The sequence below is a fragment of the Polynucleobacter difficilis genome (assembly GCF_003065365.1).
Lineage (GTDB): Bacteria > Pseudomonadota > Gammaproteobacteria > Burkholderiales > Burkholderiaceae > Polynucleobacter > Polynucleobacter difficilis.
Window position 1 is genome coordinate 1490329 of sequence record NZ_CP023276.1, and the last position, 54571, is coordinate 1544899.

The 54571-nt window shown below is 50.0% G+C and carries 70 protein-coding genes (2 of these 70 running past the window's edge); 40 read left to right on the plus strand and 30 right to left on the minus strand.

Going from position 1 to position 54571, the window contains the following annotated elements; all coding sequences use genetic code 11:
• Positions 1–955, minus strand: the 5' portion of a protein-coding gene (locus AOC34_RS07580; RefSeq protein ID WP_407675576.1) for an extracellular solute-binding protein. Its footprint begins 95 nt before the window's first position; 955 of the gene's 1050 nt are visible here — the first part of the coding sequence; its start codon is at positions 953–955; its stop codon lies beyond the left edge, outside the window.
• A gap of 205 nt (positions 956–1160) precedes the next feature.
• On the opposite strand from AOC34_RS07580, the gene AOC34_RS07585 reads away from it, so the two are divergent.
• Both AOC34_RS07585 and AOC34_RS07590 read left to right on the plus strand, forming a co-directional pair.
• On the plus strand, positions 1161–1475 hold the full coding sequence (locus AOC34_RS07585) for a hypothetical protein (protein WP_108470113.1): 315 nt from the start codon (positions 1161–1163) through the stop codon (positions 1473–1475).
• A 7-nt stretch (positions 1476–1482) separates the two neighbouring features.
• Positions 1483–1764: a GNAT family N-acetyltransferase gene (locus AOC34_RS07590; RefSeq protein WP_108469497.1), complete on the plus strand. Its 282-nt coding sequence runs from the start codon at positions 1483–1485 to the stop codon at positions 1762–1764.
• On the opposite strand, the gene AOC34_RS07595 is transcribed toward AOC34_RS07590, so the two are convergent.
• Genes AOC34_RS07595 through AOC34_RS07605 form a run of 3 tightly spaced genes read right to left on the minus strand, consistent with a single transcriptional unit; the run spans position 1754 to position 4172 of the window.
• Positions 1754–2947, minus strand: coding sequence for a methyltransferase (locus AOC34_RS07595; RefSeq protein ID WP_108469498.1), 1194 nt, complete (start codon positions 2945–2947; stop codon positions 1754–1756). The genes AOC34_RS07590 and AOC34_RS07595 overlap by 11 nt on opposite strands.
• Positions 2940–3590 (minus strand): DsbA family oxidoreductase, encoded by a 651-nt coding sequence (locus AOC34_RS07600; RefSeq protein WP_108469499.1) that lies wholly within the window; start codon positions 3588–3590, stop codon positions 2940–2942. The genes AOC34_RS07595 and AOC34_RS07600 overlap by 8 nt, the downstream gene beginning before the upstream one ends.
• Before the next feature lie 18 nt (positions 3591–3608).
• Positions 3609–4172, minus strand: a complete 564-nt coding sequence (locus AOC34_RS07605) for a carboxymuconolactone decarboxylase family protein (RefSeq protein ID WP_108469500.1) — start codon at positions 4170–4172, stop codon at positions 3609–3611.
• Between the two features lie 100 nt (positions 4173–4272).
• On the opposite strand from AOC34_RS07605, the gene AOC34_RS07610 reads away from it, so the two are divergent.
• Positions 4273–5037: a sulfurtransferase gene (locus AOC34_RS07610; RefSeq protein WP_108469501.1), complete on the plus strand. Its 765-nt coding sequence runs from the start codon at positions 4273–4275 to the stop codon at positions 5035–5037.
• 1 nt (position 5038) lies between these two features.
• On the opposite strand, the gene AOC34_RS07615 is transcribed toward AOC34_RS07610, so the two are convergent.
• Complete coding sequence (locus AOC34_RS07615) at positions 5039–5341, minus strand: antibiotic biosynthesis monooxygenase family protein (protein ID WP_108469502.1); 303 nt, start codon at positions 5339–5341, stop codon at positions 5039–5041.
• A 78-nt stretch (positions 5342–5419) separates the two neighbouring features.
• Here AOC34_RS07615 and AOC34_RS07620 point away from each other — a divergent pair, with 78 nt between their 5' ends.
• Positions 5420–5989: a chromate transporter gene (locus AOC34_RS07620; protein WP_108469503.1), complete on the plus strand. Its 570-nt coding sequence runs from the start codon at positions 5420–5422 to the stop codon at positions 5987–5989.
• A complete protein-coding gene (locus AOC34_RS07625; protein WP_108469504.1) occupies positions 5986–6504 on the plus strand; it encodes a chromate transporter in 519 nt (172 codons plus the stop codon). The genes AOC34_RS07620 and AOC34_RS07625 overlap by 4 nt, the downstream gene beginning before the upstream one ends.
• 2 nt (positions 6505–6506) lie before the next feature.
• On the opposite strand, the gene crcB is transcribed toward AOC34_RS07625, so the two are convergent.
• The 4 genes from crcB to AOC34_RS10245 all read right to left on the minus strand — a co-directional run bounded on the left by crcB (position 6507) and on the right by AOC34_RS10245 (position 8139).
• On the minus strand, positions 6507–6884 hold the full coding sequence (crcB, locus tag AOC34_RS07630; protein WP_108469505.1) for a fluoride efflux transporter CrcB: 378 nt from the start codon (positions 6882–6884) through the stop codon (positions 6507–6509).
• A gap of 13 nt (positions 6885–6897) precedes the next feature.
• Complete coding sequence (gene ygiD, locus AOC34_RS07635) at positions 6898–7677, minus strand: 4,5-DOPA-extradiol-dioxygenase (protein ID WP_108469506.1); 780 nt, start codon at positions 7675–7677, stop codon at positions 6898–6900.
• A 64-nt stretch (positions 7678–7741) separates the two neighbouring features.
• Positions 7742–7879, minus strand: coding sequence for a hypothetical protein (locus AOC34_RS10300; RefSeq protein WP_199908282.1), 138 nt, complete (start codon positions 7877–7879; stop codon positions 7742–7744).
• A 92-nt stretch (positions 7880–7971) separates the two neighbouring features.
• Positions 7972–8139 (minus strand): hypothetical protein, encoded by a 168-nt coding sequence (locus AOC34_RS10245; RefSeq protein ID WP_159074838.1) that lies wholly within the window; start codon positions 8137–8139, stop codon positions 7972–7974.
• 28 nt (positions 8140–8167) lie between these two features.
• Here AOC34_RS10245 and AOC34_RS07640 point away from each other — a divergent pair, with 28 nt between their 5' ends.
• A complete protein-coding gene (locus AOC34_RS07640) occupies positions 8168–8830 on the plus strand; it encodes a site-2 protease family protein (protein WP_108469507.1) in 663 nt (220 codons plus the stop codon).
• Positions 8831–8913: 83 nt separating this feature from the next.
• A complete protein-coding gene (locus tag AOC34_RS07645) occupies positions 8914–9381 on the plus strand; it encodes a c-type cytochrome (RefSeq protein WP_108469508.1) in 468 nt (155 codons plus the stop codon).
• Here AOC34_RS07645 and AOC34_RS07650 read toward each other — a convergent pair.
• The 3 genes from AOC34_RS07650 to AOC34_RS07660 all read right to left on the minus strand — a co-directional run bounded on the left by AOC34_RS07650 (position 9368) and on the right by AOC34_RS07660 (position 12792).
• Positions 9368–10057 (minus strand): cytochrome b/b6 domain-containing protein, encoded by a 690-nt coding sequence (locus tag AOC34_RS07650; protein WP_108469509.1) that lies wholly within the window; start codon positions 10055–10057, stop codon positions 9368–9370. The genes AOC34_RS07645 and AOC34_RS07650 overlap by 14 nt on opposite strands.
• A 61-nt stretch (positions 10058–10118) precedes the next feature.
• Positions 10119–11060: a 3-hydroxyacyl-CoA dehydrogenase family protein gene (locus tag AOC34_RS07655; RefSeq protein ID WP_108469510.1), complete on the minus strand. Its 942-nt coding sequence runs from the start codon at positions 11058–11060 to the stop codon at positions 10119–10121.
• A gap of 1 nt (position 11061) precedes the next feature.
• Positions 11062–12792 (minus strand): IlvD/Edd family dehydratase, encoded by a 1731-nt coding sequence (locus tag AOC34_RS07660; RefSeq protein ID WP_108469511.1) that lies wholly within the window; start codon positions 12790–12792, stop codon positions 11062–11064.
• Between the two features lie 133 nt (positions 12793–12925).
• Here AOC34_RS07660 and AOC34_RS07665 point away from each other — a divergent pair, with 133 nt between their 5' ends.
• The 6 genes from AOC34_RS07665 (at position 12926) to AOC34_RS07690 (ending at position 18501) form a co-directional block, all read left to right on the plus strand.
• Positions 12926–13852: a 2-hydroxyacid dehydrogenase gene (locus AOC34_RS07665; RefSeq protein ID WP_108469512.1), complete on the plus strand. Its 927-nt coding sequence runs from the start codon at positions 12926–12928 to the stop codon at positions 13850–13852.
• 14 nt (positions 13853–13866) lie between these two features.
• Complete coding sequence (locus AOC34_RS07670; RefSeq protein ID WP_108469513.1) at positions 13867–14790, plus strand: dihydrodipicolinate synthase family protein; 924 nt, start codon at positions 13867–13869, stop codon at positions 14788–14790.
• Positions 14791–14868: 78 nt separating this feature from the next.
• The gene (locus AOC34_RS07675) at positions 14869–15819 is read left to right on the plus strand and encodes a TAXI family TRAP transporter solute-binding subunit (RefSeq protein ID WP_108469514.1); all 951 of its coding nucleotides are present in this window, start codon (positions 14869–14871) and stop codon (positions 15817–15819) included.
• A gap of 52 nt (positions 15820–15871) precedes the next feature.
• Positions 15872–17887 carry a TRAP transporter permease gene (locus tag AOC34_RS07680; RefSeq protein WP_108469515.1) on the plus strand — a complete coding sequence of 672 codons (2016 nt, stop codon included), beginning with the start codon at positions 15872–15874 and terminating at the stop codon, positions 17885–17887.
• Between the two features lie 99 nt (positions 17888–17986).
• Positions 17987–18280 carry a BrnT family toxin gene (locus tag AOC34_RS07685; protein ID WP_234408074.1) on the plus strand — a complete coding sequence of 98 codons (294 nt, stop codon included), beginning with the start codon at positions 17987–17989 and terminating at the stop codon, positions 18278–18280.
• An 11-nt stretch (positions 18281–18291) separates the two neighbouring features.
• A complete protein-coding gene (locus tag AOC34_RS07690; RefSeq protein WP_028818794.1) occupies positions 18292–18501 on the plus strand; it encodes a BrnA antitoxin family protein in 210 nt (69 codons plus the stop codon).
• Positions 18502–18652: 151 nt separating this feature from the next.
• Here the strand turns inward: AOC34_RS07690 and AOC34_RS07695 are convergent, their stop codons facing one another.
• Complete coding sequence (locus AOC34_RS07695) at positions 18653–19789, minus strand: mandelate racemase/muconate lactonizing enzyme family protein (protein WP_108470114.1); 1137 nt, start codon at positions 19787–19789, stop codon at positions 18653–18655.
• Between the two features lie 134 nt (positions 19790–19923).
• Between AOC34_RS07695 and AOC34_RS07700 the strand changes: the two genes are divergently transcribed.
• The 10 genes from AOC34_RS07700 to ccmI all read left to right on the plus strand — a co-directional run bounded on the left by AOC34_RS07700 (position 19924) and on the right by ccmI (position 27930).
• Positions 19924–21351, plus strand: coding sequence for a M23 family metallopeptidase (locus AOC34_RS07700; protein WP_234408075.1), 1428 nt, complete (start codon positions 19924–19926; stop codon positions 21349–21351).
• Positions 21344–21991, plus strand: a complete 648-nt coding sequence (gene ccmA, locus AOC34_RS07705; RefSeq protein ID WP_108469517.1) for a cytochrome c biogenesis heme-transporting ATPase CcmA — start codon at positions 21344–21346, stop codon at positions 21989–21991. Before AOC34_RS07700 ends, ccmA begins: the two co-directional genes overlap by 8 nt.
• A complete protein-coding gene (gene ccmB, locus AOC34_RS07710; protein WP_234408076.1) occupies positions 21988–22674 on the plus strand; it encodes a heme exporter protein CcmB in 687 nt (228 codons plus the stop codon). Before ccmA ends, ccmB begins: the two co-directional genes overlap by 4 nt.
• A gap of 67 nt (positions 22675–22741) precedes the next feature.
• Entirely contained in the window at positions 22742–23482 is a 741-nt protein-coding gene (gene ccmC / locus AOC34_RS07715) for a heme ABC transporter permease CcmC (protein WP_108469518.1), read from the plus strand.
• Complete coding sequence (gene ccmD, locus AOC34_RS07720) at positions 23479–23658, plus strand: heme exporter protein CcmD (RefSeq protein ID WP_108470117.1); 180 nt, start codon at positions 23479–23481, stop codon at positions 23656–23658. Before ccmC ends, ccmD begins: the two co-directional genes overlap by 4 nt.
• Positions 23659–23673: 15 nt before the next feature.
• Complete coding sequence (gene ccmE, locus AOC34_RS07725; RefSeq protein WP_108469519.1) at positions 23674–24102, plus strand: cytochrome c maturation protein CcmE; 429 nt, start codon at positions 23674–23676, stop codon at positions 24100–24102.
• Positions 24099–26033 (plus strand): heme lyase CcmF/NrfE family subunit, encoded by a 1935-nt coding sequence (locus AOC34_RS07730; protein WP_108469520.1) that lies wholly within the window; start codon positions 24099–24101, stop codon positions 26031–26033. Before ccmE ends, AOC34_RS07730 begins: the two co-directional genes overlap by 4 nt.
• Positions 26030–26554, plus strand: coding sequence for a DsbE family thiol:disulfide interchange protein (locus tag AOC34_RS07735; protein WP_108469521.1), 525 nt, complete (start codon positions 26030–26032; stop codon positions 26552–26554). The genes AOC34_RS07730 and AOC34_RS07735 overlap by 4 nt, the downstream gene beginning before the upstream one ends.
• A gap of 3 nt (positions 26555–26557) precedes the next feature.
• Positions 26558–27085, plus strand: coding sequence for a cytochrome c-type biogenesis protein (locus AOC34_RS07740; protein WP_325051256.1), 528 nt, complete (start codon positions 26558–26560; stop codon positions 27083–27085).
• On the plus strand, positions 27082–27930 hold the full coding sequence (gene ccmI, locus AOC34_RS07745) for a c-type cytochrome biogenesis protein CcmI (protein WP_108469523.1): 849 nt from the start codon (positions 27082–27084) through the stop codon (positions 27928–27930). Before AOC34_RS07740 ends, ccmI begins: the two co-directional genes overlap by 4 nt.
• A 3-nt stretch (positions 27931–27933) precedes the next feature.
• Here the strand turns inward: ccmI and AOC34_RS07750 are convergent, their stop codons facing one another.
• Positions 27934–28374 (minus strand): universal stress protein, encoded by a 441-nt coding sequence (locus AOC34_RS07750; protein WP_108469524.1) that lies wholly within the window; start codon positions 28372–28374, stop codon positions 27934–27936.
• 102 nt (positions 28375–28476) lie between these two features.
• On the opposite strand from AOC34_RS07750, the gene AOC34_RS07755 reads away from it, so the two are divergent.
• On the plus strand, positions 28477–28887 hold the full coding sequence (locus tag AOC34_RS07755; protein WP_234408077.1) for a DUF2177 family protein: 411 nt from the start codon (positions 28477–28479) through the stop codon (positions 28885–28887).
• Here the strand turns inward: AOC34_RS07755 and AOC34_RS07760 are convergent, their stop codons facing one another.
• The 3 genes from AOC34_RS07760 to AOC34_RS07770 are packed head-to-tail and all read right to left on the minus strand — an operon-like array spanning position 28888 to position 32246.
• Entirely contained in the window at positions 28888–30144 is a 1257-nt protein-coding gene (locus AOC34_RS07760) for an MFS transporter (RefSeq protein ID WP_234408078.1), read from the minus strand.
• A 21-nt stretch (positions 30145–30165) separates the two neighbouring features.
• Positions 30166–30912 carry a 2OG-Fe dioxygenase family protein gene (locus AOC34_RS07765; protein ID WP_108469526.1) on the minus strand — a complete coding sequence of 249 codons (747 nt, stop codon included), beginning with the start codon at positions 30910–30912 and terminating at the stop codon, positions 30166–30168.
• Between the two features lie 32 nt (positions 30913–30944).
• Positions 30945–32246 (minus strand): TAXI family TRAP transporter solute-binding subunit, encoded by a 1302-nt coding sequence (locus tag AOC34_RS07770; protein WP_108469527.1) that lies wholly within the window; start codon positions 32244–32246, stop codon positions 30945–30947.
• A 101-nt stretch (positions 32247–32347) separates the two neighbouring features.
• On the opposite strand from AOC34_RS07770, the gene AOC34_RS07775 reads away from it, so the two are divergent.
• Complete coding sequence (locus tag AOC34_RS07775) at positions 32348–33109, plus strand: SDR family oxidoreductase (protein ID WP_108469528.1); 762 nt, start codon at positions 32348–32350, stop codon at positions 33107–33109.
• Here the strand turns inward: AOC34_RS07775 and AOC34_RS07780 are convergent.
• Positions 33106–34698, minus strand: coding sequence for an ABC transporter permease (locus AOC34_RS07780; RefSeq protein WP_108469529.1), 1593 nt, complete (start codon positions 34696–34698; stop codon positions 33106–33108). The two genes, AOC34_RS07775 and AOC34_RS07780, sit on opposite strands and share 4 nt — an antisense overlap.
• Before the next feature lie 71 nt (positions 34699–34769).
• Here AOC34_RS07780 and AOC34_RS07785 point away from each other — a divergent pair, with 71 nt between their 5' ends.
• From AOC34_RS07785 to AOC34_RS07835, 11 genes are all read left to right on the plus strand, one after another.
• A complete protein-coding gene (locus AOC34_RS07785) occupies positions 34770–35840 on the plus strand; it encodes an ABC transporter ATP-binding protein (RefSeq protein ID WP_108469530.1) in 1071 nt (356 codons plus the stop codon).
• Positions 35841–35978: 138 nt separating this feature from the next.
• Positions 35979–36359 (plus strand): DUF3302 domain-containing protein, encoded by a 381-nt coding sequence (locus AOC34_RS07790; protein ID WP_108469531.1) that lies wholly within the window; start codon positions 35979–35981, stop codon positions 36357–36359.
• Positions 36360–36361: 2 nt separating this feature from the next.
• Entirely contained in the window at positions 36362–37318 is a 957-nt protein-coding gene (locus tag AOC34_RS07795; protein WP_108469532.1) for an efflux RND transporter periplasmic adaptor subunit, read from the plus strand.
• A gap of 4 nt (positions 37319–37322) precedes the next feature.
• On the plus strand, positions 37323–38747 hold the full coding sequence (locus AOC34_RS07800; protein ID WP_108469533.1) for a TolC family protein: 1425 nt from the start codon (positions 37323–37325) through the stop codon (positions 38745–38747).
• A 28-nt stretch (positions 38748–38775) separates the two neighbouring features.
• Positions 38776–39105 carry a c-type cytochrome gene (locus AOC34_RS07805; RefSeq protein ID WP_108469534.1) on the plus strand — a complete coding sequence of 110 codons (330 nt, stop codon included), beginning with the start codon at positions 38776–38778 and terminating at the stop codon, positions 39103–39105.
• A gap of 44 nt (positions 39106–39149) precedes the next feature.
• The gene (locus AOC34_RS07810; protein ID WP_108469535.1) at positions 39150–39416 is read left to right on the plus strand and encodes a hypothetical protein; all 267 of its coding nucleotides are present in this window, start codon (positions 39150–39152) and stop codon (positions 39414–39416) included.
• A gap of 63 nt (positions 39417–39479) precedes the next feature.
• Positions 39480–40457, plus strand: a complete 978-nt coding sequence (locus AOC34_RS07815) for an alpha/beta hydrolase family protein (protein ID WP_108469536.1) — start codon at positions 39480–39482, stop codon at positions 40455–40457.
• A 53-nt stretch (positions 40458–40510) separates the two neighbouring features.
• On the plus strand, positions 40511–41158 hold the full coding sequence (locus tag AOC34_RS07820; protein WP_108469537.1) for an LON peptidase substrate-binding domain-containing protein: 648 nt from the start codon (positions 40511–40513) through the stop codon (positions 41156–41158).
• A gap of 32 nt (positions 41159–41190) precedes the next feature.
• Positions 41191–42090 (plus strand): oxygenase MpaB family protein, encoded by a 900-nt coding sequence (locus AOC34_RS07825; RefSeq protein ID WP_108469538.1) that lies wholly within the window; start codon positions 41191–41193, stop codon positions 42088–42090.
• Complete coding sequence (locus tag AOC34_RS07830) at positions 42074–42559, plus strand: glutathione peroxidase (protein ID WP_108469539.1); 486 nt, start codon at positions 42074–42076, stop codon at positions 42557–42559. The genes AOC34_RS07825 and AOC34_RS07830 overlap by 17 nt, the downstream gene beginning before the upstream one ends.
• 267 nt (positions 42560–42826) lie before the next feature.
• Positions 42827–43171, plus strand: coding sequence for a hypothetical protein (locus AOC34_RS07835; RefSeq protein WP_108469540.1), 345 nt, complete (start codon positions 42827–42829; stop codon positions 43169–43171).
• Here the strand turns inward: AOC34_RS07835 and AOC34_RS07840 are convergent.
• Positions 43168–43368, minus strand: coding sequence for a hypothetical protein (locus AOC34_RS07840; protein WP_108469541.1), 201 nt, complete (start codon positions 43366–43368; stop codon positions 43168–43170). The genes AOC34_RS07835 and AOC34_RS07840 overlap by 4 nt on opposite strands.
• A 27-nt stretch (positions 43369–43395) precedes the next feature.
• Between AOC34_RS07840 and AOC34_RS07845 the strand changes: the two genes are divergently transcribed.
• Both AOC34_RS07845 and AOC34_RS07850 read left to right on the plus strand, forming a co-directional pair.
• Positions 43396–44400: an NAD(P)/FAD-dependent oxidoreductase gene (locus AOC34_RS07845; RefSeq protein WP_108469542.1), complete on the plus strand. Its 1005-nt coding sequence runs from the start codon at positions 43396–43398 to the stop codon at positions 44398–44400.
• Between the two features lie 12 nt (positions 44401–44412).
• Positions 44413–45327, plus strand: a complete 915-nt coding sequence (locus tag AOC34_RS07850; RefSeq protein ID WP_234408079.1) for a histone deacetylase family protein — start codon at positions 44413–44415, stop codon at positions 45325–45327.
• On the opposite strand, the gene AOC34_RS07855 is transcribed toward AOC34_RS07850, so the two are convergent.
• From AOC34_RS07855 to AOC34_RS07865, 3 genes are all read right to left on the minus strand, one after another.
• The gene (locus AOC34_RS07855) at positions 45300–46622 is read right to left on the minus strand and encodes a DASH family cryptochrome (RefSeq protein ID WP_108469543.1); all 1323 of its coding nucleotides are present in this window, start codon (positions 46620–46622) and stop codon (positions 45300–45302) included. The two genes, AOC34_RS07850 and AOC34_RS07855, sit on opposite strands and share 28 nt — an antisense overlap.
• A 30-nt stretch (positions 46623–46652) precedes the next feature.
• Complete coding sequence (locus AOC34_RS07860; RefSeq protein ID WP_108469544.1) at positions 46653–47081, minus strand: DUF2452 domain-containing protein; 429 nt, start codon at positions 47079–47081, stop codon at positions 46653–46655.
• 76 nt (positions 47082–47157) lie between these two features.
• Positions 47158–48156 carry an NAD-dependent epimerase/dehydratase family protein gene (locus AOC34_RS07865; RefSeq protein ID WP_108469545.1) on the minus strand — a complete coding sequence of 333 codons (999 nt, stop codon included), beginning with the start codon at positions 48154–48156 and terminating at the stop codon, positions 47158–47160.
• A gap of 54 nt (positions 48157–48210) precedes the next feature.
• On the opposite strand from AOC34_RS07865, the gene AOC34_RS10250 reads away from it, so the two are divergent.
• A complete protein-coding gene (locus tag AOC34_RS10250; RefSeq protein ID WP_159074839.1) occupies positions 48211–48360 on the plus strand; it encodes a hypothetical protein in 150 nt (49 codons plus the stop codon).
• 190 nt (positions 48361–48550) lie between these two features.
• On the opposite strand, the gene AOC34_RS10255 is transcribed toward AOC34_RS10250, so the two are convergent.
• A complete protein-coding gene (locus tag AOC34_RS10255; RefSeq protein ID WP_159074840.1) occupies positions 48551–48694 on the minus strand; it encodes a hypothetical protein in 144 nt (47 codons plus the stop codon).
• 120 nt (positions 48695–48814) lie between these two features.
• Here AOC34_RS10255 and AOC34_RS07870 point away from each other — a divergent pair, with 120 nt between their 5' ends.
• Complete coding sequence (locus AOC34_RS07870) at positions 48815–49963, plus strand: MalY/PatB family protein (RefSeq protein WP_108469546.1); 1149 nt, start codon at positions 48815–48817, stop codon at positions 49961–49963.
• 8 nt (positions 49964–49971) lie between these two features.
• Here AOC34_RS07870 and AOC34_RS07875 read toward each other — a convergent pair whose 3' ends face one another.
• The 7 genes from AOC34_RS07875 to selD form a co-directional block, all read right to left on the minus strand.
• A complete protein-coding gene (locus tag AOC34_RS07875) occupies positions 49972–50388 on the minus strand; it encodes a BLUF domain-containing protein (protein ID WP_108469547.1) in 417 nt (138 codons plus the stop codon).
• A 303-nt stretch (positions 50389–50691) separates the two neighbouring features.
• Positions 50692–52074 (minus strand): PucC family protein, encoded by a 1383-nt coding sequence (locus tag AOC34_RS07880; RefSeq protein WP_108469548.1) that lies wholly within the window; start codon positions 52072–52074, stop codon positions 50692–50694.
• 92 nt (positions 52075–52166) lie between these two features.
• A complete protein-coding gene (locus AOC34_RS07885) occupies positions 52167–52370 on the minus strand; it encodes a light-harvesting protein (RefSeq protein WP_108469549.1) in 204 nt (67 codons plus the stop codon).
• Between the two features lie 9 nt (positions 52371–52379).
• On the minus strand, positions 52380–52532 hold the full coding sequence (gene pufB, locus AOC34_RS07890) for a light-harvesting antenna LH1, beta subunit (protein ID WP_108469550.1): 153 nt from the start codon (positions 52530–52532) through the stop codon (positions 52380–52382).
• Between the two features lie 234 nt (positions 52533–52766).
• Positions 52767–52913 carry a hypothetical protein gene (locus AOC34_RS10260; RefSeq protein WP_159074841.1) on the minus strand — a complete coding sequence of 49 codons (147 nt, stop codon included), beginning with the start codon at positions 52911–52913 and terminating at the stop codon, positions 52767–52769.
• 42 nt (positions 52914–52955) lie between these two features.
• Entirely contained in the window at positions 52956–53657 is a 702-nt protein-coding gene (locus tag AOC34_RS07895) for a pirin family protein (protein WP_108469551.1), read from the minus strand.
• Between the two features lie 41 nt (positions 53658–53698).
• Positions 53699–54571: the 3' portion of a selenide, water dikinase SelD gene (selD, locus tag AOC34_RS07900; protein WP_108469552.1), read on the minus strand. 168 nt of this gene lie beyond the right edge of the window; 873 of the gene's 1041 nt are visible here — the last part of the coding sequence; the start codon falls outside the window, past its right edge — the gene reads right to left on this strand; the stop codon is at positions 53699–53701.

The window sequence follows — 54571 nt, forward strand, 5'->3', positions numbered from 1 at the left end:
GCTCCTTAAGCGCAGGATTATCTGCACGAACAGAGGCAACAACTGGCCATTCATTATTTCCGTCTGCAAAATACGTTTGAGCAGAATCGCTGGCCAAATACTCTAGAAATTGGACTGCAGCTGCGGGATGAGGAGCATTTTTAGCTACGCCACCGCCCGCGATATTGATGTGTACTCCGCCGGCGCCCTGATTGGGCCAAGCAAAACCAATCTTAGACATCACTGCAATGTCTTCTGGCTTGGTAGAACGCATTAACCGAGCCAAGTAATAGGAGTTCGTTAGGGCAACGCCACACTCACCCGATGCTACGGCGCGGATCTGGTCGGTATCCCCGCCTTTTGGGCTTCGTGCCATATTCGCTACCATTCCAGCTGCCCAAGCCTCAGTTGCCTTTTCACCATTGCGCTCAATTAGGGCGCCCAGCAAGGACAGCATGTATGGATGAGATCCAGAGCGCGTACATACCTTCCCCTTATTCATCGGCTCTGCCAGCTTTTCATAGGTATTGACATCACCTGGCTTAACGGTATTTTTGTTGTAGACCACAATCCGTGCACGGGTTGAAAAGCCAAACCACGTTGTTCCATCTGTATCGGCCTTGGCTCGCAGATTGACAGGAATGCGATCATTTAAGTATTTGGATTGGATGGGTTTAAAAAAGCCATTGACCTGAGCGCGCCATAATCGCGCCGCATCAACCAACAGAATGACGTCAGCCGGGCTTTTGCTGCCCTCACTATTCAAGCGCTCGATCAGGGCATTGTCATCCGCCTCAATCCGATTAATCTTGATCCCAGTAGCTTTTGTAAAGTTTGCATACAAGGCCTCATCCGTTTGGTAGTGGCGCGCCGAATACAAATTGAGCACTTTCTCATTGTTGGATTGTGCGTGCGCAGACACTTGAAATCCAAGCATTAAGGCCAATTGCAATGCGATCAGTTTATTTCTCATCATCATTCGTTCCAGCGAAAAAGGGTTTTGATACTGGCTTCCACTATATCATAATAAGAATCATTATCAATAAGATAAGGTAAGACACCTGAAGTCATGAGGCTATATCCAGATCTGGTGGATTCAATCGAGCCCAAAAAAATACCTGCGTACATAACGAGTTATTGCGACGATAATGGCTTTTTACCCAATTACCCCGAGGGTGTTTATGCAAGTTTATGTAATTAATCCAACCTTAAAAACCGTTTCAGCAATCGATATTCCAGGATCACTGGATGATGTTCGGGGGCTGATTGGTTTTGCATCGATTGATTCCGATGAAATTGATAACAATGGTGACCGGCTCTTTTTTGATGAGGAGTGCTTTATCCGCCAACAAGATGGCGTAGGTCGCTTCAAAGTGGACAACTTAGCACCAGTGGCTGGTATTGGCGTGATTGCCAATAGCCGCGATGAAGCAAAAAGCATTCAAACTCCCGAGGTGTCGTTGCAGGACTTAACAAAGCGCATCACCTTCCTCTAAAAAGTATATGCCCAATCCCGCTGACTACCAAATCGAAATCGCAGATGGGATTGTGTTGATCAAAAATCAAAACACCACGATCGGTTACAGCCGCTTTACTGGTGCAGGCGATGTCGAGTACATCTACGTTAACCCCATGTACCGCCGTCAAGGCTATGGCACTCTTCTACTCGATGAAATTCGCCGCACTACCGGTCAGATTGGCGCGGTCCACACGCCTGTATCGCCATTGGGAACGGCTTTCTTTGGTGCCCTGGGCATTGTCTTGCCCGATCCAGCTATACAGTAGCCAGACGCCAAAGCGAGGTAACCTCGGCCTTTCGAGCTTGATGTAAGGGGTCGCTTGCATCGCTGACTTTGGGATGATTTGGCCTAGCATCCATTTTTTCAATCACCGCTAAGCCAGCCTCCGCAATCCACGACAGCAATTGGTCGCGTGAGCGCAATTGCAAATGCTCTGCTAAGTCCGACAGAATAAGCCAGCCCTCGCCCTCTGGTAGCAGGTGCTCCTTCAATTGGGACAAAAAACTTTTGAGCATCGCGCTGTCAGGGTCGTATATGGCTCGCTCAATTGGCGAGCTGGGTCTAGCTGGCAGCCAAGGTGGATTACAGACTATCAAGGCGGCCTTTTCTGGAGGAAAGAGATCGGCATTCAGAATCTCAACTTGCTGCCCAAGGCCTAATTGCTGCATGTTTGCGGTAGCGCAGTCCAGCGCCCTCGGATCTTGGTCGGTGCCGATAATCCGCTGGATACCCCGCTGCGCCAGTACAGCAGCCAACACGCCCGTTCCTATACCAATATCAAAAGCCAATGATTTGGCTTTTAGTGCGGGCGGAAGCGGCGCCATTGCCACCAGCTCAACGTATTCGCCACGTAAAGGGGAGAAAACACCGTAATGGGGAAATAGCCGTTGCGCGCCCTCTTTAAGCGATGGAATCACGACTCCTTTTTTGCGCCACTCATGGGCACTAATGACGCCAAGTAATTCGCGCAACGAAAGTACGTAATCATCCGCCCTATTTCCAAATACCTCGAGGCACGCTTTCGTCGCATCGGGCGCCCGTCGCAGCGGAATGGTATGGTTAGCCAATAAGGGAATCAAAATCGCATCCAGAATTCTGGCGCGCTGCGCCTGGGCTTGCCGGTGCTGATTGAATACGGCTTTGGGCTCTATTGCATTGACCGCATCTGGATTTAGCTTGGCTTGGCTCGCGATTTTTTTTCGATTGCGCTTCACAGGTCGCTCAGCCCGCCGAGCCAAGGCCTGCAGCAATTGCTTGGCATTTTGATAATCACCGCGCCATAAAAAAGCACTGCCTTCGGAAGCAAGGCGGTATGCCGTGTCAGCCGTTAGTGTGTCATCTGCAATCACTACTTTTTTTGGTGGTGGCAGCCCTTTTTCGGACTGCCATCGCACATCATGAACAGCATCCTCTTCTGTCCAGCGCATGCGATTGTCACGGTCACTCATTACTGGCCTGAAGTAAGGCTGCTTTGAATTGCTCTACCGGCTGCGCACCCTGAATGAGGAGGCGATCATTCAATATCACAGCTGGTACAGAATGAATTCCGGCATCCAAATAGAATTTCTGCTGCTCCCTTACCGCATCTTTAAATTCATCACTGGCGAGTACCTCTGCAGCGCGCACGCGATCTAAGCCCGCTCTATCAACGGCATCCAGCACATTTGTGCGGTCATCTAAATTAACGGCAAGCGTGAAATATGTCCCCAATAACTCCCGTTTCAGGCGATGCTGCGCAGCACTGCCGAGCTCGATTCCAGCCCAATGCAATAGGCGGTGGCAGTCAAAGGTGTTGTAGACCCACTTGCGCCCTTCCGGGTGAAACGGAAAGCCTACCTCTGCTGCACGCTTACGAATCTGTTCTTGATTTTCACGAACCTGCTTTGGGCCAACGCCATATTTTTCAACCAAATGCTCAATCACATCTTGCCCACCTAAGGGCATAGCTGGGTTCAGCTCAAATGGCTGAAAATGCACCTCAACCTGAACCTGATCGCCTAACTCTGCTAGCGCCTGCTCGAGTGCACCCAAGGCAACAGCACACCAAGGGCATGCAATATCCGATACAAAATCAATCTTGACTGTTTTCATTTTTTTATGTCGTCTGCATTAAGCGGGTGGATGATCTTCTGGGCCTACCTTGAGGGCAATCAAAAAACGGGAAACCATGTTGTAGGCGGCGATCACGGTGACTAACTCGACCGTACAGGTATTGCCTAAGGCATCGCGCAAACGCACCATGAGCTGGTCGTCCACCTGAATGTTTCGGGTCATCTGCAACGTGAGCTCAGCAGCATCACACTCCACCGGACTAAAGCAAGCTTTAGGAAATTGCGGCGTACCGAGCAAACGCAAAGCCTCTACCTGCTCTTCAGTGCCCCCGGCTTTTCTGAACGGTGGCGCATGGTGAAAAAATTCATACTCAGCGCCGTTTAAAACTGCAACCCCACACATCGCTAACTCGCGCAACTTAGGGTCTAAGGCCAAGTTATTACGAATCTCGCCCACAAAGTGATTCCAACCCTCTGCAATGGGAATACTATGCAAGAGCATGCGATCTAAATTGATGAAGTCTCCGCCGCGGCGTTTCCGGATTGCGGCAACCAAGTCCGCAGGCTCAGCCAAATCAATCGGAATATAAGGAATGGGTCGATTTTGAGGGGTTTCAGACATAGTAAGAATTTCGTGTAGAAATGGGATTAATAAGGGCAAAGACTACCACCCAATGGCAGTGTGTTTGATAATAGAGGATGTTATTGATTACCTACCGCCAATGAAGCCGATACTTAATATTGCCGCCTACCAATTTGTTCGTCTTGAGGAGCTCGAAAGCCTGCGCCAGCAGATGCTGGGTGCCTTGAATGCACGCCAACTGAAAGGGACTATTTTGCTGGCCGGAGAAGGCATCAACCTATTCTTGGCCGGTACTGAACCCCTATTGCGGGACTTTCTAGCCTGGCTACGCAACGATCAGCGCTTTGCGCCCATTGAAGTCAAAGAAAGCTGGTCAGAGAGTCAGCCTTTTAAGAAGGCGCTAGTCAAAATCAAGAATGAAATCATTCGCATGAATCATCCTGCCATTCAACCTGAAACGGGTAGAGCCCATTTCATCACGCCTACCAAACTAGCGGAGTGGCTTGATCGCGGCACCGATGACTTAGGACGACCGGTTGTGATGATTGATACCCGCAATCAATTTGAAGTGGAATACGGTACCTTTGAAAATGCCGTGCATTTTAATATCCAAAAGTTCAGCGAATTTCCAGAAGCCATTAAGGCGCATCAAGCCGAGCTAGCAGATAAAACACTGATTAGTTTTTGTACGGGCGGGATCCGCTGTGAAAAATCAGGACTTTACATGCGCGAGATTGGCATAGAACACAGCTACCAACTCGAGGGTGGCATCCTCAAATACTTTGAGGATGTCGGCTCAGCGCACTATCAAGGCAGTTGCTTTGTCTTCGACGAGCGTGAAGCTCTAGAGCCCACCCTTGAATCAATCGGAATCGAGCAATCGATTCGTAAAAAGCAGGCTTAACTTAGGTCGATTTACCGACCAGCTCAAAATGCTCTACAAAAGGCGGTTTTGTAAAGTAAGGTCCCACAATTGCACGCCAATCGGTAAAGAGTGCGGACTCTCTAAAATCAACCATGTGATTTTCGAGCGTATCCCAGTAGATCATCAGCAAATAACGCGATGGTGATTCAATGCAGTGATTTACCTTGTAGCCACGAAAGCCTTTTGATTTTGAAATCACGGTCTCAAGACCACGAATAATGGCTTCATTAAATTCAGCTTGTTTGCTAGGATCAATTTGAATATCGCAGTGCTCCAAAATCATGGTGCATTTCCTCTTAAAAAATATGTAATCACGCTATAGTAACCCCCAATAAACCCTCTTTAGAAAAATGCGTATTTAATGCAAGCCAAGCAAGACCCTTCGAATGCCATAACGCTTTCTGCGTGGGAGCTTTTTATTGGGTTTACCAAGATTGGCCTATCGGGCTTTGGCGGTGTATTGCCTTGGGCACGCCGCACGATAGTGGAACAAAAGCAGTGGATCACTGCCGCAGAATTCAATGCCATTTTAGGAATCTGCCAGCTCGTACCTGGGCCTAATATTGTCAATCTTGCTGTGTGCGTTGGCTCCCGCTTTGGCGGCGCAAAAGGCGCACTCGCAGCGGTCATGGGCCTCATGCTAGCGCCGATTGGTGTGGTGTTGGTATTGGCCATGCTCTACGACCACTTCAGTTACCTGGAGGCAGTTCAGGGCATGCTCCGCGGCATATCCGCTGTCGGCGTTGGCTTAATTGCAGCAACGGGTTTTAAGATGTTGCGTGAAGAATTACGCTACCCATGGATGTTGCTAGTGATTATAGTAACCCTCTTTATCGCCTCCTGGCTGCGGCTGCCATTAGGGTGGGTTGTTTTAATTGCTTCGCCGCTCGCCCTATTTATTGCTTGGCATAAAACAAAGGGGGTCACGTGATCCTACTGAGTTTGTTTCTCACCTTATCTGCGTTCTCATTGATTGCCTTTGGAGGAGTCAATGCCTTATTACCAACGCTCTTTGCGATTGCGGTTGAGCAACAGCATTGGATTGACGCTGAAACCTTTACACATTATTTTGCGATTGCCCAAGCAGCACCCGGCCCCAATTTAATGACCGTCACGCTGATTGGCTGGCATGTGAGTGGCGTAGTAGGTGCGCTGATTGCAACACTGGCCATTTGCTGGCCATCCGCTATTTTGATTTTTTGGGTGCAGCGCTTGATCAGCGCAATGCGGCATGAGCGGGCCAAGCAAACCATTCAATTTGCGGCAGCGGCGCTTGCGGTTGGACTCATTCTGGCATCAGCCTGGCAGATCGCCATGCAGATTAATGCCAATTGGATTGCTTATGCTTTAACACTCGGCACTGCATTCATTGCTACCGTAACCCGCTGGCATCCGATGTACCTGATTCTGCTTGGTGCCGTTTTGGGTCTACTCGGCTTGATCTAGTTTTACTTTAGCGCCTGATACGTCAGGATACCCAAGAAAGTGAGCGCCAGCGAGCCAAGTACATGCAACAAACCCGTGCCCACCGCCCAAGTGTATTCGCCACGCTGCATCATCTCAACTACTTCTGCTGAGAAACTCGAGAAGGTCGTCAGCCCGCCCAAAAAACCGGTGATGATAAATAAACGCCACTCGGGTCCGATGGCGGCATTGTTACCAAAAAAGGCAACGGCAATGCCAACACAATAACCGCCAAATAAATTAGCTAGCAAGGTGCCCATCGGAAAGCCGGATACCATCCCCGCGCCCAAGACATTAAACCCAGCACGCAATAGCGCGCCGAAGCCCGCTCCACAAAAAATCGCAAACAGTGATGTACCCATGCCTAGATTGTAGTTAGCGGATGAGGAAGGACAGCATGCTAATTGAGCCCATCTCAATTCCATTAGTAATGATTTCTACTTGCTCGCCACCGCCTTGCAGTGCTAAGGGGTACAAAGCGGGCCAATAGTGCTCTGGCGTTGGGATCGACAGCCGAGCCGCATCACCCACTCCTTGCCATTCAAGCAAATGAGAATGCTGATTGGCCAAAAGCTGACTCATAAAGAATTGATTGAACTCGGCTGCCCATGGCAGCGGCTCTGCATCCGGATCCCAGTCGATTAAGCGCAAGTTATGCACGATGTTTCCGCTACCCAGAATCAGAATATTGTCATCGCGCAAGGGCGCCAATTGTTTGGCGAGTGCGTAGTGTTCCTTGGCGCTGAGCGATCCATCTAAGCTGAGCTGCACTACCGGCACATCGGCATTGGGATACAAATAGCGCAACACCGACCACGCTCCGTGATCGATGCCCCATTCATGCTCCTCCAACACCACCGCTTGCGTTAGCAGGGACTGGACGCGCTGCGCGAGTGCCGGGCTGCCTGGTGTGGGATATTGAATTTGAAATAAGGCCTCTGGGAAACCGCCGAAATCATGAATGGTTTTAGGCTGCTGCATTGCGGTCAACCAAACGCCTCGCGTCAGCCAATGGGCTGAGATCAGAAGAATGGCGTCGGGTTTATGAAGGCGCTTGCCGAGGGCGGCCCATGCATCCGTATGGCGGTTGGGCTCTAAGGCGTACATCGGACTACCATGCCCAATAAAAACCGTGGGCTGGCGGTGTTTGTTCATTTTCGGTGGGAAGCGGGCTTCAACCGAAAACTAAGGGCATGAATGCCGTACTGCGTTATGGCAATTAGCCAAATACGTAACCGGTATGGGCAGCAACCAAGGCAAACAATATGGCCAAGCTTGTTGCGACCGCCAACATCACGATCAAGGTGATGATCTTTTTATTGATCACGTCTTTACTTTCTTTGTGCCACTCATTCATAACTAATCCTTCAAAAGTGCATATTTATGTGCAAACTGCAATATCGCAATTATCCACCATCTGGCCATCGACTGGCCGTATTGCCGGGCTGTTTAACGGCCGCGGCCGGCTTTGCGCATCATGCCTTTGCCGCCACCAAAGCCACTGGGGGGTTTGCCGCCGGCGCCCTGAGGGCCTTTACCGGCAGGGGGACGAACAGGCGGTTTAGCCACAATGGGGCGGGCTGGAATCTTGGTAGCGGGTTTTTTTTCTTCAGTCACGTTAGGCTCCTGTGGATATCATGTTGTCATGATAAGTGCCTTTTCGATAGAAGCAATAGCCATCAATGCGATTCCCCTCATTTTGGCCATCACCATTCATGAGGCGGCGCACGGTTACATTGCAAAACGGCTGGGGGACAACACCGCCTACCTGCTCGGGCGGGTGACCTTAAATCCCTTTAAACACATCGATTTAGTCGGCACCTTGGTGATTCCATTAGCCTTAATTTTGCTCAATTTCGGCTTTTTAATCGGCTACGCCAAGCCCGTTCCGGTGCGTTTTGATCGACTTAAAAACCCCAAAATTGACATGATTTGGGTCGCCTTAGCAGGGCCTGGGTCTAACTTCATTCAGGCGATTGCGTGGGCCATCTTGTGGTTTATGCCGCAACTCCTGGGAATCGATGAGCCCTATTTAGGGGCGGTTGCCAAGGCAGGGGTGATGTGGAACATCAGCCTCTTGGTATTAAATTTACTGCCGATTCCGCCGATGGACGGTGGGCGAGTTCTAACCGGCCTATTGCCTTACCGCCAGGCAGTGACTTTTAGCCGCATTGAGCCTTGGGGCTTCTTTATCGTCTTGGGCCTAGCCCTCACGGGGCTGATTAGCATTTGGTGGATGCAGCCCTTAAGTAGCTTCTTTTTATCGATCATCCGCTTCTTAATGTGGCCCCTGCAGCACTTGTTATAAAAAAGGAGCGGCGCTTGCTTCAAAGGCGGCGAAGTGGGTTATGCTGAACCGGTAATTACCTTTTCCATTTATAAGGAGATCACATGTCCACTCATTCATTTGATACTACCGCTGGCCTGCGCACATTGGCAGCATCCATTATCTTGATTACGGCAAGTCCCGCTTCTGCGCAGTTTCAAAAACCTGAAGATGCAATCAAATATCGTCAAAGTGCATTCAGCCTGATCGGAACCCACTTCGGACGGATTGGTGCGGTTGTCAAAGGAGAAGTGCCCTACAACAAAGATGATGTTGCTAAAAATGCAGCCATCATTGCAACGCTATCCACCCTGCCATGGCAAGCTTTTGGCGCTGGCACCGAAGGTGGCAAAGCGCAACCCGGAATTTGGACTGATGCAGCTAAATTCAAAACAGGATCAGAGAAAATGCAGACCGCGATTGCTGAACTCAATCAAGCAGCGCAGTCAGGCAATCTGGAGAACATCAAAAAGGCATTTAGTGCTGCAGGACAAACCTGCAAAGCCTGCCACGACGACTTTAGAAAGAAATAATTCCTAAGGCATAGAGCAGCAGTACCGCAATTGCACACAGCGATACCAATGCAGTGAGTCGCTGTGGCGCCCCGTCTTTAGAGGCATGGAGTGCGAAAGCAGGCAGGCCACTGCCATCGCGCTCCACATCCACTTCTTTGTCACCCTGAATCATCGGCATCACGATCGATGCGCGCTTGACCCATTGGTAATACCCAATAGCCAATAGATGCAAGCCAATTAATCCAAACAAAATATTCGAGTTCAATGCATGAATGCTGCTGAGCAAACTGACGGTAGCATTGGGCACGTACTTGGCAAGCGGCCCCTGAAATGCAATGTCATCGTCGGTAAATAGACCGGTGCTGGCCTGAATACCAACTACTAGCAATAAGGCAATAACCGATAGACTGCCGAGAGGGCTGTGGCCGAGACCGCCGCCCTGCTTACCGCTAAGGAAAGCAATGAGGCGCTGTGGGCTTGGAACAAAGGTAACGAAACGCGAGTGCACGGCGCCAATAAATCCCCACAGCACCCGAAATAAAACCAAACTCAATGCAGCATAGCCAAAGTAGGCATGCCACTGCATTAGGTTCCCGCCGATGTTGACGCAGATCACCGCGCACGCAATACAGACAACCAGAAGCCAATGAAACAGCCTGGTCGGCAAATCCCAGATGCGCAGGGTTCTTTTCATACCGAAAAGAATAAAGCAATCCCACTGCCAATGCTAGCCATGAGATCGGTAATGCGACAACTTAATCGATCTTGGGCAGCTCTTTTTGAATGATCTTCAAACCTTCGCGCAAGATGGAGTCATAACGATCGCGCTCAGCACGAATGGTTTCCGGATTCCATTCAAAAAAGCCTTCACCAGTCTTCATGCCCAGCTTGCCACTCTTAACGCGATCACTCAAACTTTTAGCGATATTGGGTGAGTTATTGAGTGAAGGATAAATGCTCGCCCCTGCTGCAGCGTGGACCTCGAGTCCGGCATGGTCGCGCTGCATCACCGGACCAGCGGCAAGATAACGAAAACCAAAACCAAAGCGCACAGCCTTATCCACGTCTTCTGGGGTAGCGATACCTTCATCGATCAGATAAAACGCTTCGCGCGAGAGTGCGTGCTGCAAGCGGTTTGCCAAAAATCCATGCAAATCTTTCTTGACCATCACCGGCACCATGCCGCACGCAGTCATGAGGCGCGACAGGCTCTCGGCCACCATCTTGGCGGTTTTCTCACCACAGATCACTTCAACGCAGGGCACGATGTGCGCCGGCATAAAGAAATGCAAGCCAATCATGCGCGCCGCGGTTTTGAGACCAACCGCAATCTCGCTAATCGGAAAGCTTGAACTATTGCTGGCCAAAACGGCTTCGGGCTTAGCCCGCTTTTCCAGTTCCGCAAAAAGCGATTGCTTTAAGTCGAGTCGCTCGGGTATGCATTCAATCACCAAATCGACATCGGCCCAATCAACTTCATCCAATGAACCAGCCACAGTCAATAAATGAATGCGGTTTTCATAACCTAATTCGGTCATGGCATTCGCAAAATAATTGGGTAGGTGTGCACGGCGCTCGGTGGTCAACTCAACCACTTGCGTGGCACAGCCGCCACGCGCGCATACGGCCGCAACATCGGCGCCCATGGTACCGCCACCGATAATGACGACCTTCGTTTCAGCTGGAGTAAACAGCATCTTATTTTCCTTTTAGCAATGGTGCAAAGCGCGTTGCTGCTGGCACCATAAAATCAAAATCGCAACCTACATCTGCCTGCGTCACCGTGGTTTGGTAAAGATGGCGGTAGCCTGTGGCAGGAATATTCAAACGCACTGCAGGCGGCGCTAGTTCAGCAAGGCGGCGCGCAATTTCTGCATCGTCCACCAATAACTCAATGCGGCGTTCGTCCACATTCAATTCAATGATGTCACCGTTGTGCACAATCGCAAGCGGGCCATTTTCTGCCGACTCGGGGGTAACGTGCAAGACGATGGTGCCAAAAGCAGTACCACTCATACGCGCATCGGAGATCCGCACCATGTCTTTGACTCCCGCCTGCGCAAGCTTTTTCGGGATTGGCAAATAGCCCGCCTCTGGCATGCCGGGGGCACCCTTTGGACCAGCATTTTGCAAGACCAACACATCATCCGCTTTGACATCTAAATCATCTTGATCAATGCGCAGTGCCAAATCTTCCAGTGAACTAAATACCACTGCGCGGCCACGGTGCTTAAGCAGAGAAGGAGATGCTGCCGAGTGTTTAATTACGGCACCACGGGGTGCTAAATTGCCTTTTAATACCGCTAAGCCGCCAACCGGGAAAATGGGTTCTTGTGCAATCCGAATGACTTTGCGATTACGTGTCACAGGAGCAGCATCGATCTCTTCGCCCAAGGTTCTGCCGCTCACTGTCATGCAATCCAAATACAGAAGGGGTTTGAGTTCGCGTAACACCGCCATGAGTCCACCATCTTCATTGAGGTGTTCCATGTAATGCATGCCACTGGGTTTTAAATCAACCAGCACTGGCACATTACGGCCCAAACGATCAAATGCCTCAAGGTCAATTTTGATGCCCAAGCGAGCAGCAATCGCTGTGAAATGAATTAAGGCATTGGTTGATCCGCCAATCGCATGCAGCACTGTCAAGGCGTTCGTTAGCGACTCCAAGGTCAGAATGCGTGCTGGCGTTAACGCTTGCGCCGATGGCATCTTAGCCAACTCCACCGCCCTGCGGCCCGTTAACTCTGCCAAGCGAAAGCGTTCAGCCATCACGGCCGGTACTGCTGCCGTTCCAGGCAAGCTCATGCCGGCTGCCTCAACCATGCAAGCGATGGTGCTGGCGGTGCCCATCACCATGCAGGTGCCGGTCGTGGGGGCCAGTTTTTCATTCACCGCATCGATCTCCGTTTGATCGATTTCATTGGCGCGGAACTTAGCCCAATAGCGGCGGCAGTCGGTGCAAGCACCCAAACGATCACCTTGATACGTTGTGGTCAGCATCGGCCCGGTTGGAATCGAGATGACGGGCACATCAACACTGGCCGCGCCCATCAGCTGTGCGGGTATGGTCTTGTCGCAACCGCCAATCAAGATGACGGCATCGACGGGTTGAGCACGCATCATTTCTTCGGTATCGAGCGCCATCAAATTACGCAAATACATGCTGGTTGGAAATGCAAAGGACTCATGCACCGATATAGTTGGAAAAACCATCGGCATGCCGCCCGCTTGCATCACGCCGCGCTTAGCGGCTTCAATCATTTGCGGCACGTTGCCATGGCATGGGTTGAAATCGCTGAAGGTGTTCGTAATACCGATAATGGGTCGGTCGAGGGCGCTATCACTAAAACCCATGGCCTTGATGAAGGCTTTTCGCAGAAATAGGGAGAAACCAGCATCACCGTAACGGGTTAAACCCTTACGCATGCCGCTTGGATTGTCATTGGAGTTCGCTGAATTGCTCAAGGGGGCTGTCCTGTTGGTGTAGGTCTGAGAAAGTGGTGAATTTGTTAAATCCACTTACAATAGCGCATTATTTCAATAAAAATAGTAGTGAGACATGATCCCCGTCAATTCGGTGTTGCAGGTCGGTTCGTTTCCAGAAGTGATGCAAGCGGAGATCAACCGAAGCCTGAAAACAGTGCAATTAATCAATCCCCATGAACCTGCTCCTGCCGGTTCCTATGAGGCGATCCTGACGCGCTCCAACACCCCGATTCCGGAAAGCTTGCTCCGCCAGATTCCGAACCTGAAAGTCATCGCCTGCTGCGGCGTTGGTTACGACAATCTTCCTTTAGATTACCTCAAGGCCCACCGCATTCAGGCAAGCACGACCCCGGGAGTGCTCAACGATGCAGTATGTGAGCTGGGCATCGGCCTCCTGTTTGCCTTGCTGCGTCGCCTACCTGCCGCCGATCTATTTGCCCGCTCCGGCGAATGGCAAGCGCAAGCCTTCCCGATTACAACGACCTTGGCCGGCAAAACGGTTGGTATTGTGGGCTTAGGGCGAATTGGCCAGGACCTCGCTAAGCGCCTTGAGGCATTTGGTGTGACCATCGCCTATACCGGGCCAAGCGCCAAACAATCTTCTTATGCCTTCTATAAGAGCGCAGTTGCCCTGGCCGAGGTAGCCGATGTACTCATATTGACTTGCCCAGGCGGTCCCGAAACCGAGCGAATGATCGACGCAAACGTCTTAAACGCCCTTGGGCCGAAAGGGTATTTAGTGAATATTGCCCGCGGGAGTGTCATCGATGAATCGGCACTAATTTCTGCATTGCAGCAAAATCGCATCGCCGGGGCTGCACTGGATGTTTTTGAGAATGAACCCCAATTGAATTCCGCCTTCATCCCACTTCATAATGTTGTGCTGAGCCCCCACATCGGCAGCGCTACGCGTGAAACACGCCAAGCCATGACCCGTTTAGCAATTGATAACTTAGAAGCTTTTTTTAACCACCGTCCTTTATTAACACCGATCCACTAGAAACCGGAGATCCCATGTTGACCCCCAAGCCTTCCTCATTGTCCGCAGTCCTCTCGCCTGTTATCACTCCATTTAATGCGGATGGCAGTCCGAATGTTCAAAAGCTTCTGAAACAATGCAAATGGCTTGAGGCCAATGGCGTTGGTCATGCCGTCTTTGGCACTAACTCCGAAGCAAACTCAATCTCGACTGCGCAAAAACTGCATGTACTCGATGAGCTCATTCGTGGCGGATTAGATCCTGCGCACATGATGCCCGGTACCGGCGCTTGCTCAATTGATGCGGCTGTGCAAATGACCAAGGCGGCAGTAGATGCCAAATGCGGCGGTGTCTTGATGCTACCGCCCTTCTATTACAAGGACATTTGCGATGATGGCTTGTTTGCGCACTTTGCAGAGGTGATTGAAAAGGTGGGCGATTCCAAGTTGCAGATTTACATTTACAACATTCCACCGGTGACTAAGATTTCATTAAGCCTGTCACTGCTAGAGCGACTGGTCAAGGCCTACCCCAACACGGTGATTGGCATGAAAGACAGCTCAGGCGATTGGGCTTACACCGAGTCCGTGATTAAGCTATTGGCTCCCGAAGGTTTCCGAGTCTATGCTGGTAGCGAAGTATTTTTAATGCGCACGATGCGCGCTGGCGGCGTCGGCTGTATCTCAGCAACGGCGAACGTAAACCCCAAGGCCATTGCTACTTTGGCTGCAAACTGGCAAGCCGCTGGCGCAGATCAGCATCAAGCGGAATTGGATCAAGTGCGTGCCATCTTCCAAAAGTATCAGATGATTGCTGCTCTTAAAACAGCGGTAGCCCACTACAGCAAAGATGCCGACTGGCTGCGCATACGTCCACCTTTGATGCCTTTGGGCGCCGATCAGCAAAAGAAATTAATCCACGAATTGGAGCAAATTCACTTCTCCATGCCCGGTCTTTAAGGAATCAGTTGGATTTTTGCCAAATATAATGTTTACTTGCTACACCCTTTAATAAAACGTACTAGGAGATACCAAAAAATGAAACTCTTTAAAATTCTTGCACTGACGCTCAGCCTAGGCTGCATGAGCGTTCAAGCGCAAAACTTATCGATTGCCACTGGCGGTACAGGCGGCGTTTATTACCCCATGGGCGGCGGCTTGGCAGCAGTATTGTCAAAGCACGTTTCTGGTATGTCCGCTACTGCCGAAGTAACCGGTGGCTCAGTTGATAACCTCAAGCTAATTGGTACAGGTAAACCCTATGTTGGCTTCTCGATGGCCGATGCTGCAAAAGACGCTATTTCGGGTGAAGACAAATTTAAGGGCAAGCCAATTGATCTACGCACCTTATTGATTCTGTATCCAAACCTGATGCACGTAGCTACGGTCGAGTCGACTGGCATTAAAACAATGCAAGACCTCAAAGGCAAGCGCGTTAGCACTGGCTCCCCCGGCAGCGCTACTGAAGTAATGGCCTTCCGTCTCTTAGAGGCAGCTGGCTTAGACCCAAATAAAGATGTGAAACGCGAGCGTTTGAGCGTTGCTGAGTCTGTCAATGCCGTAAAAGACCGCAAAATCGATGCATTCTTTTGGGTTGGCGGACTGCCAACAGCAGCAGTTACTGATTTAGCCAACAGCCCTGGCATGAAAATTGTGATGGTAGATACATCTGCTGAAGTTCCAGCGATGAATAAGAAGTATGGCAACCTGTATTTCCCATCGACCATCTCAAAGCAAACCTATAGCGGCATGGCAAAAGACAATAGCGTTGCTGCCGTTGCCAATATTTTGGTTGTCAGCTCCGCCATGTCGGATGCCGAAGCCTACAAAATCGTCAAGGCTATTTTTGATAACCAGTTGGAACTCGTTCGTTCGCACGCAGAGTATCGCAATGTGAAGCTCGAGAATCAAAAGGCAGGCTCAACACCGGTTGCATATCACCCAGGCGCCTTAAAGTACTTTAAAGAAAAAGGCATCAAGGTAAATTAATTACCTAAATTGCAATGGTGTTTGAATTGAAGATAGAAAATTAGGCAGGGACATGACCCAAGCAGCAATTGATACAGCAACACAAGAAAAGTTAGACGCCTTCATTAAGCAGGAAGAAGGCGACTCCAATGACTACAAAGGGCTATTGGCTAAATTTATAGTCCTGGTTGCTGTGGGTATGTCCTTGTTTCATTTATATGCAGCTTATTACATCGTGCCAACCCACCAGTTACGGGTTGTGCACGTTGCTTTAGTTCTTTTTTTACTGTTTCTGAGTTTTCCAATTTCCAATCGCTTTAAAAATCGATTGATGTGGTGGGACGTTATTTTTAGTCTCCTTGCAATCTACATTTCGTATTACGTCTTGAGTGGTGGCGATGACTTTACCGATCGCAACACCGCACCCGACCCCAAGGATGTTTATTTAGGTATTGCTTTAATTCTCCTTATTTTGGAGGGCGTACGCCGTACGAACGGCATGATCCTCGTTGGTGTCACCGTTTGTTTCTTGCTGTATGCCCTTTTTGGCAACCATTTACCGGCGCCATGGACACATAAAGGGTACGAATTAGATCGCCTCGTCGGCTTTATGTACATGACCCTAGAGGGCATCTACGGCACTGCGATTGACGTGTCTGCAACCCTCATTATTTTGTTTACGATCTTTGGCGCTTTTTTGCAATTCACGGGCGCAGGCAAGTTCTTTATTGATTTTTCCTTTGCTGCCATGGGCGGTAAATCCTCCGGTGTAGGCCGCACGATTGTGCTCTCGTCTTTCTTACTTGGCGGCCCCTCTGGCTCTGGTGTTGCTACAACCGTTACCGTTGGATCGGTTGCTGCCCCCATGCTCGATAAAGTGGGTTACGAAAAAAATGCCGCAGGCGGCTTACTAGCAGCAGGCGGATTGGGTGCGATTATTTCCCCTCCGGTACTCGGCGCTGCCGCTTTCTTAATTGCTGACTTTTTGAAGATTTCCTATTTGGATGTGCTCTTAATGGCGTGCATTCCAACCATCTTGTTTTACCTTGGCTTGTTTGTCATGGTTGAGATCGATGTACGTAAGTACAAGATGAAGAGCATTCATTTCGAATCTGCGGAATCGGCATGGCAACTCACAAAGAAGTATTGGTTTCACTTCTTTTCGCTCATTTCCATCGTAGTCTTCATGCTGATGGGCTTTTCTCCGGTATTGTCGGTGTTTGCTGCAACTGTGGTCTCGGCCTTGACCAGCATGTTGCGCGAAGATACGGCAATCATTCCGTACGCTTGGTTTAAAGGCAAGATGCCGATTCTGTCTGGCCTATACAACTCCAATCTAACTAAATCGTTGGCTGCAGGCTCTACTGGTGTCTTGGCAATTGCAGCTACCTGCGCGGGCGCTGGACTCATTGTTGGTACCGTTACCCTCACCGGCCTTGGTCTCAAATTTAGTTCGATTGTTATTCAGTATGCCGATGGCTCTTTACTTCTGACCGCCATCTTCACCGCCTTAGTGGTGTGGGTTGTTGGCCTGGCCGTTCCGGTTACAGCCTCTTACATTATTTGCGCGGTGATCGCAGCCCCTGCCCTGATTAACTTAGGTGTGCCCGCATTTGCGGCACACATGTTCATTTTCTATTACGCCGTTCTCTCCGAGGTATCCCCGCCTACTGCCCTATCGCCGTTTGCGGCTGCGGCGATCTGTAAAGGCGACCCCTATAAAACAACGCTGCAATCTTGGAAGTACGTTGCACCCGCAATTTTGGTGCCCTTTATGTTTGTGCTGGATAAGTCTGGTGTTAGTTTGTTGCTGATGGGCTCTACCGCTGCGCTTGAGCAAGCGAACTGGAGTGAGATCGCCTGGATTACATTTACTGCCATTGCCGGAATTATTTGCCTTGCGGGCGGTTTGCAAGGCTGGTTTATTGAGAAGACCAATCGCGTGGAGCGTATTGTCATGATTGCATCCGGCGTAGCGCTTGCCTACCCAACCAATGAGGCTGACATTGGCGGATTCATCGGCTTTGGCTTGGTGCTACTCTCCCAAATTATTCGTAACCGCCGTCAGCGACCACCAGCGATCGCCTAAAGCTGCTTACATTCGGTCTTCAGGTTTCGATCAAATAATGCCCTGCCCATGCGGGGCATTTTCTTTTGGTTGGACGAACTTGCTTCTTTCAATTAACATATGTACACTGTACATATGACTTCATTAAGATTTGAATGGGAGCCCAGAAAAGCTCTAGCCAACCTAAAGAAACACGGCATTTCTTTTGAAGAGGCGAAATCTGTGTTTTATGATGAAAGTGCTAAGTTAATTTCCGATCCAGATCATTCGGAGGATGAAGACAGATTTATCTTGCTGGGAGTAAGTCATTCTCTTCGCTTAATTTTGGTTTGCCATTGTTATCGAAGCGAGGGTAATGTCGTTCGTATTATTTCGGCTCGTAAGGCAACTGCCAAAGAGTCAAAAGCTTATTAAAGGTGATGAAGATGCGTAAAGAATATGATTTCTCAAAAGCACGTAAAAACCCATATGCTTCTATGCTCAAGAAGCCTATAACCATTAGATTGGACGAGGATTCAGTGAGCTACTTTAAATCGGTATCAGAAGAGGTGGGCATTCCTTATCAAAGCCTTATTAATCTCTATTTAAGAGATTGTGCAGCCACCCATAAGAAATTAAATCTTAGCTGGAAGTAGTCTAGGGGGAGAGTGAGAATCTCCTGAGGCCCTCGTTCGATTCCGCCCCAGGCCACCAATAAATACCAAAACCACCTTCGGGTGGTTATTTTTTGGATATCCGCTTAGGGTCGATTGCGAACATTAAAAGACCAACGGGTAGGTAAGATGATTACTTGGTGATTTTGCTCCAAGCCGATTTGCCTGCGTACTTTTGAATCGTTTTCTCATCGAATTCAAAACCCAGTCCTGGGGTTTTGTGCAAAATCAAATCGCCATTTTTAAAGGTCAACTGCTTGTTGATTAAGTTGCGGAAATTGAGTACCTGATCGTCTAGGAAAAACTCGACGAAGCGCGCATTGGGTGTTGCCGCAACCAGCGGGGCGTGTAGATCATGCATCCAGTGCGGACAAACCGTCACACCCTTGCAGTCAGCGTATGCTGAAATCCGGCGCCACTCGGTAATACCACCACATACGGCTGCATCCGATTGCAGGATCGCTGCGCCACCGGCCTCAATCAACTCCCTAAAGCGCCAACGCCCTGCTTCCATCTCACCGGTTGCAACATTGATGGTGGTGCGCTGCGCAAGCGCAGCATGCAAATCAATCGCATCGGGTGAGAAAGGCTCTTCAATCCAGTAGGGGTTGTAATCTTCAAAACGGCGGACGTACTCAAGGGCAGTTGGTAAATCACGCCATGCATTATTCGCATCAAGCGTGAGCAATACATCATCGCCCACTGCAATGCGTGCCGCCCGGACACGTTCCTCTTCTTCTCTTGGGGAGAGGCGGCCGACTTTCATTTTGACGGCCTTAAAGCCCTGTTTAACATAGGACTCCATTTCCTTACCCAGCTTGGCAGGAGTTTTACCTTCCAGGTAATAGCCGCCGCTGGCATAGGCCGGCACTCGGTCCTCCACTACCGATCCCAAATACTGGTGCAGCGGTAAACCGGCTGAGCGCGCATTAAGGTCCCATAAAGCCGTATCTAAAATGGAGATGGCGCGCATCACCGAACCAGCGCGCCCCTGGAGAATCGATTCATCGTACATCTCCATCCATAGGCCTTCGGAGCGGTGGCTATTTTGACCAATCAGTTTTTTGGCGAGTAGCTGCTCAACCGCCACTTTGGCAATCGCACCGCCTGCACTCCCCACATAACAAAATCCAATACCCTCAAGACCCTCTTTGCTTCGTACTTTGACGATGCAGTAATGGCGCTCTGAAACGGTTCGCGTTGAAAATGAGGTGACCTTATCCAATGGCACACTTACCGCAGCTACCTGGATTGATTCAATAATGGGCATGGCTACTCCTTCTAAGATGAAAAGATTGTAGACACAATAAAGCCAACTTAATTTGACCGCGCGCAATTGGCAATTAATGTTGCACTGCAAAATCATAATCTGACACTGGGTGCACAATATTAGATAATCAGGGGGTGAATCTGTTTTTGATCCCCCTCTTGCGCGGTGCACAAGCGTACTTCATCCCCTTCTTGGCGATCATGGGCTTAGGCGGCTACCTCGGTATGCCAATTGCCTCGACTGAGGCGAATGCACAAACGACACCAAATCGCAGCAAGGTAGTTGTTAAAAATAATCCTAAGCAAACTGGTATTAAGGCTCCCCGCCCAGCAAACCAATCCCTTGCGCCCAAAAATTCCAGCTTGGTTGATACCAGCAAAGACGGTGAATTAAATCGAGACGCGGGTGGCAACTTGGATTTTCGAGTGCAGCGCGGTTGCATTAAAACCGATTCGCTGGATGGTAATTTACCCGCACGACTCGGTATTAACGATGCGGCTTTTTTTGAATTCTTTCAAAGTCAAACGCGTAGCTTCTTTTCTGGGCTGCGTGGCAATTGCATTCCCTACGCAGTCGCATTTGGCAAACGCAATCGCTTTGATTCCCTTAGCATCATGAATGGTCCTATACGCGATGCCAACACCCAAATCTTGACCTTTACCCCATCGGCCTTTGGTGGGTTCTTAACTCAAGAAGACCGCCTGCAATCGCAATCCCCCAATCTAGTGGAAGTAGAGCTATCCCTATCCGATGTCTTATATGACGCCAAAAAAGTGGGCGATATCCTGCCCGTTGAGTTGGTCTGGGAACTGAACTCCATCGTGAAGCAGTTGTATCCCGAAGACAGCCCAACCACTGCCATTAATGCCAACCAGGTTCGATTGATTGTGGACTTTGGTGATCGCGATCGCTGGGCTCAAATCTGGGCCGTTGAAATTATTAATACCGTGAGTCAAGAGGTGCTTGCGAGTGCATTCTGGGTTGATCGCAATGACATTCCCGGCGGATTTTTTACCGCTTCGGGTGAGTCAATAGAACGCTCCTTCTGGACCAATCCACTGAGCTATCGCCGCATATCGCGGGGCGTGGGTAGCGTCCGTGCTGGGCGTGCCAAAGTACCCGCCAAGCAAGCAGGCCAAGCCCCAGCCACGGTGCAGCGTTGGCGTACCCATATGGGCATTGATTACGCAGCCCCAACTGGCACTCCGGTCTTTAGTGTTGCTAACGGAAAAATTGCGTACCTTGGTTACAACGGGGCATTTGGTAATCTGATTATTGTTGAGCACCCAGGCAACTACCGCACGTACTACGCCCATTTGAGTAATTACAACGTTGAACTCAGTGTTGGTAATGATGTACGTCGTGGTCTTGAGATTGGCTACGTCGGCTCAACCGGACGATCCAGTGGACCGCACCTGCATTACGAGTTACGGCGAGATGGTACCTACATTGATCCCTATAGTCCTGCCGCGCAGCTCGATCTTTGGTCCATGCGCGATAGCGATAGCGGTCAATTCACACGCCAACTCCTGCTTCTCGGCAGCTTACCGAATAATGAGTAATACTCCCGCCATGAATTCGTCTGCCTTGCATTTACAAAACCTAGCCTGCATGCGCGGTGGCAAAACCCTATTTGCCGATCTTTCGGTGGTGCTTGAACCCGGTCACCTCTTGCGCATCACCGGTAGCAACGGCGCCGGAAAGTCGAGTTTGTTGCGCATGCTCTGCGGTCTATTAACACCCAGCATGGGTAGCATTCAGTGGGGAGAAAACCCAATCCTTGCGGATCGTGATTTTTTTCATACGCAACTGATTTACTTAGGTCACACTCCAGCACTCAAGGGCGATCTTAGTGCCGAAGAAAACATCATTGCAGCAGGCAGTCTCAGTGGTGATGTAATTACGAGCAGCATGGCACGCGCCGCCTTGGCTAACTCAGGCTTAGGTCATCTGGCTAGTAGATTAGCGCGGACCTTCTCGCAAGGGCAAAAGCAACGGGTTGCCTTGGCGCGCCTGCAGTTGGCACAAGACAAACCATTGTGGCTACTCGATGAGCCATTTAATGCACTGGATCAGGATGCCAATGAAGCCCTGCAAGCATTGATTCAAGGGCATTTAAGCAGAGGTGGCATGGTCGCCTTAAGCAGCCATCAACTGGTCGCCCTTGATCGGATCGACCGCGTAGTTCGGGTGAACTTATGAGTGCACGTCTATCCATCCCAAAAGTCATGCTCGCCATTGTGCGGCGTGACTTGAGTTTGGCTCTGCGTCGCAAGAACGATAGCCTATCTGCTTTGTTTTTCTTTATCGTGGTCGCGAGTTTGTTTCCCTTGGGGATTGGACCAGAGCCAACGCTGCTCGCCAAAATTGCGCCGGGGATGCTTTGGATCGCAGCCCTATTAGCAGCAATGCTTTCACTGGGGCGGTTGTTTGCAGATGACTTCCAAGATGGCACCCTAGATCAATTGGTGTTGACTGCCATTCCATTGCCACTCGCCGTTCTGTCGAAAACGGCAGCGCACTGGATTAGCTCTGGGCTCATCCTCACCATTGCTTCTCCTATCCTGGCGATTCAATTTAATCTGGACGCTCAAAGCACCGGTATTTTGGTGCTCTCTCTCCTGATTGGCACCCCCCTGCTGAGCTTAATTGGCTCGATCGGCGCAGCACTAACCTTAGCAACGCGTGGCGGGGGCATGTTGCTGTCTTTGCTGGTTTTGCCGCTGGTCATACCAGTCCTTATTTTTGGAGCCGGCGCAGTCGACGCCCACCACGCTGGCCTGCCAGTCGATGGTCATTTTTACCTCTTGGGTGCAATGCTGGCGATTGCCCTGTTTTTTGCCCCCATCGCGACCGCAGCCAGCCTACGAATCGCCGTGGAATAAGCTGGCTAAGCTAAAATCAGGCACACTAACGCATGCTCTAACTACTTTTAAATAAAGACTATTTCCTGTGTTCTCCTCCGGCATCAATTGGTTTAAGTACGCTGCGCCACAACGCTTTTATGCCTTAACTGGTACGCTGATTCCGTATTGCGTTGCGATTGCCGTGATTACCACCATTATTGGTTTAACGATTGGCCTTTTAATTGCGCCGAGTGACCACCAACAAGGTGAGTCCTATCGCATCATTTTTATTCATGTGCCTGCTGCATGGATGTCGATGGTCATTTACTTAGCGGTGGCATTCTGGGCGGCAATTGGACTTATTTTTAATGCTCGTCTGGCTAGCATGTTTGCCCTGGCCTTAGCCCCCACCGGCGCCCTGATGACCTTTATTGCTCTATGGACCGGATCCCTGTGGGGCAAGCCCACCTGGGGCACCTATTGGGTATGGGATGCGCGTTTAACCTCAGAGCTTATTTTGCTTTTTTTATACCTGGGTTTTTTATCCCTGCACGCATCGATTGAAGATACCCGCAAGGCTGATCGCAGCGCCGCTGTATTAGCCATCGTTGGCGTGGTGAATATTCCGATCATCTACTTTTCAGTGAAGTGGTGGAATACCTTGCATCAAGGTGCTTCCGTCAGCCTAACCAAAGCCCCCACCATGGCAACCCAAATGTTGACCGGCATGCTGATCATGACGATCGCCTTTTGGGCCTACTCCTTTGCTTTGAGTTTCTACCGTTGCCGCACCCTCATTTTGGAGCGGGAGCGCCATACCGCATGGGCGCAGGAGGCAGTGAAATGATTTACTGGAATAGCCTTAGTGATTTTCTGCAAATGGGCGGCCACGGCCCCTTTGTATGGGGGTCCTTTGCGGTGACTGCCCTTGTTTTTGCCATTGAAATCATGCAGATCCGTAGGCAGCGTCGCCTGACCGAAGCCAGCATTCGGGATGAGTCGTACGCCACTGAAAAAAATTAGGCAAAATAAGGACTTATGAAACCCCGCACAAAACGCGGTCTGGCAATCCTTGGTGGCGTAACGTGCATTGCATTTGCCACGTATATGGTATTCCAGACCTTCCAAAGCAATTTGGTGTTCTTCTACAGTCCGAGTCAAATTGCGGCCAATGAGGCACCCAAAGACCGTGCATTCCGCGTTGGCGGCATGGTCGAAGAAAATTCCATCAAGCGCGATGCGGGCGGACTCAAGGTGAGTTTTGTAGTGACTGATTTTGCGCACCGCATTGAAGTCAGTTACGAGGGCTTATTGCCAGACTTATTTAAAGAAGGCAAAGGGGTTGTGGCTGAGGGTCGCCTCAATTCCACAGGTTCTTTTACGGCAAGCCAAGTTCTGGCAAAGCACGATGAAAACTACATGCCGCCCGAAGCAGCAGAAGCCTTAGCTAAAGCGAAGAAACCATGATTCCTGAAATTGGCCAAGTTGCTTTAATTCTGGCATTGATGACAGCGCTGGTGCTGGGCATTGCTCCCCTCGTTGGCGCGCAAACCAACCGGCCTGCCCTCATGAATTTAGCCAGGCCATCCGCCATTGCGCTCTTTTTGTGGGTAACCGTCTCTTATATCTGCCTCGTCATCTCGTTTATCAATAATGACTTCAGTGTGCTCAACGTGGCACAAAACTCCAACTCTGCGCTTCCTTTGATGTATCGCATTGGCGCTTCATGGGGCAGCCATGAGGGCTCGATTTTATTGTGGTGCTTCATGATGGCCGGCTGGACTATTGCGGTTGCTATTTTTTCCAAGCACTTACCCATCAAAATGATTTCACGCATTCTCGGCGTGCTGGGCTTGCTCAATATCGGTGTGCTCTTGTTTACTTTGCTCACGTCCAATCCGCTGGACCGTATGCTTCCGGCAGCACTGGAGGGCAAAGACCTCAATCCCTTGCTACAAGATCCCGGCATGATTATTCATCCGCCTTTTTTGTACATGGGCTACGTTGGCTCTGCGGTTGCCTTTGCATTTGCCATTGCGGCCCTACTCTCCGGCCGTTTAGACGCAGCCTGGGCAAGGTGGTCAAGACCATGGGTGACTTCGGCCTGGTGTTTTTTAACCATCGGTATTGCACTCGGTAGTGCTTGGGCTTATTACGAATTGGGTTGGGGCGGCTGGTGGTTTTGGGATCCGGTTGAGAATGCCTCCTTCATGCCTTGGCTCGTCGGTACCGCATTGATTCACTCGCTAGCTGTCACTGAAAAACGCGGTGGCTTCAAGATGTGGACCGCTCTCTTGGCAATCCTGGCTTTCTCACTTTCGCTACTCGGCACCTTCTTGGTTCGCTCCGGAGTCATCACCTCAGTACATGCATTTGCTACCGACCCAAAGCGCGGTATTTTCATTCTCGGCTTCCTCGCTCTTGTAGTTGGCGGTTCGCTATTGCTGTTTGCATGGCGCGCGCCGAAAGCCAATATTGGTGGTGATTTTGGTACCGTGTCACGCGAGAGTATGTTACTCAGTAACAACGTCTTACTTTTAGTCGCAACAGCGGCAGTCCTGCTTGGCACTTTGTATCCGATGCTGCTTGATGCCCTGGATCTAGGCAAGATCTCAGTGGGCGTTCCCTACTTTGAGGCGGTGTTTGTGCCGCTGATGACGCCAGCACTCTTCTTGATTGGTATCGGCCCCATCGCACGCTGGCGTCAATCCCCCGTCATTGATTTAGCGCATAAATTAAAGTGGGCTGCTGCAGTGAGTGTAATTAGCGCCATCCTCGCCCCACTGGTGCTGCGCACCTGGACTCCACTGGTTGGCTTTGGCCTGTTTTTGGCAATCTGGATTATTGCGACGACCTGCACCCAATTGGTCGAGCGCGCTTTTAGCAATCGGGATCGTGGTGTGATTAAAAATCTTGCTGCTCAGCCGGCGAGTTATTACGGCATGTTCCTGGCTCACATTGGCGTTGCGGTTTTTATTATTGGCATAACCGGCGTGCGTGGCTTTGAGTCGGAAAAAGACATTCGTATGGCAATCGGCAGCAGCATTGAGGCCGGTGGATATAACTTCCAATTTTTAGGTGTTCAAGCGATTGATGGTCCGAATTACAAAGCAGTTCGAGGCGTGTTTGATGTCAGCCAGAACGGCAAAGTAGTCACGCGCATGGCACCGGAAAAACGGGTCTATAACGCCAGTCAAATGCCCATGACCGAAGCGGCGATTGATCCAGGCTTTACACGCGACCTCTATGTCTCCCTGGGTGAGCCAATCAATGCCAATGAGTGGACGGTACGGATTCATATCAAACCGTTTGTGGACTGGATTTGGGGCGGTTGCTTATTCATGGCCTTGGGTGGATTTTTGGCGATCACGGATCGACGCTACCGGAAGCGTAAATGAAACGGTATTTGATTCCCATCGGAATTTTTGTCGTCTTTTTTGGCTTCTTGGCTGCCGGCCTCCAGCTGAATCCGCGTGAAGTGCCATCCCCGCTCATCAATAAAAGTGCGCCCACATTTAACCTGCCCATTTTAGGTAAAGAGAATGCGAGTTTTTCGCCAGAAGAGATGCGCGGCAAGGTATGGGTTTTCAATGTGTGGGCTTCGTGGTGTGCAGCGTGCCGCGACGAACATCCCCATTTAATCCAGTTTGCGAAAACCCAATCAACTCCCCTGCTCGGCTTGGATTACAAAGATAAGCCAGAGGATGCCATCCGCTGGCTAAAAGAGCACGGCAATCCCTATGCCTTATCGGTTGTCGATCTCAAGGGGCAAGTTGGCATTGACTATGGCGTCTACGGCGTACCGGAAACCTTCGTCATTGATAAGGCGGGGTTGATTCGACTCAAGCACATCGGCCCATTGACCCCAAGCGTGATCGAAGAAAAGATCTTGCCGCTGATTCAGAAACTCAATAGCTAAAGCATGGTCCACTCTCTAAGCGCAGGCCTGCACCAAACCCGATCTCTATTGCGATCTGTGTTGACTAGCGCCTGCTTGACGATGGGTTTATTTGCTCCAGGAGCAATGCTTTCAGCACAAGAGGCTCGGCCTGTTGCCCAGGATCCAGTGCTTGAGAAAAAAGTGATTACCCTGTCCAATGAATTGCGCTGCTTGGTTTGCCAAAATCAAACCATCGCTGACTCCAATGCGGAATTAGCTGTTGATCTGCGCAATCAAGTACGCAAACAACTCAGTGAAGGTAAATCGGATCGCGAGATTTTGGATTACATGGTACAGCGCTATGGTGAGTTTGTTTTGTACCGTCCGCCACTCAGCTACAAAACCATTTTGCTTTGGGCTGGCCCATTTGCACTCTTATTGATTGCTATGTTTATTTTGGTTCAGCAAATTCGCTTGCGTCACAAACGCCTTGCCTCGGAAGAATTCGATCAAACCGATTTATCCCGAGCCCGCAAACTACTTGATTCCGCACCGGGAGATCGCTCATGATGACTTTCTTAACCATTGCCATTGGCATGATTGCGATTGCGACCATCCTCTTAGTATTGCCCTTGCGCAAAAAAACGGTTGCCGCCACAGGCGAGCAAGAAGAGAACATTATTATTCTGCGTGACCAACTCAGCCAGCTCGATGTCGACTTTGCGGAAGGCCGTATTGCCGCAGACCAACTGCAAGATGCGCAGCGTGATATTGAAAAACGCTTGCTACTGGAAGAGCGTGCGATTGCTGCTGATCAAGCCCCGGTAGGCGCTAAGCCCAAGCGCATTTTATTTCCAGCACTCCTCATCGGTATTGGCGTACCCGTCTGCACCGTAGCGCTCTACCTTTGGATTGGTAATCCAGTGGCGACCGATCCCCTCGCTCAGAGCCAGCAGCCCGCCCTGACGCAGCAAGACATCCAAAACATGGTTGAGCAGCTCGCGACTCGTCTAGAAAAAGATCCAAACAATCCGGAAGGCTGGCAAATGCTGGCGCGCTCCTACGCCGCAATGCAGCGCTTTCCTGAGGCTGCCAAGGCCTATAAGAAGGCGATGGAGCTCAATCCGAATAATGCCCAGTTAACCATCGATTACGCCGACTTTTTGGCCTACCAAAACCAAAGTGCCAAGGGTGAGCCGATGCGCCTTATCCTGCGCGCCCTTGAACTCGATCCCAGCAACATTAAGGCCCTCGCACTGGCTGGCACCGCCTACTACGAAGAAGGTCAGTTTGATAAAGCAGAGCAATACTGGGCAAGGGGCTTAAAACTGGTTCCACCCGATGGTGAAGTAGCTAAGGCCTTTACCGACAATATTGCCGATGCTCGTCAGGCAGCAAGCGCAAAGAAAAAGTAAGGCTTAGCCGAGCACGATTACAGGCAGGCTAGAGTGCACAATCACTTCATTGGTTTGACTGCCCAACAGCACCCCCTTGATGCCCGTGCGTTTGTGCGAGGCCATCACAATCGCATCGGCCTTGGCTTTTTTAGCCGCATCCAATACGCCACCAGCCAAGCTTGGACTAAAGGTATGCAATGTCCGTACCGTCACGCCCGCGCCTAAAACTGCCAGGGCATTTTTGAATAGATTTTTAGCGAAGGCATCGCAGGCTTTTTTGTGATCCCTCTGCGAAAAGCCATACCCCAAACTACTATCGGAGTAGACCATTGGCGGCATTGGGTCGGAGACGTAGACCAAGGTAATGCTGGCGCCATCTTTCTTGGCAAGATCCAATACATTTTTGAGGGATTTTTTGGTCACGTCGGACCCATCAATCGGCACTAATAGATGCTTAAACATGGCTCTTCCTTTTCAGTTCCATTGATATTTCATCCTACTCCTGATTTCAGTAAATGAATACTTATGGCTCATAATGGGTGGAAATCGTTCTATCCCACAAAGGTGAGTAAATTGATCAAGTATCTGGCTGTCTACGCAAGTTTTTTAATCACCTTTCTGGTGATGGATTTCATTTGGCTGCTTGGCATTGCCAAAAACCTGTACCGCACTGAAATGGGTGCACTCATGGCTGCAGAGCCACGGCTCTGGGTTGCCCTCGCGTTTTATCTTCTGTATGCCCTTGGCACAACGATCTTTGTCATTAGCCCAGCGATTGCAAAGCAATCATTCGTCTATGTACTCGGCTTTGGCGCCCTCTTTGGCTTCTTTTGCTACATGACCTACGACCTGACCAACCTCGCTGTGATTGAGGGATTTCCGGCGAGACTGGCTGTGATTGATATCGTCTGGGGCGCCTTTGTGACTGCAGTTAGTGCTTCCGTGGCTTATGCGGTGGGCAGTCGAATGGCTTGATTATGAATTCGTGGGTGACTTTGGTTTCCGACTAGACCACCCATTGCGGCGCTCAAAGAGTACAAATAGCACTCCCCAAATCACAATCGAGAAGTAAGCCCATACCCAAGCCGACTGCGATTCTTGCGATCCAGATAGATCCAAAACAAAGCCAAAGATAGCGGGGCCTAACAAGCCTCCACCAAAACCCATAAGGGAGTGCAGACCCATTGCGGCGCCTTTGATCTGCGGCTGCGCGCTGGTCACCAGCCCCGCAGTTAAGGTGGCAGAGTCCGCCATAATAAAAATCGAATGTCCGGTCGCAAGCAGAGCGATTACCCACCAGCCCTGACCGGTCGCTGCAGCCAAGGCAATACCCAAGATCGCGCTGGTGAGCATGACAAAACAAATCCAATTCTGTCTACCTATTTTGATCGCCATCTCATTGCCCAGAATAGATGCAGGTACGCCAAAGAAATTAATCACACCAGCTAAGGTGGTGGCTGCCAAGAAAAAAGCTTCGCCGGTATAGGCTGTACAGAACACAAAGAAAGCCACGAGCCAACTGCGTGACGCAAACAACTCCAGGGAATGTGCGGTGTACCCAAAAATATAGCCTGACGCCTCTTTATTCTGTAAAACCATTTTCCATTTTTGGATGGGAAATACATCACCCACTTGAATCCGAAGGGGACCACGCCATTCGGGCTTATCCAAAGCTGGAATCAGTAGCCATACAATCAGCAACGCAGTAAGGGGCCCGAGGGCAATCCATTCGAACACAGCCTCCCATCCCAAGGCCTCTAAGATCCAGCCGGAGATGAGATACGACAAGCCTGCACCAATCCCAAAGAAAGCGGTGTAGAAGGAAATATGCCGCGTGACCTCACCATACTGAACGCGATCAGACAAGACTTTCAACCCGGGCATATAGGTACCCGCCAAGCCAGCACCGTTTAAAGCCATAAAGAAAAAGGCAGAATAAAAGCCGTTAGCAAAAAGACCCATACCCAAGAGACCAGTTACGCCAGACAATCCACCAAACAAATAAATCTTGCGAGCATCCACCCGGTCAGTCAATACGGTTGCTAAAGGCACAACCAAGATATATCCAAAGAAAAAAGCACTCGCAATCAGGCCAGACTCAAAATTACTCAAATCCCATTGGGCCTGCAATGTAGTAAGGGTTACGGCGTAACACGCAAAGCCAAGCAGTGCGCAAATTTGTGCAGCCAACATCAAGGGGGTGCAGTTTATTTTTCCGGCAATCGTAGGCACAGATTGAGTTCGCTTTTGTTTTTATTGCTGGTTGGAATTAGGCGAATCCTGAAACCCATTGGACCGAAAGGTCAGCACCAAAGTGTCTCGATAGCCGTGAGGCAGGGTTGGCTGAATCGGCGTTGTTTCATGAATCATCCGCTCATCATTCATTAATAAGACCGACCAAGGCTCGGTTAAGGTAAAGCGCAAGCCAGAAGAGGTATTAGCCTCGAAGATACGGGTCTCGCCGCCTTTGATGTTGTGACGGTCAATCAAAAATACAGCCACAAAATCAACGCCATCGCGGTGGGCACCTTCCGGAGTTGGTCTCCCAATGCCGTCGCTCGTATCAATGCGAAATTGATGGGCTTCAATAAACCAAGTTGAGACGGGCTTGAGTGAACTTAAAAGTCCTGCAGTATGTTTGATTACGGCCTGCCAGCACACGTCATTTGCTAGGGCCTGCGTGATCGGTTCAAACCAACGCTCAATACCGCCATGCAAAGCGTTGTAGTTGACCGACTGCCAGTGCGCGCGATGGGGAACCATCTTTAGTTCCGATCCGCTAACGGTATAACTGGCATGGCGCCGGAAGCGATAACGTCCGCCGTCTTTTAAGTAGGGGTCACGTGGTAGATCCTGCCAATGCACACCCAAATCCAGCAAATCACTGACAGACACATGGGCCAACTCGGCAACCGAGGCAGCGGCAGCGATAGCAAATCCACTGCGTTGGATTGCGGGCGCAATTTCTGAGGTGGGCGTTAACGGCGGAGAGAGATTCACCGCCTTATTTTAGGACATCGATGCGTTTACTGTCACGAATCGAGTTTTAGACGTTCTCGCACCATATTGACGTGCCCTTTTAGGTCATACAGCTCTTTCGACTCAAGGGAGGATACTTTCATGGCATTGACTCGCATTTGTATATCAGCCAAGGCTTGACGACTCGCATCGCGCGCATTGGGGTCGGCAGCAGTGCGCTCCAATACTTTGAGCTCGGCGTAAATACGCGATAGGCGAATGCGCAGACTTAAGTCGCGCAGGGCTGGAATATAGGCGATTAAAGGAATCAAAATAGCCAAAATTGGAATGACAACCCGCGCAAAGCGACCAACCCAAACGGCGGTCCAAAACGGTAAATGACGATGCAAAAAGGAGGGGCCATCTTTTAAATAAATTTCTGAATCCATTTGCAATGGAAAATCAAGGCCATTGATCGATGGAAATTCACCCTGCTTTTGCAGGCGTGAATAGGATTTCAAAATAGTTTGCGCATTTTCCAGAAGCAGACTGACGATGGCCGGACTAATAGTCTCGCGGCTTACCAAGGTTGCAGTTGCCGCAATCATCTGCCGGTTGAGTCTAGGCAAATCATTTTCAATACTAAGCAAGCCGCGCGCTACGTCCACTTTGGTTAAAAATGGGAGGGCACGAGTATAAGCATCGGCCTGTACAAAATTCATTAGCTGCACACCGGGCAAGTTGATGAAGCTTTTAAGAAGCGGTGCTTCGGCTGCAGCCACCACAAAAACAGCATCCAGGTTTCCAGCGGCTAATTTTGCGGCTCCCTCCTGCGGTGTTAGGGCCTCCATTTCTAGATCAGCTGGCTTGATTCCGCTGGTATCGAGCAGTAGTGTTGCAATCGAATTGGTCCCGCTTCCTGGATTACCAATCGAGACCCGCTTGCCTTTGAGTTGCGTGAGCAGGGTCAGTCCGTCTGGAGCCCCCTTAAAACTAGACTCGCGATAAAAAACCCATACCGGCTCATAAAACATTCCGGCGATGGATACAAAGTGCGGGTATTGCGACACATCCGCAACGCCGCCCTGAATCATTGCCAAGTCCACACCGGATTTGGGATCGGCCAACAAAGCCAAGTTATCTAGCGTGCCGCCTGTCTTGAGCACCTGAAGCTCAACCCCTTCTTTTTTTAAAGAGGATTGCATCCGTTCGCCAAAGCGGTAATACAAACCATCCTGAAATCCAGTAGCTATCGTAATCGACTTAGGCGGGGCTGGAATGAGCGTCCACAGAATGCCAAATACAAATACGATCAGCAGCGCCAATAATGCCAATAAGGCGTATGGGTTGTAGCGGAGTCCTTGAATGCGGTTCATGATCGTGGGTATTTTTTTGGATTATGCCCTGCCCTAGGGAACGGCTGCTATTTTCACGCTAAGATAAGCATTTCCCTGTGCATCTTATTTGAAAGCCCTCCATGAACTCATCCCCCCTGCACGTAGCCCTCGTGACCGGTGCCGGTAGCGGCATTGGCCGAGCCGCTGCAAAAGCCCTGCTTGGCGGCGGCTACAAGGTAGTTATGACTGGACGTCGCCTGGAGGCCCTGCAAAGCGCCATCCAAATCATCGGCGGCAACGAAAGCAATTGCCTTGCTGTGACTTGCGACGTAGGCAAACCAGCGGATGTAAAAAATCTCTTTAGTGCCCTAAAAGCAAAATGGGGGCGCATTGATGTGCTCTTTAATAATGCAGGCACCGGCGCTCCAGCCATGCCGATGGAAGAGCTCAGCTATGAGCAGTGGATGAATGCCGTCAACAGCAATTTGTGCGGTGCCTTTTTATGCTCACAAGAAGCCATACGCATGATGAAGGCGCAGACTCCCCAAGGCGGTCGCATCATCAACAATGGCTCGATTTCTGCGCATGCGCCGCGCCCAATGACGGCGCCTTACACCGCAACAAAACATGCTATTACGGGCTTAACCAAATCGATCTCATTGGATGGTCGCCCGTTTAATATTGCTTGCGGTCAAATCGATATTGGCAATGCCGCCACTGAAATGACGGAGAAGATGGCCGCTGGAATTATTCAGGCCGATGGTTCAATTAAAGTCGAGCCGCGGATGGATGTTGATCACGTTGGACAAGCTGTACTACACATGGCTCAGCTTCCACTGGAAAGCAACATTCAATTCATGACGATTATGGCAACCAATATGCCTTACGTTGGTCGGGGCTAGTACGCGCGGGGCTTCGACATTGCCTGCGATAACAGGATCACCGGAATCAGACCTGCCAACACAATAGTGAGGGATGGTAAAGCTAGCTCTGACAAACGCTCATCTGCAGCCAATTGATACGTGGCTACCGCCAAGGTGTCGAAATTAAATGGTCGCAATAGTAAGGTCGCTGGCAATTCTTTCATGACGTCCACAAAAACAAACAGGCCCGCGGTCAGCAAACTGCGCTTGAGCAAGGGCAAATGCACTTGCATCATGGTTTGCCATTGCGATGCACCTAGTAAAGCAGCTGTACTATCCATTGCGGGAGTAATGCGCGATAGACCGGTCTCGACACTTTGTAAGCTAGACGATAAAAAGCGAATCAAATACGCGTAAATTAATACCCATACCGTTGCCGACATAATCCATGCCGACTCGATAAGACCAAGCAAAGAGAGAATGCCGACGGCCAATACTGCGCCGGGCAAGGCATAGCCTAGGCTCAGCAAGCGATTAACCCACTGCATCGCAGCACTCTTAGAAGCCCTTGCAAAGTACGCCAAAAACAATGCGCTAGCAACTGATATCAGGGCAGTCACACTGGCTAGCCAAATGGAGTTGCTTAGCCAAGCGGTATAGCGTGCATCGACCGTAATGCCCTGCTCCCACTGAAGCTGTAGCAAGCCCAACACCGGCAATATAAAAGAACACAACACAGTTAAACCGCATACTAGAAAAGCAAATAAAGCCTTTTTTCCAGTCAGTTTTTTTGCAATCGTGGCTCGGGGTACGCTGCCCGATATGGCGTAACGCAGCCGCGCGCGATTGTGCTGCTCAATGTAAAAAATAAGCAAAACAAAAGCCAATAAGCCCAGTGAGAGCTGCACAGCAGCCAAGCGATCGCCAAAGGAGAGCCAAGCCCGAAAAATTCCAGTCGCAAAGGTTTGTATGCCGAAATACGATACGGCACCGTAATCAGCCAAGACTTCCATCAAGGCCAGCGCCATGCCCGCAAAAATAGCGGGGCGGGCCATCGGGAGAACCAGTTTATAAAAAGCCTGAAAGCCGCTGTAGCCTAGCGTTTCAGCGACTTCAGCAAGGCGCCCACTGCGATCTAAAAATGCAGTGCGTGCGATTAAATAAACATAAGGAAAAAGACAAAACGAAAAAGTCCAAATAGCACCGCCCAACGATCGGGGGTCCGGGAAAAACCACAAACGCTCTAGTCCCAATACTTGCCGCAGTCCAGATTGCACTGGACCAGAAAAATCTAGCATATCGACAAATAAATAGGCCATGACATAGGTGGGCACTGCGAGGGGCAAAATTAAAGCCCACTCAAAAATACGCTTACCCGGGAACTGGTAATTGGCTACTAACCATGCGTTACCTACCCCCAAAACAAAGACGCCAAGCGCTACGCCTAAAAGCAAGATAACCGTGGATATCAAATAGTCGCCGAGTACAAATTCCCATAGGTGAGCTAAGGTTCCTTGGCTGCCGATACTCGCAGCGCCCGGAATGCTCTCTGGAAACAGAAAAGGCACGCCCAAGCCAAGCAATGGCAAGGAGAGCAATAGTGCGATCAGAACAACAATTCGGCTCATTTCGGGGGCGATCGTAAGGGCTAGTAAAGTGAATCCGGTGAAATCAACCGGTTAATGCGAAAATTATAGGGATGAATTCGACTCAGCCCCTACTTTCGCTTGAAGAAGTGGAAATTGCCTATCCCAAACCGGATGGCAAGGGCTGGATGCGCATCGTGCATGACCTTAATCTTCAGCTAGAACCAGGCGGCATTGCCTGCCTGTTGGGGCCATCGGGCTGCGGCAAGTCAACGGTTTTAAGGGCTATTTGTGGTTTTGAGCCCTTGCAACACGGTCAAATTAAGTTGCACGACAAAGTGGTTAGCTCCCCTACTATCAACCTAGCCCCAAGTCAGCGCCGTGTGGGGATGGTATTTCAGGATTTCGCCCTCTTTCCCCATTTGTCCGTGATTGAGAATGTGATATTTGGTCTTGGCGCCCTTCCCGCGAACCAGCGTCACGCGGTTGCAATGGATTGGCTCGGGAAGGTATCACTAGCCAATAAGAGCCAAGCTTATCCGCATGAACTTAGTGGCGGCCAACAGCAACGGGTTGCATTGGCCCGGGCAATGGCCCCAGAGCCCGACTTAATTCTGCTAGATGAACCATTTTCTAGTTTGGATGTCGATTTGCGCGAGCGCCTCGCTTCTGAAATGCGCGACATCTTAAAAAATAATGGGGTAACTGCACTTTTGGTAACCCACGATCAATTTGAGGCATTCGCCATTGCTGATCACATCGGCGTAATGAATGACGGCAATATTGTGCAATGGGATACACCCTATGATTTATATCATCAGCCCATCAACCGCTACGTAGCTGACTTTATTGGCCGCGGGGTATTTGTAAAAGGCGCGATTCAAGACAACGCCATGGTTGAAATCGAGCTTGGCAAACTCAAACTAGACAACGATCACCACGATCCAATTGGCAGAGTAGTAGATGTGCTGCTACGTGCCGATGATATTCAGCACGATGATGCCAGTCCACTCTTAGCAGAAGTGATTCGCAAAACCTTTCGGGGCGCTGATTTTTTATACACCTTAAAGCTTGCCTCAGGCCAAGAGGTATTTGCGTACGTCCCCAGCCACCACGACCACCACATTGGCGAGAAAATTGGCATCCGTTTGGGCGCAGACCACGTCGTTACCTTCTCCGACTAATTTAAAGAATGAACCCCTAGCCTTTGGGTCAATGGCTATATCCTGATTTTTGTATTACCCTTACAGCTTGTTTTATATGATTACTCATACGAATTGCTGTAAACAACCTAAGGCTTTTAGCTCAAGGAGCGGACTCCAATGGCACCCAATGCTTTGAAACTATTTATTGGTATCGCATTACTTTTACCCACATTGGCTCACGCCTCGTTTTTGCCACCCGATTTAATTGATGGGGTTGCTAATATTATTTCGTGGGTGGTCCTGATTGTGATTCCTATAGGTGCAATTGCATTATTTTGGTTTGTACACATTTGGCCAGATACTGTTGCAAAGAAGCGCCAACACCCTCAACGCGATGCCATTCACGCACTGTGTGTTCTTTCTTTGTTCTTTGGCGGCCTACTTTGGCCGTTTGCGTATTTATGGGCCTATACCAAACCAACGATGTACAAGCTCGCGTACGGAACCGATAAGTACAAGCCACTCGATAGTACGGATGGCGAAAGTAGCGAGAAATAATCATGGAAGCCATTATTCTCGGTTTGTATGCATGCATCGTTTGGTTAATCTTTTTTAAATTTAAACTGCTGCCATGGAACACCATATCCAAGGTCATTGTTTTTACGATTCCGGTAGTCGGAATGATTACCTTGATTCTGCTCCTCAATGTCTTTTCGCCTTCATCGAGCAATGTATTGGTTGTGCGCAATTCGATCGGCATCGTGAGTCAGGTCAAGGGACGTGTCGTCGAGGTTCCAGTCAAGATTAATCAGCAGGTTAAAAAGGGGGATGTTCTTTTTAAGATTGATTCCACTCAATACCAAGCCACCGCCAATGCAGTCAGGGCAAAACTAAATTTAGCCAAACTCCGACTAACTGAAAATCAGGCCTTAGTACAAAGTGGCGCGGGCAATCGATTTGACCTTGAAAAAGCCGAGGCAGATTACGCCGAACTCAAAGAACAGTTAATTAGCGCGGAATATGATCTGGCACAAACCACGATGCTCGCTCCCAGCGATGGCACCGTGGTGCATGTTCAGCTCAGACCGGGAGCTTATGTTGCCGCATTCCCGATCGCATCGGTCATGACCTTTTTGGAAGATACACCCCAGATCTATGCCCTATTTAATCAAAATGAATTGCATCAAATTGCAGTTGGCAATGAAGCGGAGTTTTATATACCGAGCTTACCCGGTCAAATTCTAAAAGCAAAGGTAGAGTCCGTAATTTTGGCTGAAGGTCAGGGTCAGCTCGGCGTTAGTGGCAATCTGCCCAATACTGGTATTCGTGAGATTGCGGCCAACCGGTTTGCAGTGAAGCTCAGCTTGGATGACAGTCATAATCAATTGCTTCTGCCTGCCGGCGCAGTCGGTGATGGAGCGGTCTATACCGACCACCTCGCGTTCTTGCACATTATTCGCAAGGTCATGTTGCGGGTCAGTACAAAACTGAACTACATCATTCCAAAGCTGCATTAAACGTATGCTCAGCCGCTTCAATTCATCCCGCCTTCGCCTACCCTTCGCATTCTCGGCTCTGATCAGCAGCCTGGTATTTACCAGCTGCACCATCAAGCCGCCAATGCAGGGAGAGGATCTGAGAAGCAAAGCACTGCCGGCCGTAAAAGTACCGGATCAATTTGCAATGCAAGGTAAGCAAAGCGCTAGCCCTGCAAACCATGTCAAAGTCGATGACGCATGGCTTAAACAGTTTCAAGATGAAGAACTCAATCAACTGGTTGCTGAAGCGCTACGCAATAGTCCCGATATTCAAGTCATTGCAGCGAGGCGCTTGCAGGCAGAATCCTTGATCAATGCTGCCAGTGGCGCCCAGTATCCCGGCGTAAATGCATTTGGCAACATCGGTGGAAAAGTGGGCTCCAGTGGAACCGGACTAACCGGCTATTACATTGGTGCAGGCTGGGAGCTTGACTTGTGGGGTCGTGTGCGAACTTCCATTGCAGGAGCGGGTCAAAATGCTCGGTCAATTAATGCTGATCAAGATGCAGCGCGCTTATCGTTAATTGGTACATTAACTAAAACTGCTTGGCTCGCCAGAGCACTCCAAGAGCAAGCCCGCCTTACTAGTGAAAGTGCAGCCGCTGCACAAACAGTCTCTGACCTGACTGCGATTCGAGAAAAAATAGGCGCATCTTCCCAGGCCGATGTTTCCGCCAGCAAACTCATTGCCTCGCAAGCAAAAGAGCTCGCGCTCAGTACCGCACTCGCCCGAGATCAAGCCTTGCGTGCGGTAGAGGTATTGCTTGGTCGATACCCCGACGCAAAACCCTTAAATACAACACGCCTACCTCAATTGCCTGCGCCAGTGGCCCCAGGACTGCCAACAGACTTATTGGAGCGCAGGCCCGATATCATTGCCGCCGAAGCGCGGGTGAACAGCGCCTTTTATGCCACCGAAGAAAAACGCTTAGCGCGCCTACCTAAAATTAGCCTTACAGCTGGATTTGGCTACATAAATAGCGAAGTCTTTGCTTTAACCAGGGGTCCAAGCACAAGCTTGGGTACGGGCGCCAATGTATTTATCCCCCTCTTTCAGGGTGGCGCTATCGAGGCCCAAATTGCCTATCAAAATGCAGAAGCACAAGCTGCCATTGCCAATTACGGCAAAGTGGCATTAAACGCATTCAACGATGTAGAAAATGCACTCAATGGCGAAGCAACGTGGCGGGAACGCAGCACTCTCTTGCAAGGCCAGCTGACTGAGCAGCGCCGCTTAATGGACAATCGCCGTGCGGAGTTTCGCATTGGCCGAATTGATCAACGTCAGGTGCAGCAGGAAATTATTCGCACGAATGCCATTGAAATGAATTGGCGACAAGGGCAGGTAGATGCCTTAGCCCAGCGCGTCAATCTCTATCTTGCTTTGGGCGGATCCCCAACGGAATAATGACTTTATGCGTAATATAAGGCCCATTATGTTCAATTTGAATAACAGCATTGCTGGAATCGGTCTGATTGCATCCGTTTTTTTTACAGCTGGAGCTAATGCATCTCCTGAATTAGCCAAACAGAATACGTGCATGGGGTGCCATGCGATGGATCGTAAAGTAGTTGGTCCGTCTTATAAAGCGATTGCCACACGCTATCAAAGCCAACCGCGGGCACAAATGGTAGATACACTGGCCACTAAAATCCGCTTAGGCGGCGGCGGTGCATGGGGCGTAGTGGTGATGCCCGCCAATACCAAGATAAGTGAGGCCGATGCCAAAAAGCTCGCCGAGTGGATTTTGGATAGCAATAAGTAATTGGCGAATTTAATCGATCGAATGCAATACCATTACCTTTATTCATGAAGATATTTCTCTACCTACTCCTCTCATTGGCCCCCATTGCGGTTGCGTACACCAAGGCATTTGACGGTACGCGCATTAAGGAGCCTTTGATTGTGGTTTCTTACCTCAGCATCATGCTGTGGTCTGCGCTGTTTTCCACCATTACGCAATCTCTGACTGGGATTGAGATTAAGTACTCGATTGCCGTGTTTGCCCTTGTTCTGGGCTATGGTCATTTTCGTTTGGTGCAATTCCTGGCACAGCGTCGACGCGGCAAGCAGTAGGACATTAGCCCACTGAATCAGCATTCCCGCTGCTTGATTTGCAAAAGCAAAATAGAATGCACCATGGTTCATTTCTCTAGAAGGCAATTTCTAAAACAGCTTCCAGCTACTGGGCTTGCATTAGCCGCACCCTCGCTTGCTCTTTTTCCACTACTGGGATTGGCCTCGGCGTCTGCATTTCAGATCCACGATCTCGATTGGCTGGATGATGCCCGTGAACGCCCTGTCCCGGTTCGGCTTTACCAGCCCATTGCATCGTCCTCTGCGGCTCCTGCGCCGCTCATTATTTTTTCCCATGGCATCGGTGGTTCGCGCCTCGGTTATAGCTACCTCGGAAGCTATTGGGCAAGTCATGGGCTAGCCAGCTTACATGTCCAGCACATTGGTAGCGATCGCTCGATCTGGTTTGGAAATCCGTTTAATTTAGTATCCCGTCTACAAGAAGCAGCGCAAGAACAAGAAGCGCTTGCTCGGGTATTTGATTTACGCTTTGCATTGACTCAGATACTGCGCGATCCACTGGGTCAAGCAATCAACCCAAATCAAATTATTGCTGCCGGGCACTCGTATGGGGCCAACACCACTCTGCTTGCCTCTGGTGCGCGCGTCAATCGCGACAATATCCCCATTGAACTGAGTGATTCTCGCATCAAGGCTGCCATCGTAATTTCAGCTCCACGCTTTTATGGTCAAAAATCGGTAGATTCTATTTTGCAGCCGGTCCGCTTACCTACCTTGCACATTACAGCCACCGAAGACAATATCCAAATCCCAGGCTACTTTAGCGGCTATCCCGATCGCTTAGCTATTTTTGAAGCCATTGGGAGTGAACGCAAAGCCTTGGCTGTTTTTGAAGGCGGCTCGCACAGCATGTTTACGGATCGGACCCGTTCCGGCGGCGCCGTTTTAAACCACCAAGTAAAAGAGGCTACGCAAGAACTTAGCCTTGACTTTATTGCGCAGGTTTTAAACAACCAAGAGTCCGGCATTCCGTCATGGGCCATGCGCCACGAGGCGATTCTGTCGAAAGTCATTTCTTAAGTGGCGTCTGCTGGCCCACTGCAGAATTGCATTAGATCCTGTACATTGCAGTTATGACTGATCTCGCAAAACCATTTTGGATTCCCTTGTTTCCCTTGCAAACGGTTTTATTCCCGGAAGGGCTTATTGCGCTCAAGATATTTGAGGTGCGCTACCTCGATATGATGAAGGCATGCTTTAAAAATCAAGAATTCTTCGGGATTGTTGGAATTGAGGAAGGCGCTGAAATAGACGATCCGGCAAAGCCGAATATCCTCTTGTCTGAGTTTGGCACCCTCGCCAAAATTATTGAGTTTGATCCAATCCAGCCAGCCCTGTATATGACACGCTCGGTAGGGCATGCGCGGTTTTCGCTGCTGCAATCGAGGCGTGAAAAAAATGGTTTATGGATGGGCGAAGTGCAGTGCGTTGCCGCAGACCCAGACTTGGCAATTCCGGATGAATTGAGTGATGCCGCTCTCCTGCTTTCAGAAATCATTACTTCGGTACAAAAGCAAGGCCTCAGCGAGAATCAACTGCCCTTCCAGGAGCCCTATCGCCTCGATGATTGTGCTTGGGTCTCCAATCGCTTAGCGGAGATACTGCCACTTTCAGTCGCTCAAAAAAATCACTTGCTGATGCAAACGAATCCGCGATTGCGCCTTGATTTAATTCAGGAATTGCTCGAGGACGGCGTTGATTTAAATTCAACACTCCATTGATCACCTTCATTTAACGTGAGCCCCGGATCGTGATGGTGGATCTCTTTATTCAGCAAATGGTGCGTCAGTTAGTTGGTGGAAGCGGCCCACCCACTGCTTTCCTTACCCCTGCTGGCGATCCTGGTCTGCTGGGTCCGGACTCCATGCCATGGGAAGTGCATGCTGATTTCATGTCCATGATGATCGGCGGCATTTCATCACTGGTAATGCAAGCATTGCATCCCGGTGCGCTCGCCGGGGTCTGGGACCATTCGAGTTTTCGCACCGACTTACAAGGTCGTCTTGGTCGCACTGCTTTTTTTATTGCCGCCACCACCTATGGTCCGACCGCAATGGCCAATCAGATGATTGATAAGGTCAATCGGATCCATGGGCACATCACAGGTACCGATGAATTTGGAATGCCGTACAGCGCCAGCGATCCGCATTTATTAAATTGGGTTCACCTGACAGAAACCAGTAGCTTTATGCGCGCCTATCTGCGTTACCGTAATCCTCAACTAGCAAGCGTAGATATCGATCGCTACTTTGTTGAAATGCGCCTCATTGGAAATAGGCTCGGTGCCATCGATTTGCCGGATAACGCCCTTGCGACAGATCAGGCCATTGCTGCCTATCTGCCCGAGCTGCATTACGGCGAGCGGGCTCGCGCAATCGTCACATTGCTGGATGAATACCCCAGCAGTCTGCATTCACGGCCGTTTGTACGGCTCGTCAGTAAAGCCGGTTTCCTCAACTTACCCGACTGGGCATATCCCCTCATCGGTCGCAAAGTCCCGTCGGCGTTTGAGCGCAGCGCTGTTGAATCGGCCATTAACTTAATCGCAAAACCGGTCCGCAAGGCATTGCAAAATGGAGTTGCTGCCCACTCCTACCGCCGTATTTATGGACTTAATTCCAATAAAGGAAAAACCCATGCTGCCCAACATTAGCCTCACGCGCCTAAATGGCGAAACCGAACAGATGAGCGATTACGCCGGCAAGGTTCTACTGATCGTGAATGTAGCCAGTCGCTGCGGCTTCACCAACCAGTATGCTGGTCTTCAAAACATCTATGCGCAGTTTCAGGATCGTGGATTTGAAGTACTTGGCTTTCCCTGCAATCAGTTTGGCGGACAGGAACCGGGTAGCGCTACTGAAATCGAGCAATTTTGTAGCACGCGCTATCAGACTACTTTCCCGCTGTTTGAAAAAACCGATGTCAATGGCGAGAATGCCCATCCCCTATACAAATACATTAAGCATGCTGCTCCGGGGATTTTGGGAACTGAAGCCATCAAGTGGAATTTCACGAAGTTTTTGGTCGATCGCCAGGGTCAGGTTGTTCGCCGCTATGGCTCTGCAGACGATCCTGCCAGCATTGCAGGCGACATCCAAAAGATCCTCCAAAGCCCAGAATAAGATTACTGAAAATGTGGTTTTATCGTGCTCTGCACAATGGAAATTAAAGGCGTATATTACAAATAAGGGTTTTCCCCTAAAAGCCCTTTAATTTAACTGGAAAGAGCCTTATGAAGCCATTTTTTGCCAAACTCGTTTTGATTTTTAGCGCCCTTTTAGCGGGTAGAAAAGCCTTCCTACGTTACCAAGCAGCACGGATTCGCTAATTACCCTACTATTACTCGGACTGAAGTTTCCTCACAGTGGATTAATACATTGGAATACCGCATGCACTCAATTTTTAAACACACTGGGGCAATCTTAGTAAGCGTTTGCTTACTTAATTCAAGTCCATCGCTCGCAGAAGCTAGCCCAAAACAAAAAGAAGCCTATACCCAACAGTGTGTGCAGCAGCAACGAACCATTCACCAACGGTTGAGTGATAAGGTGAGTGACGCGGACTTTATTCCGTATTGCAGTTGTTTTGTGGGTGCCTTAGAGAAAAGGCTGACTCCAGAACAATTTCGTGAGATGGGTAATAGCACTAAGGGCGCAAAGCCTGCCTGGCTAAAACAAGCAGAGCAGCAAGCGGGCCGCTCATGCATTCCATCTGAGCCGAAGCTACAAGTCTAGGACTTCGGGTTAGTCTGATTGTTGGATTGATTGGGAGTGGCTGCTTGGCCATCCCGGTTTGCTTCGGTTGCTGAAGTGCTGTTCAGGGGCACAAAACTCATCTTCGTTCCATCCCAACGTTGGCCACACCAACACTCGCCTGCTTCGTTGATAATGCAAACGCCGGAACCGCAACACCGCTTATCTAAATTACTCATTTCAGACTCCGCCCATAAAAATACGCCATGGCATTGATTCTACCTAGGATAGAGGAAAAAAGTCAGGTCGCTGTCATCGGCGCTGGCTTAGCTGGCCTCAGCTGCGCGAGCGCTTTAGCCCAAGCAGGCATGCAGGTTCAGGTATTTGAAAAAAGTCGGGGCGTTGCTGGACGCATGAGCACACGCAAGGGCGATGGCTGGCAATGTGACCATGGTGCGCGCTACTTTACTGCGCGCGATCCCGCCTTTCAGAATCAACTGGCAATCTGGTTGGAGCAGGGAGCGGCTTCGCAATGGCATACCCCGATTGGGGTTTATGAAAACCAAACCTGGCAAAGCAGCAAACCTTCTGATCCCCGCTATGTGGGCACGCCGTGGATGACCTCGCCGGCCCACCATTTGGCAAAGTCCCTTGACGTCCATCACAGCCACACCATCACGCAAATCAATCGAGCTCCACACCAGTGGCAATTGCATACTGCGGAACATGGACTGCTGGAGTACAAACCCAATTGGGTCATTTTGGCGGTGCCAGCGCCACAAGCACTTCTACTCACCCAAAAAATCGATCCTGCTATTACCGCATTGTATGGCCAAGCAAAAACCGAAGGGTGCTGGACCATGATGCTGCGCTTTAATGAAGTGATCGCCATGCCGTTTGAAGCCGCCTTTATCAATGATGGCATTCTGAGCTGGGCGGCGCGCAATAATGCAAAACCCGAGCGCACTGGCGAAGAGGTGTGGGTGATTCATGGTCAATCGCAATGGAGCCAAGATCAGATTGACGCCGACCCGCAGACCATTGCCCCACAAATGATTGCAGCGTTTATCGCCATTGGTGGCAAGGCTCCAGCAGAGTGTGCGATCCATCGCTGGCGCTATGCCAGCAGTGACCCTGCGTACCAGCCCCGCTTCCATTGCAATTCAGAGCAAGGTATTGCCTATTGCGGAGACTGGCTGCATGGCGGTCGCGTAGAAGGTGCATGGCTCAGCGGCCACGCATTGGCAAATGCCATCATTGCCACGCATTAAGTCGCTGCTTCAGTGAAGGCGTTTTACACCGACCACTTTGTTCTGCCATTGCCAGAAGGCCATCGCTTTCCCATGCAGAAGTACCGCTTACTGAGGGAAGCCATTGCGACACATCCCCAGATTAATTTAATCGAAGCACCAGTTGCCACCGATACTCAATTGCTCTATGCCCATACGCCGAGCTACATTCAAAAAGTAGTTGCCGGTGAACTGAGCGATCAAGAGCAGCGTGCCATCGGCTTTCCGTGGAGCGACCGCATGGTTGAGCGCTCTAGGCGATCGGTTGGCGCTACCATTGCGGCATGTCAGTCGGCCCTAGTCGATGGAGTGGCTGTTAATTTAGCTGGCGGTACGCACCATGCCTACCGCGACCATGGTGGTGGTTTTTGTGTATTTAACGACGCCGCTGTTGCTGCACGCGTGTTGCAAAAAATCCAAGGGAGTGATTTTCGGGTGGCCATCATTGACTTAGATGTGCACCAAGGCAACGGCACTGCCGCTATCCTAAAAAACGATCACGGTATTTTTACCTTGTCCCTGCACGGTGAAAATAATTTTCCGTTTCAGAAAGAGGAAAGCAATTTGGATTTAGCGCTACCCGATGGGTGTGGTGATGACCTGTACTTAGATACTTTAAGCAATGCGCTGCATGTCGTTCAGACTCAATTTGATCCCCAGTTCATCATCTACCTTGCCGGCGCTGATCCCCATGAACATGACCGCTTAGGTAAGCTCAGCCTAACAAAAGAAGGGATGCGCGAACGCGATCAACAGGTCTACAACTGGGCTGCAGTGAATGCCCTACCAGTCGCCATTGCAATGGCAGGCGGCTATGGCAAAGACATGAAACTTACTGTCGAGATCCATGCACAAACCATCTTATCTGCTTTGTGCCTTGATCAGTCGCCCAGCCACAATGCGCGGTAACTGCCATTGGCGTCGTGGTCTTGGGCTTGTTTCTGCGGATTAAAGCGTCGCCCACCCCGCGGATCAGTGCCCCTACCAGCAATGTAGAGCCAATTGCCTTGATTGCTATACACATCGTAATCCAGTAGTTGCGACTCAAACCAAGCGGCGCCTGCACGCCAATCCGAATGCAAGTCATAGATCAAATAACTCGCCACCACTTGGCGCAAGCGATTCGATAGATAGCCCGTTGCTTTGAGCTCACGCATGCCGGCATCCACAATCGATTCTCCTGTGGTGCCAGAACACCAATGTTCAAAACCACGGGCATTGTGTATCGGCTTTTCTGACTGATTTAGACCGCTTGCACAATACAACTGATTTCCGTATTTAAGATGGAGTACGCGGAAATAATCACGCCAGAGTAGCTCAAACCAAAGCCAATAGCTTCCCTCATTGGCTCCTTGCTCTGACTCAAACTGCTTTAACGCTTGCATGATACTGCGCGCTGAAATACAACCCAAGGCAAGCCATGGGGATAGCTTGCTCGAATAATCGAGGCCGTGCAATTGATTGCGGGTTGCCTTATACGAGTGCGGCAGTGCGCGCTCTAGATATTGCCGTAGATGGGCTATTGCAGCAGTTGTGCCGCCACGGCAGGATTCTCGATAATGCGGGAAGGAACTGTGTGGATGGCCCGTGCGTTGAATTAGAGACTCAGCTCGAATTGGGGTCTGCGCACCTGGAATCAAGCCCGATCGATTAAAGCCCTCAGGTAGCGGCGGAATATGGCTTGGAGCTAGAACTGGCTCGGCAAAAAGGTATTTTGCTTTTTCGATTGCATTGCGAAACTGCGTAAATTGATCTGGCATTGCATCAGGCGCAAATGGCAAATTATTTACGGCAATCATGGTTGACTCAAGCTCGGCATGTACGGTGAGTCCGGCCTGCCTTAATGCAGTAATGGCCTGCATTTCCTCGGGCGCCTCAATCACCTCACAGTAGATCGTTTTAATACCGTGGTGATGCGCTGCATTGATGACGAGATCAACGGCACTGCTGGAGCTAGCCTGGGGCACTTGCAACTCCAGTAAATCCGATCCAAGCCGCTCTAGCTGCTGTTGCAGATCATTGAGTGCATCGCGCAAAAACTGCTGGCGGTGTTGGCTAATCCGTTCAAAGCCCCAGATAAGCGATTCTTGGGGTGCATGGACATAAATCGGCAGTAGATGATCCGAAGCCTTGCATGCGGATAAAAAGTTAGGGTTGTCTATCAGCCGTAGGTCGGACCGAAACCAATAAAGGGCTGTATTCACTGCGGCTGCGGTTGCTGTGGGAATAAAAAACTATTCCACTGTTTCTTCGATTTGTTCCCAGGTGCTATCGCCCAGTTTTTTGACCGTCATCAGGTAATTCCAGTTTGCTGGGATACCGCAGGTCCAATCATGTGGGCCATTTTGCAACAACAAATTGGTTTGATTGCGCTGGTCGTAATACAAAAAATAGGTTTTTCCATGAATGGGATTAAAACCAAATTTAGCGGCGTGGACCATTTCGGTAGCGTCCAGGCGAGACTGCAAGGCTTTTGCCTGCTTCATGAGAACGGTAGCTTGCTCCATGATGCGGTCATACTCTTGCTTGGCATTTTGACGAGCGACATTGACTGCCTTATCTTTTTCTTCGGTTACCTTAATCGGTGCGAAAACAGGAGCGCCCACTTCCATCGGGTACTCAATTCCCGCATGCCGTGCTGGATCCTTATCTTCAATGCGCATCGTTATTCCTAGCTGAGGTAAACCAAAGGACGGATGCCGCCCCTCACAAGATACAAATTATAGTAATTTCAGGCAATTATTGCTGAGTACTGCCCTGCTGGCGCTCCTGCACAGAGGCAATATTGGACATCCCTGCCTCGATTGAATGGCTTCCCAGATAGCCCAAGTCACGCTTTGCCCGCTCAATCGAGACCGTAAATGGAAAACCCATTAAACGCACCATTTCCCGCACAATCGGCGGTTTTCCAGGCATAGGCAAATACGTCCAGCCCGTTTCGGTAAAAGCACCAAGCCACCAGGCTAGCTTTCGTGGAACAGATAAGGTGGGTACCTGAAATCCACTGACCTCCAGTCGCCTGGTCATAAACACCCGAAAATCAACCGGCTCACGATCGCTGATATTAAAAACACCGCCCGACTGAGTGTGCTGCATGGCGCGTTGCAATGCATCGCATAAATTGGCAATGGAGCAGGTTGAAAATGGATAATGCCCCTGACTAAACCAGCCAAATTGACCACGATTGGATGCGGGGCCAATTTCAGTATCGATGCTATCGCCTTTGCCCCAAACAAAACTGGGGCGCAACACCACTACCCTCATGGCAGTCTGTGGTGCAGCCAATACCGATGCCTCAGCAATGGCTTTACTGCGGGTATAAGGTAAATAATGTTGCGGCGTGATGGGTGCGGACTCGGTTACGTTGAAAAGTGCCGTAGGCTTACTCATCACTACTGATGCAGCGCTGATATAAATAAACTGCGCTACGTTTGCTGTTGCAGCCGCACCCACTAGTGTCTGGGTCAACCGGACATTACTCTGCAAAAGGAAATCGGCTGGAGCGGTTAAATCACGGCAGCCCGCCGCATGAATCAGCACATCCATTCCAATTAGGGCCAAACTCAGTTCGTCTTGGTTTTGTAAGTCGCCCTCCCATGGCGATGCCCCCAATGCGCGGATCGCATCCGCTTTCTTAGGCGAGCGTACGGAGCAGGTCACGCTGTGGCCAGCGGCTAGAGAGTGCTTGAGAAAGTGGCTGCCAATAAATCCGGTGGCGCCAACAAGAAAGATCTTCACGTAGGTGCTAGCCGCGCTGTATTATTTCTGCTATGAATCATATGAATTCAAGCCATGGCTGATTTTGCACCCGTCATCATCATCGAACTTTTTCTCGTCTTTGGTGGCGTTGTGGCATTTGCCTTGTGGCAATTTCGCGACCTACGCAAGGAGCGCGAAAAAAGAATGCGACTGGAAGACAAGCAAGCAGACAAGGGCGAATGAAATCGCCGTCCTGCTGTACGGCAATAAACTGGATTTAAAAGTTTAGAGCCGAGACGAACCAAGACAGAATTGAAATCGTCGAAAAGATTGCAATGAATGCAATTGCTAATCCACCGTAAATTGTTACCAGCTTGTTTTTTGTTTCGATTGCTTTGCTATTGCTCATTGCATTTCCCCATGGTTAACCGCATTAGGCTTGACGTGCCTTTGCCTTCGCTTCTGTGTCTGCACTTTTTTGACGGAAGTCGACAAGGGGGTGATAGCCCATCTTGTAGCAGGCACAATGCTCGCCCAAAATCCATCGGGCCAACTTAATTTTAAGGGCTTTTACCATCACAGACTACCTTCTCAATTGAAATAAATTGCCAATAGTAGCCTTAAATCGCTTGATTTGCTGCCGTGTTGTATTTTTCACATCAAAATCAACAAATCACCTCCTCGGTACAATCACTCCATGCCTTTTAACTTTGACGCCCCTGTAGATCGAAGAAATAGTGACTCCATTCGCTGGGATCGCTATGCAAGCGATGATGTCATACCACTATGGGTCGCAGACATGGATTTTCAGTCGCCCCCGTGCGTAATTGATGCACTTGCGGAACGGGTTCAGGATGGTGTTTTTGGCTACACCCATGCGCCCGACTCCTTGCGCAGTGCAATTGCGAGTTACATGGCAGCGCACTACAACTGGAAAGTCGATCCCGACTGGATTGTAATTTTGCCGAGCGTGGTTTCTGGGCTTTACACTGCCGTGCGTCAGCTGACCAATCCAGCGGAACACATTTTAGTTCCCCAGCCGGTCTACCACCATTTACGCCTCGCCTGTTCTGAAGGTCCGCGCGCATACACCGAGATCCCCTTAGCACTCGAAAACGATCGGTGGGTTTTGCCATGGCAAGCGCTCGATCAATTTCGCCAAACCAATACGAAATTAGCGTTGCTTTGCAATCCGCAAAATCCAGGCGGAACGGTCTATACCCAATCAGAGCTACTGCAGTTTGCTGAATTTTGTGAGGCGCATGATTTGCTGATTTGTTCTGACGAGATTCATGCAGGACTGGTGCTAGATAAGCAAGTCCGTCATATTCCGATTGCTAGCCTTGATCAGCGCATTTCGATGCGAACCGTTACCCTGATGTCGCTCAATAAAGTATTTAACTTTCCTGGAATGGGTTTGGCATGGGCTATTGCAGAAAATCCCCGCTTGCGCGCAGCGATGCAAACCGATTTACACCGCACCATTGCAGAACCAGGCCTTATGGCCTATACCGCTACTATGGCAGCACTGCGTGACGGGGAGGAGTGGCGTCAATCCTTACTGCAATACCTACGGGGCAACCGGGATTATGTTGCGAAGCGCCTACAGGCGATGGCCCCACTCACCCTAGCAAAGACCGAGGCCAGTTATTTGGCGTGGATCGATTGCAGCGCGCTCAAATGCCCTGATCCCCATGCGCTATTTTTGAGTTTCGGCCTGGCGCTATCGCCCGGCACTCAATTTAATGCGCCGCAATTTGTTCGACTCAATTTTGGTACGCAGCGCGCACTACTTGAGCAAGCGATGGACCGCATGGCCCTGGCGCTGGCATCCGTAAAAAGATAAGCAGTCTATTAGCGCTGGATTTCGTTACGCAGGGCAACCAGTAAGGGGTGGTCGCTCGGAAAGTCGCCCTGATCTACTGCGGCCTTCACCTCAGGGAGGCGATTGGCAATTTCTTCATTGCCCTGAAAGATCATGGTCCATTTTAGAAAACTGCGGCGTTCAATGGTTTTACGGTTAATCAACTTAACGTTTTTATGGCGATCATCTTTTTGAATCTTTTCCCACAGGCGATCGATCGAGTTGGCCGGGCCTTCGATCACTTGACCAAAGCGCTGATCTTCAAAAATCAAAACCCCAGTAATGCCAAGCGCTTGGTTGCGCATATAGGAGTGATATAGCAGGCGCATTAATCCCAAAAAGGACATTTCCTGGGCAGGTTGGCTGACGTAGGTCAATTCAACTAAATCAGATGAGGGAGTTGGCATGCTTCACTTTTATCAAGGTATTGACCCATACTACGCACTTAATTTAAAAATGGCAGTAGTCGTAAACCCCCAATGTAATTCGAAGTGGTATGCGCTGCAGAAAGGAAAAAACCCACTGCAATGAGTGGGTTTTTGCTAATACTAGGCTCTATAAAGAGCTAAATCGCCTTTATTTCCACTTGTTGTCTTGATTCATGTCTTTCAAAATAACAACGGTGAATATCACCACTAGCAAAATTGCAATCACAGTTCCGAAACCCATCGTACGCTCCTTATGTTGTCCACTTAGCCTTAAATGCAGTGCTAAGCGGTATTTGTGGCCAGATTAAACCTGCTTTTTATCAGCGGCAACATGACCACAATCGCTGCCAGTAATAAGACTATTTCGATAATATACACAACAATGTAGCCGCCTGCAGCCCCGGCAAATGGGCTTGCGAGGTCCCGAATCACTCCGCCCAAGGCAATTGCGGTCCCAGCAGCGGTCGCTTGCACCGCGCCCCAGGCACCTAGGGCTAAGCCACTTTGCTTTTTGGGGGCTAGGCGCATGGTGGCGGTAAGCGTTCCATGCCCAAACAAACCACTGCCAAAGCCAATCAATAGGATGCCAAGTGCAAATAGGGTGGGCGAGCCCAAGGGGGCAGCCAAAATCACCGCTAGAAATGCGGGTAGACCAACAAACGCACCATTCATTGCCATCCGAAATGCATCGTAGCCCTTGCCTAGAACATGCGATGCCAAACCAAAGCCCAATAGCCCACCAATCGCTAGGGTTGCAGTCAGCGAGGTGGTTGCACCTACGCTCATATTCAGTATTTCACCGCCGTAGGGCTCGAGCAAAATATCTTCCATCGTGAATGCCATGGTCCCCAGACCCACTGCAAGCAAACGCCGAATCGCATGATTGCCTTTGCAAAAGATACTCCACGACTCTGAAAAACTAACGTTTACTTCGCGCGCCGCCACCTTAGCTCGATCACGGCACTCTTGTTTCCATAGCGCTACTACGTTGAGCACCATGATCACAATAGCGGCACCTTGAATCACCTGAATCAAGCGCCCCGGACTGTACTCGGATAAAAGTTCACCAAAAATCAGCGCGCTGGCAATCATGCCAACGAGCATCATCACGTACATTAATCCAACCACTTTGGGTTGCGATTCCTCTTTGACGAGATCGTTAGCCAAAGCCAAGCCAACGGTTTGCGTAATGTGTACGCCAGCGCCGACGAGCAGAAAAGCGACTGCAGCGCCCAATTGCCCAATCCAGGCTGGAGCATTACTAGACTGCCCTGCTCCAGACAAAACCAGGAGCGCAAACGGCATGATCGATAGCCCACCAAATTGCAACATCGTGCCCATCCACATGTAGGGCACTCGGCGCCAACCCAGATGGGATCGATGGGTATCGGATCGGTAGCCAATCAGCGCACGAAAAGGCGCAAACAGCAAAGGCAAGGAGATCATGATGGCGACAAGCGATGCTGGAACTTTTAGCTCAACAATCATCACGCGGTTGAGGGTTCCAACCAGTAAAACCAACATAATTCCAACCGAGACCTGAAACAAAGACAATCGCAATAAGCGCGAGAGTGGGAGATCATCGGTCGCCACATCGGCGAACGGCAAGAAGCGGGGTCCGAAGTGAACCCACGTATCAATTAATTTTTGACTAATGCGTTTCATAGCGCAGAACTCACTGTGTCCTGCTTTAATTTAAATGGCTGTAAAAAAGGGTCGTGCAACATGCTGCCAGACCCTTTTTCACAGACCAGTCACTACTTTTTCGCCACAGGTGCCGCGGGTGCGGCTGCTGGAGCACCAGCTTGAACGCTGGCATTACCATTCAAAAATGCTTTGACCCAAGTTGTATTGTTCAAAATCATTGTGTGAACGGCAAATGAACCTACAGCTACTGCCCCGATGATAAGAGGAAGACCAACCGTTGGTTTTACTACGCACCACATTTTTCCGTAGATCATGTCATCTCCTTATTTCAGCCAAGGTGAATAGATGTAGGCCAGTAAATGGGCAAATGCTGCAATCATGCCAAAAAACTGTGTGCCTTGAATCAGGCTTCGATGCAACTCCTGAGACTCGTCTTCGGTTAGGCCAGTAGGCCAAACCTTGTTTGCGTCTGACATAGTGATATCTCCTTGCTCGACTTCAATACCCGTGCCAATCCTGCACGTCGGATTTATTTATGGGTACCCATAAATACATCCGACTAAGTAAATTAAAATTTACATAGACGAATGTCACAATATATTTACAAAATAAGCAAAAAAAGTCAATTTATTTATAGGGTTATTGTTTAAATTATTAATAATCAGTGACTTACAGAATATAAGTCGATGCAGTGCAGCAAGATCCGAGACCTATTTTGGCTGCTCTTCCCGTTGTTGCCGTTCTTCTTTTTCTAGTTTTCGAAAGGCATAAATCAAGTACAACTTCACCAGTAGCATGGCCGCAATGGCAATGCCAATTAGGTAGGCAATAAAGCGATAGAAATTAAAGTCGTCCATTGCAAATGTGTTGTTTCATCAGTACGTATCGTATGACCAGTATTACGGCGCCAAATCAAATACCAATACCTCGGCATTCACACCATGCTCGAATAGAAGCATGCCCTCACCCTCCACCATCAATGCATCTCCCGCTTGTAGCTGCTGACCTTGCACCATCAGCCCTCCTGTGACCAGATGAACATATGCTTTGCGTGCAGGATCTAACTGCAGCTTAGCGGTTTCGGCGCCATCAAACAAGCCTGCATGGATTTTTGCATCGGCGTTGATACGGACTGAATCATGCTCGCCATCATGCGATGCAATTAAACGTAAAGTACCTCGCTTAGTGGCAGGTGAAATGGTCTTTTGCTCATACCCCGGTTCGACCCCTTTCTTGAGAGGCTCAATCCAGATTTGTAAAAAGTGGGTTTCTTGATTTTGGGCATGATTAAACTCACTGTGCTCAACACCGGTACCTGCGCTCATGCGTTGCACATCCCCCGGTGGAATGCTTTCGACATTGCCCATGCTGTCCTCATGCGCTAATGCACCTGAAAGGACATAACTCACAATCTCCATATCGCGGTGACCGTGCTTACCAAAACCGCGGCCAGCAGCAATCCGATCCTCATTGATAACGCGTAAATTACCCCACCCCATAAATTGCGGGTCGTAATAGCTGGCAAAGGAGAATGAATGAAAGCTTTTAAGCCAGCCATGGTTAGCGTAGCCGCGGTCGCTGGATTTTCGAAGCAGGATCATGATCTATTAATAGTAAAAGGAAACGGATATTGAGCGAAAGCTTAGCTTACAGCCATTCCAGACCCAGGCTCAAACCGGCCAATCACAGCAGCACGTGAGAAGCCGTCTGCCCGCAAGATTGCTAAAACCTCAGCTTCTAGTTCAGGGGCGCATGAGATCAATAAGCCGCCACTGGTCTGTGGATCCGTTAAGAGATGCTGCTGCCATATGCCCGGCTGGTTGGATAAAGTGACTTCATTCCCATAGGCCGCCCAATTGCGGGTAGAGGCGCCGGTATAGATATCGCCTTGCGCCAGCGTCATCGCTTCATCGACGATTGGAACCGCACTCCAGTTCAACGCAGCTCGCAAGCCAGCGCCGCGAGCCAATTCCAGTAGGTGCCCAGCTAAGCCAAAGCCAGTGACATCGGTCATTGCATGAACCCCATCGAGGCGTGACAATGCCAGTCCTGGCTTATTTAATTGTGTTGTTAAGGCAATCATTTCGCGATAGCCCGCATCCGATAAGCGCTCTTTTTTGAGTGCGGCAGACAAAATACCAACCCCTAGGGGTTTACTCAAAATAATGCTATCGCCCACTCGGGCCCCGTTGTTTCGTTTTAGATGCTTAGGATCAACAAGGCCAATGACAACCAAACCATAGATGGGCTCAACCGAATCAATTGAGTGTCCACCCGCAATCACTATTCCGGCGTCAGCACATACTGACTCACCGCCAGCGGTAATTTTCTGGATGACATCGAGCGGTAATACATTGATTGGCATGCCCAGCAGGGCCAAAGCAAACAGCGGCTGTGCGCCCATCGCATAAATATCCGAGATGGCATTGGTTGCTGCAATCCGCCCAAACTCATAGGGGTCATCGACGATCGGCATGAAAAAATCAGTGGTCGCCACAATCGCTTGGTTCGGATT

Coding starts and splice junctions, on each gene's coding strand:
- AOC34_RS07685 (WP_234408074.1), top strand. CDS start 17,987: ATGTACACTGTACATATGACTTCATTAAGATTTGAATGGGAGCCCAGA.
- AOC34_RS07650 (WP_108469509.1), bottom strand. CDS start 10,057: ATGAAAAGAACCCTGCGCATCTGGGATTTGCCGACCAGGCTGTTTCAT.
- crcB (WP_108469505.1), bottom strand. CDS start 6,884: ATGGGTACATCACTGTTTGCGATTTTTTGTGGAGCGGGCTTCGGCGCG.
- AOC34_RS07790 (WP_108469531.1), top strand. CDS start 35,979: ATGGCACCCAATGCTTTGAAACTATTTATTGGTATCGCATTACTTTTA.
- AOC34_RS07670 (WP_108469513.1), top strand. CDS start 13,867: ATGTTGACCCCCAAGCCTTCCTCATTGTCCGCAGTCCTCTCGCCTGTT.
- AOC34_RS07875 (WP_108469547.1), bottom strand. CDS start 50,388: ATGCCAACTCCCTCATCTGATTTAGTTGAATTGACCTACGTCAGCCAA.
- AOC34_RS07615 (WP_108469502.1), bottom strand. CDS start 5,341: ATGATTTTGGAGCACTGCGATATTCAAATTGATCCTAGCAAACAAGCT.
- ccmB (WP_234408076.1), top strand. CDS start 21,988: ATGAGTGCACGTCTATCCATCCCAAAAGTCATGCTCGCCATTGTGCGG.
- AOC34_RS07640 (WP_108469507.1), top strand. CDS start 8,168: ATGATAAGTGCCTTTTCGATAGAAGCAATAGCCATCAATGCGATTCCC.
- AOC34_RS07735 (WP_108469521.1), top strand. CDS start 26,030: ATGAAACGGTATTTGATTCCCATCGGAATTTTTGTCGTCTTTTTTGGC.
- AOC34_RS07590 (WP_108469497.1), top strand. CDS start 1,483: ATGCCCAATCCCGCTGACTACCAAATCGAAATCGCAGATGGGATTGTG.
- AOC34_RS07645 (WP_108469508.1), top strand. CDS start 8,914: ATGTCCACTCATTCATTTGATACTACCGCTGGCCTGCGCACATTGGCA.
- AOC34_RS07675 (WP_108469514.1), top strand. CDS start 14,869: ATGAAACTCTTTAAAATTCTTGCACTGACGCTCAGCCTAGGCTGCATG.
- ccmA (WP_108469517.1), top strand. CDS start 21,344: ATGAGTAATACTCCCGCCATGAATTCGTCTGCCTTGCATTTACAAAAC.
- AOC34_RS07620 (WP_108469503.1), top strand. CDS start 5,420: ATGCAAGCCAAGCAAGACCCTTCGAATGCCATAACGCTTTCTGCGTGG.
- pufB (WP_108469550.1), bottom strand. CDS start 52,532: ATGTCAGACGCAAACAAGGTTTGGCCTACTGGCCTAACCGAAGACGAG.
- AOC34_RS07730 (WP_108469520.1), top strand. CDS start 24,099: ATGATTCCTGAAATTGGCCAAGTTGCTTTAATTCTGGCATTGATGACA.
- ygiD (WP_108469506.1), bottom strand. CDS start 7,677: ATGAACAAACACCGCCAGCCCACGGTTTTTATTGGGCATGGTAGTCCG.
- ccmI (WP_108469523.1), top strand. CDS start 27,082: ATGATGACTTTCTTAACCATTGCCATTGGCATGATTGCGATTGCGACC.
- AOC34_RS07660 (WP_108469511.1), bottom strand. CDS start 12,792: ATGCGTAAGGGTTTAACCCGTTACGGTGATGCTGGTTTCTCCCTATTT.
- AOC34_RS07695 (WP_108470114.1), bottom strand. CDS start 19,789: ATGCCCATTATTGAATCAATCCAGGTAGCTGCGGTAAGTGTGCCATTG.
- AOC34_RS10300 (WP_199908282.1), bottom strand. CDS start 7,879: ATGAATGAGTGGCACAAAGAAAGTAAAGACGTGATCAATAAAAAGATC.
- AOC34_RS07595 (WP_108469498.1), bottom strand. CDS start 2,947: ATGAGTGACCGTGACAATCGCATGCGCTGGACAGAAGAGGATGCTGTT.
- AOC34_RS07810 (WP_108469535.1), top strand. CDS start 39,150: ATGAAGATATTTCTCTACCTACTCCTCTCATTGGCCCCCATTGCGGTT.
- AOC34_RS07860 (WP_108469544.1), bottom strand. CDS start 47,081: ATGCGCATTGAAGATAAGGATCCAGCACGGCATGCGGGAATTGAGTAC.
- AOC34_RS07680 (WP_108469515.1), top strand. CDS start 15,872: ATGACCCAAGCAGCAATTGATACAGCAACACAAGAAAAGTTAGACGCC.
- AOC34_RS07750 (WP_108469524.1), bottom strand. CDS start 28,374: ATGTTTAAGCATCTATTAGTGCCGATTGATGGGTCCGACGTGACCAAA.
- AOC34_RS07815 (WP_108469536.1), top strand. CDS start 39,480: ATGGTTCATTTCTCTAGAAGGCAATTTCTAAAACAGCTTCCAGCTACT.
- AOC34_RS07870 (WP_108469546.1), top strand. CDS start 48,815: ATGCCTTTTAACTTTGACGCCCCTGTAGATCGAAGAAATAGTGACTCC.
- ccmD (WP_108470117.1), top strand. CDS start 23,479: ATGATTTACTGGAATAGCCTTAGTGATTTTCTGCAAATGGGCGGCCAC.
- AOC34_RS07770 (WP_108469527.1), bottom strand. CDS start 32,246: ATGAACCGCATTCAAGGACTCCGCTACAACCCATACGCCTTATTGGCA.
- AOC34_RS07605 (WP_108469500.1), bottom strand. CDS start 4,172: ATGTCTGAAACCCCTCAAAATCGACCCATTCCTTATATTCCGATTGAT.
- AOC34_RS07825 (WP_108469538.1), top strand. CDS start 41,191: ATGGTGGATCTCTTTATTCAGCAAATGGTGCGTCAGTTAGTTGGTGGA.
- AOC34_RS07740 (WP_325051256.1), top strand. CDS start 26,558: ATGGTCCACTCTCTAAGCGCAGGCCTGCACCAAACCCGATCTCTATTG.
- AOC34_RS07800 (WP_108469533.1), top strand. CDS start 37,323: ATGCTCAGCCGCTTCAATTCATCCCGCCTTCGCCTACCCTTCGCATTC.
- AOC34_RS07880 (WP_108469548.1), bottom strand. CDS start 52,074: ATGAAACGCATTAGTCAAAAATTAATTGATACGTGGGTTCACTTCGGA.
- AOC34_RS10255 (WP_159074840.1), bottom strand. CDS start 48,694: ATGGTAAAAGCCCTTAAAATTAAGTTGGCCCGATGGATTTTGGGCGAG.
- AOC34_RS07690 (WP_028818794.1), top strand. CDS start 18,292: ATGCGTAAAGAATATGATTTCTCAAAAGCACGTAAAAACCCATATGCT.
- AOC34_RS07840 (WP_108469541.1), bottom strand. CDS start 43,368: ATGAGTAATTTAGATAAGCGGTGTTGCGGTTCCGGCGTTTGCATTATC.
- AOC34_RS07585 (WP_108470113.1), top strand. CDS start 1,161: ATGCAAGTTTATGTAATTAATCCAACCTTAAAAACCGTTTCAGCAATC.
- AOC34_RS07655 (WP_108469510.1), bottom strand. CDS start 11,060: ATGCTGTTTACTCCAGCTGAAACGAAGGTCGTCATTATCGGTGGCGGT.
- ccmE (WP_108469519.1), top strand. CDS start 23,674: ATGAAACCCCGCACAAAACGCGGTCTGGCAATCCTTGGTGGCGTAACG.
- AOC34_RS07805 (WP_108469534.1), top strand. CDS start 38,776: ATGTTCAATTTGAATAACAGCATTGCTGGAATCGGTCTGATTGCATCC.
- AOC34_RS07885 (WP_108469549.1), bottom strand. CDS start 52,370: ATGATCTACGGAAAAATGTGGTGCGTAGTAAAACCAACGGTTGGTCTT.
- AOC34_RS07895 (WP_108469551.1), bottom strand. CDS start 53,657: ATGATCCTGCTTCGAAAATCCAGCGACCGCGGCTACGCTAACCATGGC.
- AOC34_RS10250 (WP_159074839.1), top strand. CDS start 48,211: ATGGCTGATTTTGCACCCGTCATCATCATCGAACTTTTTCTCGTCTTT.
- AOC34_RS07780 (WP_108469529.1), bottom strand. CDS start 34,698: ATGAGCCGAATTGTTGTTCTGATCGCACTATTGCTCTCCTTGCCATTG.
- AOC34_RS07835 (WP_108469540.1), top strand. CDS start 42,827: ATGCACTCAATTTTTAAACACACTGGGGCAATCTTAGTAAGCGTTTGC.
- AOC34_RS07600 (WP_108469499.1), bottom strand. CDS start 3,590: ATGAAAACAGTCAAGATTGATTTTGTATCGGATATTGCATGCCCTTGG.
- AOC34_RS07775 (WP_108469528.1), top strand. CDS start 32,348: ATGAACTCATCCCCCCTGCACGTAGCCCTCGTGACCGGTGCCGGTAGC.
- AOC34_RS07795 (WP_108469532.1), top strand. CDS start 36,362: ATGGAAGCCATTATTCTCGGTTTGTATGCATGCATCGTTTGGTTAATC.
- AOC34_RS07785 (WP_108469530.1), top strand. CDS start 34,770: ATGAATTCGACTCAGCCCCTACTTTCGCTTGAAGAAGTGGAAATTGCC.
- AOC34_RS07665 (WP_108469512.1), top strand. CDS start 12,926: ATGATCCCCGTCAATTCGGTGTTGCAGGTCGGTTCGTTTCCAGAAGTG.
- AOC34_RS07845 (WP_108469542.1), top strand. CDS start 43,396: ATGGCATTGATTCTACCTAGGATAGAGGAAAAAAGTCAGGTCGCTGTC.
- AOC34_RS10260 (WP_159074841.1), bottom strand. CDS start 52,913: ATGGACGACTTTAATTTCTATCGCTTTATTGCCTACCTAATTGGCATT.
- AOC34_RS07820 (WP_108469537.1), top strand. CDS start 40,511: ATGACTGATCTCGCAAAACCATTTTGGATTCCCTTGTTTCCCTTGCAA.
- AOC34_RS07830 (WP_108469539.1), top strand. CDS start 42,074: ATGCTGCCCAACATTAGCCTCACGCGCCTAAATGGCGAAACCGAACAG.
- AOC34_RS07610 (WP_108469501.1), top strand. CDS start 4,273: ATGAAGCCGATACTTAATATTGCCGCCTACCAATTTGTTCGTCTTGAG.